Origin of the sequence: Spirosoma validum (assembly GCF_014699035.1) — a bacterium.
Lineage (GTDB): Bacteria > Bacteroidota > Bacteroidia > Cytophagales > Spirosomataceae > Spirosoma > Spirosoma validum.
The window spans coordinates 749,728-807,398 of the sequence record NZ_JACXAA010000002.1 but is presented as its reverse complement, the minus strand read 5'-3'; the positions used below and the strand labels follow the sequence as shown (position 1 = coordinate 807,398).

The following is a 57,671-nucleotide window of genomic DNA, read 5'->3' as shown; positions in this document are numbered from 1 at the left end:
CGATTTTGCGCGTTAGCCAGTGTGCGGTAATTTTTCTCGGCGTAGGGCATAACGTCTTTCAGGAGTTCGCTGGCAAATAGGTCCCGCATCCGGTTCATCATATTCATATCAGGCATTCCTGACGTAGCAGGCATCGGCATACTACCATTGGGCATCACGACAATCATCGGCTTAGTCTTACCGGCAGCAATCAGATTGTCCAGAATGAAACCCGCCCGCCCTACGGTGTTCCAGCCCGAATCATCGTCACCGGCTCCGTGTAGTAAGTAAAAGATCGGGTATTTCGTGTTGCCTTTTTCGTAGCCCGGTGGTGTGTAGATGTGCATCCGGCGCAACATGCTCAGCGTATTGGATTGATACCACACTTCCCGTACTTCACCATGTGGTACAGCCCGGTTGTCTTCAAAGGCTGTCTCAACGCCGGGCACCAGCATGACGTTTTCCAGACTATTGATCCCCTGTTTAATGACCGGGTTTTTGGGATCCATTGTTCGCACACCGTCCACTGTAAGCGTATACGTATAATAATCAGGCTGGAGTGGACCAACCGTTACGGACCAAACACCCTGATCGTTTTTGGCCAGCGAGAGCGGTTTGCCGCCGGAGGTAAAGTCCCCACTTACAACAACGTCGCTTGCTTTGGGCGCGTAAATCTGAATAATAACCCGCTTATTGTCCAGCGCTTTTGGTGATTTCAACGTATCGTTTGGCGTTGGTGTCCGCTGGGGTGTTTGAGCCATCACCCAGGGGGACGTAGCAGCCAGCAATAGAGCTGTACAAAAGCCGAAGTACGTCTTCAGTACGTGTTTAAAAACGTTCATAAGTCTGAAAGAGATTAGAAAGAGATAAGGTTGTTCGGCAGGAATTTACTTACTACGCCACAGGTTAGGCAACAACTTATAATAGAGCAGATGCCGCCAGGTGCCCCAATCGTGTGCGCCATCGCCCCCAACGTAGTAGTCGTGTTTGATGTTGTGCCGCTGCAGCGCTTCGTGTAACGCAACCGCCCGTTTACCGATGGTTGCTACTTCGCCGGTTCCCTGTCCAACCAGTAGATAATCTACTTTTTGATTAGCTGCCGGATCATTCAGCAAAGCAGCGCTAACCTTTTCCGTTTCCAGATCACCCGCACTCAGCACGCCGAATGAGCTAAACAAATCCAGGTTCTTTAGCCCGACCACTTGTGTATGCCGCCCACCCATCGATAAACCAGCTAAGGCTCGGCCTTTCCGGTCCGCACGAGTGCTGTACGTTTTGTCCACAAAGGGTATGATCTGTTTTTTCAACTCGTCTTCAAAGAGAGGAAACGTCTTTTCGGTATGCTTCGGATCGCTCCGATGAACCACCTGGTTGTTGGGCATGGCGATAAGCATGGGAATCATCTTCCCTTCAGCGATGAGATTATCGGCAATGAAATTCGCCCGACCATCGAGGCTCCAGCCGGAAGCCAGTTCACCACTGCCACCGACCAGATATAATACCGGATATTTCTTTTTCGTCGTATAATCGGGCGGTGTATAGACGTACATCTCCCGCTCGCCGTTCAATACGTCTGAATGGTAAATATGGCGCGTTACGGCCCCATGCGGAACAGGCCTGGCATCATAATAAGCTGGCCCATCGCCCGGAACAACCAGATTGCTATAGCCCGGTTGATCGTTGAAACCGGTTAACGTATTGTTCGGATCAACGACCTGTACCCCATCGATGGTGAATTTGTAAACGTACATATCGGGCTTGATCGGTCCTACCGTCAGCGACCAAAGGCTGTCGTTGTCTTTTTGAAAGGGAATGGGCGCTTGAGCCGCCAACGCCAGCAGTATTGGGCCACCCGTCAGCAGAACCTGTTTCACATCGGGCGCTTTGAGTCGGAACGTAACGGTGCGGTCGTCGCGAACCTCGGGTGAGATAACATTGGCCCCAAAAGGCACTAAATTCTGTGTATTTTTCTGCGGATTCCAGTCCAGATTGACATGAGCCTGCTGGGCCATCACACCCTGAATTTTAGCCAGTAGGAGTACTGTGACTAAACAGCTAATTCGACGTATCGTCATTGCCTTTCGCTTTACGTTAAAACTACGCAAAGTTGCCGACCGACGAACGTAATGAAAAAGCTTTTGGTAAAATTTAATGACTCATTAGCACAATTTAGAGCAGTAAACGTTATTTCTGTTACTTATGTGAGACAGTACGTTTACCTATCTTCAGAAAGTGTAATGCGTTTATAGACGGTACTACGCCACTAAAAAAGCGGCTGGTTAGAGACCAGCCGCTTTTTTAGTCGTTGATGTTACGTTACATCAGAGTGAAACCCGTCATAACGTAATATCTGTCATTAATTGTCGGTATCCAGAACCTTCTTTTTTTCTTTCTCGTATTCATCTTTCGTTAGAATACCGTCATCCAGTAATTTTTTGAGTTCCCGCAAACGGGTTGCCTTTGACGTCGATACGGCTGCATCGTTCGCTAAGGGCATTGGCGCGATAGACGGCGTCGGGGCTTGCCCATCGGCTATGGGCATAAGTTCGTAGTCATGCGTAGGCGAATATTTCATTGTCCACAAGAATGGAAACAGGAGAAAAACTCCGCCGACAATAGCACCTACGTCAGCCTGCTCATTTCGGGAAAACGATGTCTGAAGAGGGGCATAGCCTTCCTTTTCTAATCGTACCCACGTTGTACTGCCGACAATCTTCGTATCGACATGACGGTAAGGCGTTACCCCTACCGGCGAGTCATTTAAGTAAAGTTTGGCGCCACTGGGCTTCGACTGAATAACCGTATAGCTTGAGCAGCTTTCTAACACAATAAGCCCAGCCAGTGCAAGCGGTATTAAGCGAAAAGAAGATGATTTCATACGTCGGGTCGGTAGAGATGATAAGGCAATTTTATGACTAATTATGTCAAAAAACAATATACTAAAGTATATAAATTATCAACTAGTTATCCTTTCATAAACCGAACTAAACCGACCTCAATCAATAAAAACGCCAGCGCGCCCAGCAGAAAATACTTCCATAAACTCTTGCCCAGATTCTCCTGCTCCAGCACCTGCACAAAATCGCCGTCCTGAATGCTGTCAAAAACCTCTACGTTAGGCTGACTGGCAAATGCCCGACGCAGTTCGTCCGCCGAATAAAAGTCCATAGCCGATTCCTGATTGCCGTGATTAAACGCTAACAAACGCTCCGTTTTTCCCTGGCCGTTCTGTAGTTCATAGTAACCAGCTTCTACTTGCTGACCGGCCGCTAATTCACTGCTTTTGGGCATTTCGAGTAGCAGTTGATTACCAACGATGCGTTGTATGGGGATGATTTCCAGCTTATCACGCTTTAGTTTATAGACTGCCCGATCGCCAGGATTGCTGACAGGAATAGTTACCAGGTTGTCGTCAAACGAGTATGCAGTACGTTGGGCGCGAACACTCAGCGCAGCCATTTTATACATAATTGGCACAAACAGAGCGTGTTCGGCTAGGTTGCCGTAAGCAGATGTCAGCGGACTGGCCAGCAGATAAACACTTCCCTGCGATCCAACTTTAGACTGAGTTAGCAGCGGGCTCCCATCGCGCAGACTAAGCAATCGTTCGCCTGCGCTCCACCGCCAGACAGGAGCAGACGTTGGTAAATTCAGTGGCTCAGATTGATAACTTTGCTGAAATACATCCCGGAAGAACGGATTCCGTCGGTCAGGGTCAGCCACGGGTAATGGGTTGGGTTCCAGACCCGGCGAGGCTGTAACCTGTAGACTACCAATGCCTAACCCCTGTAGAAAAGGTACATACGAATTTCGGTCAGGAACAGCGGGTGGAATAATGGTTAAACTTCCTCCCTGTCGTACAAACCGTTCCAGTTCAGTGCGCAGGGTCCCATTCACCTGCGCAACGCCTTCCAACACAACAATATCTGTTTCTTTCAATTGGCCGACATCAAAGTTTTGCGCGTTGAAACTCCGCCGAACGAACAAGCTGTCATTTGAATAAACGGCGTCTACATAGTCCGTTGACCGATTTGACGAACTAGCTTTCTGTTCGAACAGGTGCAGTACCCGAACAGCCGGTGACGCTTCGATCACAAAATAATATTGGTTGTCGAACGTAATGGGAAAATCTTCAAAGACAATACGTCCCCGATGATAGCCCTTAGACGTCACGTTAAAGTTCAGCGAAACCGTTGCTGAACCTCCGGGTGGCAGCGTGGCCGATGCCGTCGACGTTTGTGTATCGTCCAGATATAACCGTATCGGCAGATTCTTTACATTTTCCCGACCTGCATTATTCAACTTGACATTCAGGCTGTTGTTCTGCATCTCGCGGATAAATGGCGTACTGAGCCATACCGAATCGACGTATACGTTTTTAGTCGATTGGGCATCCAGGGGCACAATAAACAACCGGTCAGTTGTGTCAATCTTCAAACGGGATAAATCGCCAACGGTACTTTTCTGAAAATCAGAAAACCAGAACAACTGATTACGTCCATTCGGATTGAGAGAACTAAGCAGATTTCGTTGTCTCCGGTAAACCGTTTCAAGCGTCCGTGGTGTGTGTGCGTACCGAATTGACGTAACCCGATCCCGAATTGCTTCAGCGGTACCTGCCTGCTGTTCGGCAGCGGAGAAGTCATTCGTGAGTAGTTGCAAAGACGTAGCATTACGGAACAATACCAGCAATTCATCCAATTTACTGATAGCAATATCCAGGTACCGCTTTGTGTTCCGCTCGTTCTGCATACTAAACGAATTATCGACGTAGAGACTCGTAACCCCTTGCCGTGATAAACCCAGTTTATTTTTGCTCGGAATAAAAGGTTGTGCAAATGCCAATGCTAAACAAGCCAGAAACAAGCAACGACACGCCAGAATGAGCCAATGCTTTAGCCGCCGAAACGATTTTGTTTCGGTCTGGACGGTACGTAGCAACGCTACGTTTGTGAAGAACACACGTCGGGTTCGCCGGAAGTTAAACAGGTGAATCGCAATCGGAACCGACACGGCCATTAGGCCAAATAAGAAAGAAGGATAGAGGAAATTCATTCAGGGTAGTTTCGGCAAACAGGCTTTCCTTACTAACGACCCGGCATAGGTCTTTCGTTTCCCGGATGCCTAAGTTAGTCAGGGATTATGATTTCCTAAAATGCTAACTAAAATTAAGAAAATGTGCAGTCTCGTCTGAGCGAATAAGATACAAAAAAAGCCCCGACTGAAAAATCAGTCAGGGCCAGTTATGAATTAGGATTCAGACTACAATGTTCGTTTCACTTCTTTCAGCTCGAAGCTTTCAATTACGTCGCCTACTTCAATATCATTGAAGTTCCTGATACTCAAGCCACATTCATAGCCGAATTTCACTTCACTAACATCTTCCTTGAAGCGTTTTAACGCACTGATCTCACCTGTGTGAACCACAATGAAGTCACGGATAATTCGGATTTTATTATTCCGTTTGATATTGCCTTCCGTTACGTAGCAACCTGCTACTGTACCGATTTTGCTAATTTTGAATACCTCACGTACTTCAATATTACCCACAATAACCTCTTCAACAGTCGGTGCCAGCAAGCCTTCCATGGCATCTTTCACCTCATTGATAGCGTCGTAAATAATTGAGTAGAGACGAATTTCAATCTGTTCATTCTCAGCTAATTTACGCGCGCTCGACGAAGGTCGTACCTGGAAACCGACAATAACTGCATCCGATGCTGACGCCAGCAGGACATCTGATTCAGAAATCTGACCGACAGCTTTGTGGATGATATTGACCTGTACTTCTTCCGTAGAAAGTTGCAGCAACGAATCCGAGAGCGCTTCGACAGAACCATCCACGTCACCTTTTACAATTACGTTCAATTCTTTAAACGTACCGATTGCTTTCCGGCGACCGATTTCCTCAAGCGTAATGTGCTTGCGGGTACGTAGTGTCTGCTCACGCAAGAGTTGTTCACGTTTGTTGGCAATTTCACGAGCCTCACGGTCCGTTTCCATTACGTTAAACTTGTCGCCCGCTTGAGGAGCACCCGGTAGACCCAAAATCTGAACCGGCGTTGCAGGACCAGCTTCTCTAATCCGTTCGCCCCGGTCGTTTGTCATAGCCCGTATGCGACCGTAGTGTGCACCTACGAGCATGATGTCACCTTGACGTAGCGTACCGTTTTCAACCAGTACTGTCGATACGTACCCTCGGCCTTTATCAAGCGAAGCTTCAATAACCGTACCCAGTGCCCGGCGATCAGGATTGGCCGTTAACTCCAGCAATTCGGCTTCGAGCAGAACTTTTTCAAGGAGTTCGTCAACACCTAAGCCAGATTTTGATGAGATTTCCTGCGTCTGATATTTACCACCCCATTCTTCAACGAGCATGTTCATAGCCGACAATTCAGTCCGGATTTTCTCAGCGTCTGCGCCCGGTTTATCTATTTTTGAAAAAGCGAAGACAATCGGCACACCCGCAACTTGGGCGTGGTTGATTGCTTCACGGGTCTGCGGCATGATGCTATCATCCGCTGCAATTACGATAATAACGACGTCCGTTACTTTAGCACCCCGTGCCCGCATAGCTGTAAAGGCTTCGTGACCCGGCGTATCCAAAAACGTAATCATACGATCGTCGCTGGTTTTTACGCTGTAAGCACCGATGTGCTGCGTAATTCCCCCTGCTTCACCAGCCGCTACTTTCGCCCGGCGGATGTAGTCAAGCAACGATGTTTTACCGTGGTCAACGTGTCCCATAATGGTCACGATTGGTGCCCGTGGTTGTAATTCATCGGGTTCATCGGCTTCAACGTCAATACCCGCTTCGGTTTCATCTTCCGCTGATATAAACTGTACGTCATAACCAAACTCATCAGCGATCACTGTAATCGCTTCAGCATCCAGTCGTTGGTTGATCGACACGAACATACCCAGGTTCAAACAAACCGAGATAACTTCATTGATCGATACGTCCATTAGCGATGCCAGATCATTGGCTGATACGAACTCAGTAACTTTCAGGATTTTCGCTTCCAGCTCCTCCTGCTCGTTCATTAAACGACGATCTTCTTCGCGTTGGCTCCGACGATCACGTCGGCGATCAGCACCCCGGTTAGGAGTGTTGCCCTGCATACGAGCGTTGGTTTGCTGAATGGCTTTCCGAACGTCAGCTTGCGTTGGCGCTTCCCGACGGTTACCGCCACCACCTCCACTGCCTGAACGATTGCCGCCACTACCCGAGCGATTACCGCCACCGCCTGAACGGTTACCTCCGCCAGTACGATTATTGTTATTATTGGTGTTGGCAGCATTACCTGTCTGACCACCCCGATTAGCGTTAGGCGTCTCTTGGTTTGGCGCGTTTCCACCAGCTCTGTTTGCCGGTGCCTGAGTACGATCACCTTGCGGCTGCGGACGATTTCCATCGCGAGGAGCACCCGCCTGATTTCGATCGCCCGGCGCCCGGTTTACGGGACCACGATCTCCATCGCGAGGAGCGCGATCATTTCGGTTGCCTCCTTGCGGTTGACCTCCACCCTGATTTGGCTGAGCAGTGGTACCAAGAGCTCCCTCACGCCCACCACGAATCCGCTTACGCTTTTTCTTGTCAGCGTTGCTGTTGCCACCACCCCCGCCTTGGCGAGGATTGTTGACGGGTAGCTCAATTTTACCAAGAATTTTCAGGCCACCGAGCTGATGACTACCAGCTGCCCGAATGGTTTCGGTCGGCAAGTCAGCAGTTTCCTCATTGGGCTCTGGCACAACAGGCTTTGCCTGGGGCGCACTTGGGCGATTATCAGGCCGGGCAGGCGTACGGTTTTCAGCCTGCGGCTGATTTTGTGGTTTCGGTTGCGCAACTGGCTTTGGTGTCTCCTGACGAACAGGAGGCTGATCGACTACTGTTTTTGCTACAGGTGTCTCAACTGGTTGTGCAGGCGCAGCAACTGGTTTAGGCGTCTCTACCGGCGTTGTATCTATCGGTTTAGAGACCGGCTCTACCGGCGCGGCTTTTACTTCAACAGGCTTTATCACTTCAGCTACCGGCGGAACAACTATGGGTTGCGGTGCAACAGGCTTAGGTGTTTCGACAATTGGTGTCGCTTGTGATTTATCAGCAATTTCAACAGGTTTTGTCTCTTGCGGTGGCACAACTTTCGTTTGTGGAGCAGGAGATGGTGTTGACCTTGCGTTTAAATCGATTTTACCTAATACTTTTAAGCCCGGCAAACCAGTCTGAACGATTTGTGGGGCTGATTTTGGCTCTACAGGAGCCACTTTAGGCAGTTCAGCCGGAGCTGATTCTGGTTTGTTTTCGACAATTGGACGTCTCGCGTCATCACGACGCCATGCAACGACATCCTCCTCCTGACGACGTGGTGGCTCAGCAACCGCAACCGATGGTTCGGTTCGGCGAGCTCCGCTCAAGAGTTCCGTAGATTTGTATTCCTTCGCTAACACCTCCAACTGTTCCATGTTGATTTTGGTGTTAGGATTAATTTCAACCTTAAACCCTTTGGCAGACAGACTACTCGCAACAGAGGACAGCCCTTTGTTGAGAATTTTTGCCACTTGGCTTAGGCGCATTGACTTTTCTTCTGCCATACTTCGGTCTATATTCCGCAAATTTAATGGTTGTTGGTATCTTATGAACACCACTTACCGCAATAAAAATCCCTTGTTTTAATAATGAAGAATGAAAAGTGAATAATGAAGAATATTTTATCCGATAAATATTCTTCATTATTCACTTTTAACCGCGCGGGCGGTCCCGTCTTCGTTACTAGCTATTCAAACTCTTGTTTAAGGATATTCACAATTTCTTCGACTGTATCTTCTTCCAGATCTGTCCGACGGACAAGCTCCTCCTTGCTGAGTGCCAGTACGCTCTTAGCGGTATCGAGACCAACTTTGCGGAGTTCATCGATCATCCATTCGTCGATTTCGTCGGAGAATTCCATTAAGTCAACGTCCTCATCATCTTCCTGTCCTTCATTATCGCGGAACACGTCGATTTCCATATCGACCAATCGACCAGCCAATTTAATATTCTGACCGCCTTTACCGATGGCCAGCGATACCTGATCAGGTTTCAGAAAAACCGACACACGTTTAGCTTCTCGGTCGATCTGCATCGTACTGATTTTAGCAGGGCTAAGCGCACGGCTTATCAGCAGTTCGAGGTTCTCGGTATAATTGATAACGTCAATATTCTCGTTTCCGAGTTCACGTACGATACCATGAATACGGGAGCCTTTCATACCGACGCAAGCGCCTACGGGATCGATCCGATCATCATACGATTCAACGGCTACTTTTGCCCGCTCGCCCGGCTCGCGAACAATTTTTCGAATTGAAATCAGCCCGTCGTAAATTTCAGGCACCTCGATTTCAAACAATCGTTCCAGAAAAACCGGCGATGTCCGTGAAAGCACAATTTTAGGCGTACCATTTATCATATCTACCCGGCTGATAACGGCTTTTACGGCTTCCCCTTTGCGATACCGGTCTTTGGATATCTGTTCGGTACGTGGTAGGCTCAGCTCATTGTTCTCGCTATCGACCAAAATGATTTCGTGCTTCAGTAACTGGTAAACTTCGGCACCAACTAAATCACCGACCTGGTCTTTATACTTTTGATAAAGGAGTTCTTTCTCCATATCCTTTATCTTCTGAATCAGTGTCTGGCGCGCTGTTTGGACCACCCGCCGACCGAAATCTTCGAGTTTCACTTCTTCAGCTACTTGTTCTCCCACCTCAAAGTCATCCTGAATTTTACGAGCTTCGGCAAGAGGTATTTTGTCGTAATCCCAAATATCTTCTGAATCATCGTCTACGATCTCTCGTGTACGCCACATCTCCAGATCACCACTTTCGGCGTTAATAATTACGTCGAAATTTTCGTCGGTACCGTATTTCTTACGAATCATTGTCCGGAAGACTTCTTCCAGAATGGCGATCATGGTTGGCCGATCAATATTTTTCGACCGGGCGAAATCAGCAAACGATTCGATTAATAGTCCACTGGTCATTTTAGTAATTAGTTGATAATCGACAGTCACGAATTTTCAGCACTACTGTTACCGAGAATCCCCGATTGCCGATTTAGGGCTTTATTTGAATGATATTTCTACGTTCGCCTTTTTAATCTGCTCGAAGGAAATCGGCGTAGGGCCGACTGGCTGCACTTCTGCTATTAAATCAGCTTCTTTTTTCTTTTTACTCTTCGCTTTTTTTTCAGGTTCGATGTCAAGGACGATGTGATCATCGGATACGGACTCGAGTGTACCTTTTCGGGTACTTCCATCCACGAGCGTGACCGCCACCGTTCTGCCGACATTGCGGACGTACTGACGCGGAAAAAGCAATGGATGGTCGATTCCTGGCGATGAAACTTCGAGGGTAAACGGAGCTTCACCGAAAAAATTTAACTCATCCATCTGCGCGCCCAGCTTACGGCTAATGCCAGCACACTCTTCAATGGTAATTCCTGCGTCGCTATCGAGTAAAATAGTAACTTTAATACGTCCTCCCCGGCGACCAGCTACCTGAATATCAACAACATAAAGTTGACCATCGTTCAGGTGTGGCTGGAGCAATTCGGTTATTTGTGCTTTGTCGTCCATAAGGTCAGGCTAACAAAAAAGGGAGTGCGACTCCCTTTTTTGATCAATGCCATATGGTTTTTGTGCCACAAAGGTAACACGTTTCTGGATGGTTCGCAAGCCCCATTCCGGTCCGCTTGCTGTCATTCCAGTCATTATGCCTTATTTTTGGCTCTCAGAATGTATTTGCTGTCATTAACAACGACGCTATGACATTAAGAATACGTGTCGGGCAACTTATTGCCTTTTTTTTTCGGTCGTTGCTTTGGTCGCTTAATTTGTTGTTGGTCTTATACACCTGCTTAGCCTACTGGTTACTGTATAGCTTACCCACGCAACATTGGTCGGCGGGCATGATTATGATTACATTACCAGTTGCCTGGATCTTAAACTTTGTAGTCGTGTGTTTATGGCTGACAGACCGTCCCTGGCGTGGCTGGCTATCAGGAATTGTTCTGCTGTTAGGTATTGGCCTGTTCGGGTCACGCACGTTTGGCTGGAATCAGATAAAAGAGTTTACAGGCGAGGGGATTCCGTTGAAAGTATTCAGCTATAACGTAAAGACATTTGATCTTGACCTGAATACAGTTTACGATTATCCGTCTTCGCCCCGCTTCCGACGATTAGCTAATTATGCACTACGCTATGATGCGCCGATTAAGTGCTTTCAGGAGTTCTGGACATCTACCACTGTACCTGAATACAATTTTGTTCAACGCTTTCGTAAGGCAGGCTATCCCTATTCGTATATTTTACATCCGGTGAATCGGGAAAGCCGGGGAGCTTCGTTTGGTATGGCGATCATTTCGATCTATCCTATTATTCAGACTGGTAAAAAAGCCTTTGATGCACCAAATGGAGTCATCTGGGCAGACATTAAAGTACGAAATGATACCATCCGCATCATAAATGTTCATTTGCACTCTATGGGTATCCGCATAGGTAGAGTGCTGGCTAAGGATGAAATTAGTGGCGTGAAACGCGAAACACGCGGTGTATTGAGCGCACTCCGAAACGGGTTCATCAAACGGAACGAGCAGATAAACGATGTCCAGAAATTTGTTCAGGAAAGCCCTTACCCCGTTATCGTTACCGGTGATTTTAACGACACTCCCTATGGTGCTGTATATGAACGAATGCGTCGGCTACTGCCCAATAGCTTTGAAGAGGCTGGGCACGGTTTTGGTTTTACGTACAACCACCTGCCTAATTTTATTCGTATCGACAATCAATTTCATGATCCTCGTTTATCCATCCTAAACTTCGAAACGATCAACTACGTAACTGATTCCGATCACTATCCTATTGTCGGTACGTATGTGGTGAAGTAAAGGGCAATTAAGGATGAGCATTTACCCATTCCTCACCATTCGTAAACACTTCTTTCTTCCAGATAGGTACGGTCTGTTTGATCGTATCGATTATATAACGACAAGCCTCAAAAGCATCGGCGCGGTGAGCGGTTGCTACGCCAATCAGCACCGCAATTTCTCCAATTTGTAATGTACCCTTGCGATGAATGATGGTATAGCGTAGAATAGGCCAGCGCGTATGAGCGCTATCAGCAATCTTCTGCATTTCGCTGATGGCCATACGGTCGTAGGCTTCGTATTCGAGCCTGTCAACCGGGCGTTCCTGCGTATTGTCCCGAACAACGCCCAGAAATATATCTATGGCTCCTGCTTGTTCAGACTGAATGTCTTTCATAGCCAGAGCTACATCAATCGGATCGGAAGTAAGCGTAATCATGGGGATAGGTGGTCGGTACGGTTTGGTGACTGATTCTGATCACATGTTGCTCATCACCAACTATCCTCCGCTAACGGGTGGAATAAGGGCAATTTCATCATTGCTGGTCAACGTCAGATCGGTTTCAGCGTATTCGCCGTTCACAGCTACCAACAGAGATCGGATACCTGTCAGAGCCGGGTAACTCTGGTGTAATTGAGCAAGCAAGTCACCAACGTTTGCCCCTTCGTTAAGCGATACAGGGATTGTTGATTGTCCCGTTAAGTCGCGGGTAATGCCAAATAAAAGTACCGAAACGGATGAATTCATGAGTAACTACCAATGATAAGCTAGTGTAATCTCTATAAGGAACGTAACAATCAGCAATCGAAGTTCGCAGGAAGTCGACAAAAAACTGTGCCACTGCTTTTTCGAGCAGTGGCACAGTTTGTATGAGGCAAAAATTTATTTGGAATTATCTAGTTTACGCTCAGCCTTCTTCATTTTACGATCAGCTTTGTCGAGCGTTTTGTTCGTACCATCCTTAACATCCTCTTTGGTATTTTTAGCGGCCCGGTCTATTTTACGACCAGCTTTGCGCGTTTCCCGACCTACTTTATCGCCTGCAGCATCAACGGTTTGGCCCGCTTGTTTGGCTGTTTCTTTAGCGTTTTCCTTTGTATCCTGGGCAAATGTAACAGCAGCGGAAAAAAGTAGCGCAGCGGCTACCATCATTAACTTTTTCATCGTTGTTGAGTTTCGGTTTGTTTCTCCCAACAACACCACACACAAACGAATTGTTTAGCCATTTATAGTATTCGCAGTAACATCAACGCCCCGATCTTAACCTTGAAGGATTAAAACCGGGGCGCCAAAAAGTAATCGTTACGTTATTCTTTGTGTTTAAACACTTTTACCTGATAAACGTAATCCTGCATCCGCTTAATCTGCTGCTTACGACTTAGCTCGGTCAACGTATTTTTCCGGTTAAGCCGAATCGGCAATCCCTTGAGCGAATCGGAAGGAATGCTGCTAAGCGCCTGAAGAAGATAGTTTGTTTTGATCGCAAAACTGACCCCTTCCGAAGTAGTCTGTTTCCCGCTGATCATGCCAACAACGTTGCCCTTCTCATCTAAAAGTGGACCACCGGAATTACCCGGATTTACACCGATTGCGACTTGGTAGGCCGTCGAATCGCCCCGATAGCCAGTACCGGAACTTAAGTACCCCTCACCGTACACAATTTCTTCACGCGGGTACCCAAGCGTATACACACGCTCTCCTAAATCAGATGGACGAGCATCGAAGCTATACGGAACGGGGGGTAACGTACGAAAAGCGCTGTCGTCGCAGAGTTGCAGAACCGCTACGTCATGTGCCTGATCAGCGTATACGATACGAGCTTTGTAAATTTCGCCTTTCGTGCTTTGTACATATACTGAATCCGCTTCCCGAACAATGTGATTGTTTGTTACAAAATAACCATCAGCAGTAAGCAGGAATCCCGACCCAGCCACTTGTGCTGGGTTTATGCGCAATCCACGACTACGTCCGTTTATATCATTTAGAAGTTGCCGTTGGGACGTTTTAACGGCCTGAAGCTCTTTACTGAGCAGACTGTATTGCTGCTCCTGCTGCTGATGCCCTTGTTGATAGGAGCGGTAAAGAAAAATAGAACCGAACGTAGTGATAAGAGCCACCGATGCAGCTACAGCCAACGTAGTCCGATACGTTTGCCATAGCATACGGATCTGACTCGACGATTCTACTTGAGAACTGTAGTTTTCAGCTTCCTGACGCATGGCGTTCATGTCGATACCTGCCTGAATTTTAGCTAGTCGACGTTTGAACCGAATCCGTTCGCCATAGGCCCGTAATGCGTTATCGATGTCTTTTTCCTCGTTCATTTCTTTCGTGTCGTTACGTAGTAAGGCTCTTCAGAGCCAGTTATTTTTACTCGTCAAACGCTTGACTCATCGCCATCTGGCTTAGGATTTGTATTCCGAAAAGAAGAGCCGTTTCAGCCGCATCAGGCACTTATACTTCTGCGTTTTGGCATTATCGGCATTCGTGTAACCAAACTTTTCAGTAATATCCTGCATACTTAAATGCTGAATATAAAAATCCTCCAGGAGGGTCCGACAGGGTTCGCCAAGGCGATCAAGAGAGTCGGCCATCAGCGTAAATTGCCGGTCGCGCTCCTCATGGTCTGCCAGATCATCATTGAGCTGCTCCATAGCTAACTCGTCAGAGGCCGGCGTTTCCACATCGCGCACCATAAATCGACTCCGTTGCGTCAGCTGCTTTAACCAGAGACGTCTACTGATCGAGTAGAGGTACGTTTTCAACTGACAATGTAATTCCAGCGAACCGCTCCTTACTTTCTCGTACAACACAATCAACGCTTCCTGGTAAATGTCCTTGGCATCGTCTTCGTTACCGCTGTTGGTGGTCACAAAATGGAGAACCATTGGAAAATACCGACGATATAACTGCGTCAATGCATCGTCAGAGCCATCAGCCAAACCCGTTAACAACTCCTCATCAGTCAATACGGGCTGCCTACTTTCCTTCATTGAGTTGAGTCATTACTTAATACGAAAAGACATACAACGTAACCCAAAAAAAAAGTTAAATATTATTGGGTTACCTTTTTCTCTATCGGGTATTAACGTTGACATTGATCTATTAATCACGTAAACGAAAACATCCCCAAAACTATGAAAGCTATTACGAAATCCGCCTTCTTTTTCATGGCTATGATCGCCCTTGCAACGTCTTGCAGCTCGAAAAAGACCGAAACCACTGAAACGACCACGACGACGGATTCTACCTCAATGATGTCTACCGACTCAACGATGGCTACGGATTCTGCTTCGACGATGTCGGCTGATAGCGCGAAGTAATTTTTGCTAAGGCACAACTGCCGGTAAACCTTGCCGACAACGCTATAAACGTTTGAGAGCCTCCTGATAATTCAGGAGGCTTTTGTTTTTATAGACCTTCTGGTTCTTACGGATCAAGTCAGCACTTCTTTTAATACGTTCATTGCCCCTGTTGGTGCCGCTTTTTCGTACAAAATTTTATAGACAGCCTCGGTAATGGGCATGTCAACGCCAAATTGCTGGTTGATCTCGTAGATACTTTTGACGGCATAATACCCTTCTGCAATCATGTTCATTTCGGCCTGCGCCGACTGAATAGTGTAGCCCCGACCGATGAGCGTACCAAACGTTCGATTCCGGCTGAAAGGCGAATAGGCTGTTACCAATAAGTCTCCGAGGTAAGCCGAGCCGCTTAAATCGCGATGTTTGGGGTAGATTGCATCGACAAATCGCTTGATTTCCTGCATCGCGTTCGATACCAATACGGCCTGGAAATTGTCGCCATACCCCAGCCCCCGAGTAATTCCACAGGCCAGGGCGATGATGTTTTTCATAACGGCACTGTACTCAATGCCGTAAATGTCATCGACGGGCGTCGCCTGTACGAAGCGGCATCGAAGTAGATTCGCTACGTCTTCTGCACGATCGGTGTCCTGCGAAGCAATGGTCAGGTAAGATTGTTTTTCGAGCGCCACTTCTTCTGCATGACATGGGCCAGCAATTACCGACATCCGCTCGTTTGGTACGTTATAATGTTCACTAACCCAATCGGTCACTAACTGATTGGCTTCCGGGACCATTCCTTTAATGGCTGATACGACCGATTTTCCCGTAAAATGGTCTGGTTTTAACCCTCTCAACGCATCGCTGATAAAAGCGGCCGGTACAGCCAGAATAACGTAATCACTGTCTTTAAATGACTCCCGGATTTTGGTACAGACCTTTACTTTTCGGGTGTTGATCTGCACATCACTCAGATAACTGGGATTGTGCCCAAATTTTCGGATATGCTCGGCATCTGAGGCTTTACGGAGCCACCATTTAACGCTGACGTTATTCTCGGAAAGGATTTTGACCAGTGCAGTTGCCCAGCTCCCCCCTCCCACCATAGTCAGCCGAATTGGTTGAGTAAGTTTCATGGGGTAAAGAAAAGAAGAAAGGAGTAAGCAAACCCACAAGATGTCAAAAACCTTATAGGTTTAGTCCCAGCCTTACTTATCGGTTTCTTCTTTCTTCTTGTTTTTATTAGGGTCGCGCTTTATTACGAGTTCGCCATTCTTCAGTTTTTTCGATACAGCAATGAATGGACCTGAAATGATTTGTTCGCCTGATTTCAGACCGGATACGATTTCGATGTTCTCGAAATCGCTGATTCCGGTTTTTACTTCCCGCTGCGTAGCCTTACCATCGACATTGACAAAGACGATTTCTCTCAGCTTTTCCTTCTTCTGAGGGAGATTGGCCGGGTTTTCATCAACTGTACCGCTCGATCTATCCTTTAATTTTTCCGTGTCGACAGCCGTAGAATCTTCTCCGCGCGTGGTTACAGCCGCAATAGGTACACCCAGAATACCAGCTTTATGATCGGTAATAATTTCAACCGAAGCCGTCATACCTGGCTTAAACGGGTACCCTTTTTTATCTTTTTGCGCTAGTAAATCACTGTAGGAACTGTTCAGAATTTTCACTTTCACCTCAAACTCGGTTACGGCATCGGCAGAAAGTGAAGCCGCGGCTGCCGCTCCCGACGAACTCGTCAGACCATTGGCCGTATTGGCAATTTCGTAAACAAGTCCTTTGAATTTACGCCCGGCCGTCGTGTAGGAATCGACTTCAATGTCAGCCGTATCACCGAGATTTACGCGTACAATGTCGTTTTCGTTCACGTTCACGCGAACCTCCATGTTTTGCAGATTGGCAATCCGCATAATCTCCGTTCCGGCCATCTGCGACGTACCAACCACACGTTCGCCAAGCTCGATGTTCAGTTTCGAGACGGTACCGTTCACTGGCGAATAGATCGTCGTTTTACGCAGATTTTCGCTGGCGTCACGCAAGCTGGCTTCGGCGCTCTGAATGTTGAATTGAGATGCCCGAACGTTAGCATTAGCCGCTTCGACTTCCTGTTTTGCTACGTTATAATTTGCCTCACTAGTTTCTAAGTCGGCAGAGGAAATGACTTTATCAGCAAATAATTTCCGATTCCGTTCATAGTCGGCTTTCGCGCGAATCAGTCGGGCGCTTGACTGTGCTACCGATGCTTTTGACTGTTCTAATTGGGCTCGACTCTGGTTAACCGTTGCCCGAGCCCGAGCCATCATGGACTCGTAGTTGTCGGGTCGGATACGGCACAAAAGCTGCCCTGCCTTAACAGGATCGCCCTCGTTTACGTATAGTCCAATGATTTCACCCGATACGTCTGGACTAATTTTAACTTCTACCTGCGGTTGAACGCGCCCGGAAGCACTTACCCGTTCAGTAATATCGGTACGTTTAACTAATGCGAAATCAACTTCAGTCGATTTTGGCTTACCAATGAGACCCGCTTGTTTGGCGGCAACCAGTCCGCCAACAATCAGTAAAATAAGTATACCTAGTATCCACCAAATACGGTTTGATTTATTTTTCATAGGGAGCGAACGAGCGAAAGACTAAAAGTACATAAGAGTGAATTACGCCCTACGAGGTCTTCACTCTTTCAGTCTTTCGCCCTTCCGCTAATTAAAACTTATTGGTTTATTCTGGTAATAATCTAAAATTTTGGTTCTGAATACGTAGTCATACTTCGCCTGTACCAAACTAGCCCGCGCCCGGTCAAGATTCGTTTTGGCAATGCTATAATCTGTGGCATTAATCGCACCCGCATTTAACCGGCTTTCAGCCATTTGAAACGCCCGTTCCAACGAGGCCACCTGCGCCTGTGTAGCTCTATAACGATTAGCACCAGCTCGCATGTTGGTGTAAGCCGTCTCTATTTGTTGACGTAACGTTAAGCGCGTATTGAGAGCTGTCAATTCCGCATTTTGTTGCTGAATTTTAGCCGTTGTGATACGGTTACGTGACAAATTTCCCTGAAAAATCGGAACTCGCAAAAATAGCGATAAGGATTGACTAAAGTTGTTACTTAATTGAGAACCATACGAAATACCACTCCGGTCATAGCCTGGCACCGGCGCGGTAACCGGTATTTGCGCACCCGTTACCGGATCGGTGATAAAGCCGACCGTTGTCTGACCAACTACCTGGCCATTGGGTGTGGATATGTTAGCAGCACTTGAATACAAGGTGCTTAAATTTCCGTTTAGCGACAAGGTAGGATAAAGTCCGCCTTTTGCTACCTGAACGCCCAGGTTCGCGCTTTTGACACGCAAATCCGCTCCCTTTACTTCGGGCAGATTCGTTGACGCTGCATCGTAAAGTTGCTGTACAGTGGCCGTATAAGGATCTAACCCCGGATCAGGAACATTGATTGGCTCTACATTAAACTCCTGGTTGATTGGCACATTCATCGCCTGAAGCAGCGCTACTTTAGCCAGATCAAGCGTATTCTGTGCATTCACAATGTCTACTTCGTTGCTGGCCAGCGTTGCCCGTAATTCATACAAATTTGCTTCAGGAGCCGATCCCGCATTGACCAGACGCTGGGTACGCTCCAACTGCGCCCGTGTTACGTCGGCCTGACGTTGGGCAATGGCAAACTGTTCTGTACCCGTTAATACGTTCAGGTAATTTTGTGCAACCGTTAACGATACGTTGTTCTGGGTGGCATTCAACTCCTGTTGACTAGCCTGCAATGACAACTCATTTTGCTTTACCGTGCTACGTAATACGCCACCGTTGAAGAGCGTTGCCGACGTATTAAGCTGAAAACTACTGGAATTAATTGTTTGCTGGACGAATTCGTTCGATTGCGGGTTAATGCTACGTCCCCCGTTAATAGACTGGTTACCCTGAAAAACGGCCGTTGGGAGCTGATTGAGTCGCGCCTGGCGCACCTGCAGATCGGTATTAACGACCGTCAGTTTCCCCTGACGTATCAGTATGTTGTTCTGCTGGGCAATCTCAATGCACTGCTGCAAATTTAGCCGCGATGCCGTGTTGACTACGTCGCTGGGTGATGTAACCGCAGACGGCTGAGTTGTGTTTTGTGCGTAAAGTTCCGACATTCCTGTCGTTAGGAAGAGCGTCGTTATGACTTGTATCTGCTTCCACACCACTTGCATGTTCATAGCGATTTGATGATTCGATATTACACACTTACCTTCGGCGCAACTATCGTTTTTGGATAAACGGCGCAAACTAAGCATGTTTCTGGTTTATAATTCGGATATACTTCCTGAGACTACTTTTCAACTTTCAGCGAACGACCGGGCTTTTCAATATGGCGACGGGTTGTTTGAAACCATTCGCTACGCAAACGGTCAGCTTTGGTTCTGGGCTGACCACTTCGCCCGATTGTCAGCCGGTATGGCGGCACTGCAGCTTATTCGGCCTACCGGATTTACGGCTGAAACGGTTTATCAATGCATTTTACAACTTCTTTCGGCAAACGAACTCACGCATCAGTCTGCTCGCGTTAAAATTCAGGTTTGGCGCCAACCAGGAGGCCTTTATACTCCTACCGTAAACACCACCAATATACTTATTACGGCTCAATCTGGTCCGGATTTTTCGATTACAGAAAAAGCCAGAGTAGCCGTTTATAATGCCTTTCGCTTATCGCTCTCCCCGGTTTCAGCCTTTAAGACCCTGAACGCTCTCCCCTACGTACTGGCAGGTCTATACAAAGAGCAACATAGCCTTAACGACATTATCTTACTCGATACGGAAGGAAACGTGGCGGAATGTCTGGCATCGAACCTATTCTGGTTTTTCGATCAAACGCTGCACACTCCTTCGCTCCAGACAGGTTGTATTAACGGCATCATTCGGCAACAACTCGTGCGACTAGCGCCTACAGTTGGTATTTCCGTAAGCGAAGGATTATACCAACCAGCGGTGTTTTCGAAGGCTGAAGCTATCTTTTGCGCCAATGTAATGGGAATTCAGTGGTTACGCTACGTGAATAATATACGTATCGACGAGAATACCTCTTCATCCATTGATGCAGAAAAACTACTTAACTCCCTCTTCGCTGAGCTTCATCGCTGAAGGTTCTTCCAGCCAGCCATCTTTTAGCCGGATTACCCGCGAGCCATATTCAGCGTTGACTTCAGAGTGAGTTACCTGCACGATCGTTACGCCGTCTTTCTGGTTCAGTTCGCGGAACAATTCCATGATGTCACGGGCCTGATCGGAGTGCAGATTACCCGTTGGTTCATCGGCGAAAATAACCGTAGGCTCAGCGGCCAACGCCCGTGCGATACCAACCAATTGCTGCTGCCCACCCGATAATTGCGCAGGAAACAAATCTTTCTTAGCGACCATGTTGAAGCGATCCAAGAGTTCGGCTACACGACTTTTCCGTTCGGAACCGCTAAGTCCTTTATAAAGCAAAGGTGTCTCGATGTTTTCGTATACCGTCAGCTCATCGATTAAATGATACGCCTGAAATACGAAGCCGATTCGGGTACGGTGGAGTTCAGTACGTCTTTTTTCAGATAGTTTCTGAACGGGCTGATCATCAAAAAAATACTCGCCTTCGGAAGGCTCTTCGAGCAAACCCAGAATGTGCAGCAGCGTAGACTTACCTGAGCCGGATGGCCCCATGATCGACACAAATTCGCCTTGAGCGATATCGAGGTTAATGTTACGCAGCACATAGACCCGGCCAAACCCGGCGGGGTAGAACTTGGAGACGTTGCGGAGTTGAATCATAATTGGTTACTTTTGAAATTCTATCGTTTTTACAACTTACTGCTTCATTAACATGTATATACCCGGCACCAGCGACGACTTGATTTTTCGGGAAGATATGGCCGTTTATGGCCCCCGTGACCACCAACGTATCATCTCCAAATTAACTACCCGGCTTGGTACGCTTTACTATGACGCGAAAGCCATTTCTCTTGAACCGTTACCCGAAACAATGCTTGACGAAGGCCAAGCCAGTCCAACTCCTGACGTAATTCTTTCTAATAATGCATCCGATCAGACACCTATTATTATTGAAGTATGCCATACCAAAGGGCTGAAGCGAGATATCAACAAAGTGATTCGGTTAGTTGATGAAGATGAATATGGCATTCTCGAAGGTTTCGTTTATGATTACAAAACTGAGCATTGGTTCCGTTACCGCAAAGGCGATGCGGGTTTAATGACCCAAACATCGTTTTCCGAAGTCCTCAATCTTGATCTCAATGCCATGCTGGCTTAATTTAGTCAAGCGCCGTGCCAGATTCACAAGTCTGCTGATTTGTAGCCAGTTACTGACAGTTAGAAACGTAAAGCGTCCGTTACCGGACAAAGCTACTGCTGAAATCGGACACCTTTTTTTGTTCACTATGCAACGTAGCAACACTGTTTATCATCTTCACTATAAACCTAAAATTATCTGTACGGATGAAAGCACTTCTTATCTCAGTCATAATGCTCACAGCAGGCGTTAACTCAGCCAGCAACGATTGGAAAAAAGATCGCGCCGTTTCGGGCTTCACGGGCTTAAGCGTAAGTAGCGGTATTGACGTGTATCTGACCCAGGGTAATTCTGAAAAGCTTACGTTAGACGTAAAAGGCATTGACGAAGAGGAAGTGAAATCGGAGATAAAAAACGGTGTTCTAAAACTGTATATCGACCGTAAAGGATTCATGAACTGGAATTTAGGCCGGAGTAATTACGTAAAAGCTTATCTGACGTTCAAGCAGTTATCGAATTTACAGGCGTCGGGCGGAGCGGATGTTTTCGGACAGGGGACGTTGTCATTCAACGATCTGAACGTAGACGCTTCGGGTGGCTCTGATATAAAACTGACCCTAAAAGCGAACAAGCTAAATGTGGAAGCGTCCGGTGGTGCCGATGCCATTCTGGAGGGATCGGCCCGGACGCTCAACGCGAACGGTTCGGGAGGTGCTGACCTCGATGCTCGCAAATTAACCGTCGAAGTTTGCCGGGCCAATTCATCGGGCGGATCTGATGTTTACGTCAATGCATCGCAGGAATTGAGTATGCAGGCATCGGGCGGTTCTGATATTTATTACTACGGTTCGGCCAAAGTGCTATCGAAAAGCAAATCCGGTGGCTCGGATATCAGCCGGAGAGATTAGAAAAAGAGTGAACGAGCGAAGGACTGAACGAGCGAATAATTAATTTCGTGCGCTTTTTCACTCTTTCGTTCGCTCATTTTGACACCTACAATTGGTATACTCGGCGGGGGCCAGCTTGGCCTGATGCTTCTTCAAGCCGCCATCGACTGGAACATCCGCGTTCATATTCTTGATCCTGATGCTGAAGCTCCCTGCCGCCACCTTTGCACGCAGTTTACGCAGGGTTCTCTAACCGATTACGATACAGTTTACCAGTTCGGTCAGACTGTCGATGTATTGACCATTGAAATTGAGCGTGTCAACGTCGAAGCCCTCGAAGCCCTCGAACGCGAAGGGAAGCGGGTATTTCCCCAACCTTCCGTTATCCGTATCATTCAGGACAAACGGCTCCAGAAACAATTTTACCGTGATCATAACCTACCCACGGCCGACTTTATCCTGACTGAAACCCGCGCCGACGTAGCGTTAGTGGAAATCCAGCAACCCGACTTTCTGCCTGCTTTTCACAAGCTGGGCCGGGATGGCTACGATGGTCGTGGGGTGCAACGGATCACATCCGTCGCCGACGTGGGTAAAGCGTTCGACGCGCCGGGCGTTCTGGAAAAAGCGGTTGATTTTGAGAAAGAGTTGGCGGTCATCGTCGCTCGAAACGAACGAGGTGAGACCCAGACATTTCCGACGGTTGAAATGGTGTTTCATCCCGAATTAAACTTAGTCGAATACCTTTTCGCTCCCGCGGTAATCTCAGCCGAAATCAATCAGCAGGCGCAGGACATTGCCCGCCGAACGGCCGATGCCTTTGGCATAGTGGGCCTGTTGGCGGTCGAATTGTTTCTGGACAAACACGGCAACGTATTAATCAATGAAGTAGCTCCGCGTCCGCACAACAGCGGTCATCACACGATCCGGGCCAACATAACGTCACAGTTTGAACAACACTGGCGCGCCATCCTCAATTATCCACTTGGCGATACGTCGGCTTATCAGCCAGCGGCTATGGTGAATTTGCTTGGCGAAGACGGTCATACGGGTCCGGCGGTATACGAAGGCCTGGAAAATCTATTGGGTATGCCGGGCGTTTTCCCATTTTTTTACGGCAAAGCCATCACCAAGCCCTTTCGCAAAATGGGCCACGTAACGGTTATGGACGATTCACTCGAATCGCTACGCGAAAAAGTAGTTCAGGTTCAATCAGGTATCAAAGTAATTTCGGCCTAATTGCCTGATCAGCAGATCGAACGTATAGCCATCAGAAACTAGGCAGGATCAGAACAAACTTCCTAATCAAAGCCTACGTTTTAGACGTATGAAGATGCAAAAAAAACAGAACCTGCCCACCAAGATCTGCCCCGTTTGCAACCGCCCGTTTAGCTGGCGAAAGAAATGGGAGCGCGACTGGGAGCAGGTCGTTTATTGCAGCGACGCCTGCCGACGGGCGGGCAAATCGCACAAAGATTCGCTGGGACTCACCTGATTGATAGACTGCTAGCCGACGGTATTGGTTAGTGTTCCAATACCATCAATGGTGATACTGATTTCATCGCCGGAACGTAGCGTGAAATCGTCAGACGGAACAATGCCGGTGCCGGTCATCAGGTAGCAGCCGTTGGCAAACGAGCACTCGCGGAACAGGAATTCCACCAGCTCCGTATGCTGCCGCTTCATCTGACTGATGGCGATGCTGTTTGTAAACGCAGCCTGCTGATCACGAATGATTTCCAGTTTAATCATCGTATCGGGCGAAACAGGCGTTTCTGGGACGTAGAGACAAGGGCCAAGTGCTGCGCTTCCGTCATACGACTTAGCCTGGGGCAAATACAGTGGATTCTCGCCTTCGATACTCCGCGAACTCATGTCATTGCCGCAGGTGTACCCCACAATTTTGCCCGACGACGTAATGAATAACGTTAATTCCGGCTCGGGTACATTCCAGGTTGAGTCAGCCCGGATGCGAACATTCGCTCCCGGTCCTACTACGCGCTCTGGCGTGGCTTTGAAAAATAGTTCAGGCCGTTCGGCATCGTAAACCCGATCATAAAAATTATCTCCTCCTGATTTTTTGGATTCTTCCATCCGCGCATTCCGGCTACGCAGGTACGTAACACCCGACGCCCATACTTCCTGTCGACCAATGGGTGCCAGTAAGCCCGTTTGAATCCAGGTCTGGCCCTCTGTGAATGGATCGGTTGATGTAGTTAGCTGGTGCAGAAAATCATATAGATCGTCCCGGTTGACTAACGCATCCCAATCGATATCTGGAACGGAATAAAATTGGTTTTGGAATTCAACAACGAAGCCGGAATTGGTTTTGTACAGTTTCATAAAATCTAGGAGGATACATTTTGTAAAGAAAACTTGCGTCTATTTTTACTTTATCGTAATATTACGATGAGAATCAAAAAATAGCGATGGGCTTAACGAAAACTGAAATATTTACGGATCAGGAGAACCGAATCGCCGAGTTGGCCAAAGCGTTTGCGCATCCGGCCCGTGTTGCTATTCTGCAACTTCTGGTTGAACGCAATACCTGCGTCTGTGGTGATCTGGTCGACGAACTTCCACTGGCTCAGGCTACTGTATCACAGCACCTGAAAGAACTCAAACGCATCGGTATTATCAAAGGGGATATTGATCCACCCCGCGTGTGCTACTGTATTAACGAAACGGTTTGGGAAGAGTCCAGGCAGTTGTTTGCTGGATTTATGAGTCAGCCTATTGAACGGAGTTGCTGTTAAATTTTTTTGTACCTATTCATCGCAATATTACGATGGATCTTGATTTGGCTTCGAAGCACGTATATATTTGTTCACGTTAAACACAAAGAATCATGGAAACATCGGATTGCTGTGAAATCGACGATTGCTGCACTGACAATGGTGAATGCTGTTGTGAGGACGATTGCTGCTAGACTGACAGCTTCTCCAGACGGGTATTCCTGTTTGGAGAAGCTGATTAACGGATAGTAACCTTTAAAAATAATTTCGCCTAAGAACCGAAGCTGCTGGTCAACTGCATTGAAGCATTTACGCGTATTCAGCAAACGTAGCAGCGTAGCGAACGTTGCTTATCGTCGGCTATTGGTATGAAACAAACACGTTGATACATGAAACGAATTCTGGTTCTCTGCACAGGGAATTCAACACGTAGCCAGATGGCTCACGGCTATTTACAGAAATTTGCTGGTGATCGGGCCGACGTGTTGAGCGCAGGCGTCGAAACACACGGACTTAACCCGAAAGCCGTTCAGATTATGGCCGAAGACGGCATTGACATTAGTCATCACACCTCGAACCTGGCAGACGAATACGCTCACCTACCTATTGACTACGTCATCACCGTTTGTGATCATGCAAGCGAGCGTTGCCCGGTCTGGACAGGCAAAACAAATCGAATTCACCAAAATTTTTCAGATCCTTCGAAAGCGGGTGGAGATCCAGATCTGATACTGGCTCTCTATCGGGAGGTACGTAACGAGATTCGGGAATTTAGCCGGGAATTTGTGGAAAAAGAATTAACTTAGTAGGCTTACGTATTACCGCTTCGGCGGTTGAATAAACATGCTGCAAAAAACGCAGGGAATAGCCCTCAGTTATATCCGTTACCGCGAAACGTCTATCATTGCCCGCATCTATACCGAAGAGTTTGGGTTACAAAGCTATCTGGTCAATAGTGTTCGCACGGCCCGGAGTAAGAACAACAAAATCGCTCTATTTCAGCCGTTAACGTTGCTTGACATGGTCGTTTATAACAAGCCCGACCGCGATCTGCACCGATTGTCGGAAATGAAAACCAGCCATCCGTTTCAGAGCTTGCCGTTCGAGGTTACTAAATCGACCATTGCCATGTTCGTGACGGAATTTTTAAATAAAGTACTGAAAGAGGAAGCCAATAATCCGACCCTTTTTCGCTTCCTGGTAAACTCGGTTTTATTTCTGGAAAATGCTCATTCGAACTATGAGAATTTTCACCTTGCCTTTTTGTTAAAACTATCGTTTTTCCTGGGTTTCGGCCCCGAATCAGCCCGCGAGTTTGAGAATCAGCTTCGCGAAAACTCCTATCCATTTCTACCCGACAATGAAATGGAAACGGCACTCAACATTATGCTACGTCAACCGCTCGGAACCCCTATCAAACTGAGCCGGTCAGCACGTAACGAACTGCTTGACGCCTTGGTGGCCTATTATCAAATTCACATTGATTCAATCGGCGAAGTAAAATCGCTGCCGGTATTGCGGGAGGTTTTAGGATAAAACAGAAAAAGTTCCCATTTCGAGAACTAAAAATCCCCTTCGTGCCTTATTATTGCTGCAATGAAACGAATCATTGCAAAGCGAACGCTCAAAGAATTTTGGGAAAAGCATTCCAACGCTGAGCAGTACTTAAAGACTTGGTATGAAACAGCTAAACAGGCTAATTGGAAAAGTCCAAACGATATCAAGAACACATATGCTAATGCCAGCATCGTTGCTGGGAATAGAGTCGTGTTTAATATCAAAGGCAATGATTATCGGCTGATTGTGAAATTTAATTATCAGCGACAATGGGCATTCATCCGTTTTGTGGGTACTCATGCCGAATACGACAAAGTAGATGCTGAAACGGTGTAAACTTCAAATTCTTTGTATGGACATTAAACCAATAAAAACAGAGGCTGATTACGAGCAAGCGCTAAAACGACTTGACGAAATTTTCGATGCATCTGCTGATACACCCGAAGGCGATGAAGCCGAATTGTTGAGTCTGTTAATCGACAGCTACGAAAACGAACATTATACCATCGAAGCCCCTGACCCAATTGAAGCTATCAAGATTCGGTTAGAAGAAATGGATTTGAAACAACAGGACCTGGTGGGTATCATTGGTGGTAAAAGTCGGGTTTCGGAAGTGCTTAATCGCAAACGAAAATTGACGGTAGAAATGATTCGGAATCTTACTGATGCACTCCATTTGTCGGCTTCAAGCTTAATAAAGGAATATCAACTTGCAAAATAACACACCGCAGCAGAGTTGAAGCTGTCAAAAATTCCATAGTCAAAAGTAGACACCTTTTGATCTGTATAGAATGGTTTCTTTCACGGCCAACCGTCACGGTACTACGTTAAATCTTCCGCTTCAACTCAAAATGCTGGCCCAGATACAGCCGTCGAACCTGTTCGTCACTGGCTAGTTCTTCGGCGGTACCTTGCTTCAGAATCTTCCCTTCAAATAACAAATAAGCCCGGTCGGTAATCGAGAGGGTTTCGTTTACGTTGTGGTCCGTAATGAGAATGCCGATGTTACGGTGTTTGAGCTTAGCTACGATGCTCTGAATATCCTCTACGGCAATTGGGTCAACGCCAGCAAACGGCTCATCCAGAAGAATGAATTTTGGGTCAACGGCCAGCGCGCGGGCAATTTCGGTACGTCGGCGCTCACCCCCGGAAAGCACTTTACCCTTGCTTTTCCGAACGTGCGTTAAACTAAACTCTTCCAGTAATTCTTCCACTTTGGCTTTACGCTCCTGCTTCGGTGTATCGCTCAGTTCCAATACGGCCAGTACGTTCTCCTCGACCGTTAAATCGCGAAAAACCGAGGCTTCCTGCGCCAGATAACCCAGGCCGAGTCGGGCCCGTTTGTACATTGGTAGATCCGTTACGTCCTTATCGTCGATAAACACCTTACCACTGTTGGGTTTCACCAAACCAACAGCCATGTAAAACGAAGTAGTTTTTCCGGCACCGTTTGGTCCCAGCAGTCCAACAATTTCGCCCGTTTCAACCTGGTACGATACGTTGTTGTTGACCAGCCGTGATCCGTATTTTTTAATCAAATTTTCAGTTCTGAGAATCATTTTGTTTTGTTATTTCAGCAAAGTTCGGCCTTATCCGGGCGTCTGCCAACTATTTCTGGCCGTAACGCCACCCGAATGCCCCTAATTAACAATTATTAATGCCATGACGACTTCGTCCGTTCCCGAGCGTATTCTATCATTCAATTCCGATCGTAACCCAGCGCTGCTTACAGGTAAGTATTCGGCCATGCGTGAAAGTGCTTTTCGCTTTTTTCGAGGGACAAGCCATCTGTTCAACAACGATATTCCGGCGACATCGTTTATCTGGGAATCGCCACAAACCTGGAATGTCGGAGATCTGCATATCGAGAATTTCGGTTCATTCAAAGCCGACAACCGCGTTCCTTATTTTGATCTGAACGATTTCGATGAATGTATTCTGGCCCCGAATCTGGCCGATCTGGCTCGCCTGACCTGTAGCGTATACGTTGCGGCCGATTCACTGAACCTAAATGCTGCTGAGGTAGACCATCTGGCTAAAAAACTGATAATCAGCTATGCATCAACCCTTTCTCTCGGTTATATCCGCCCGTTGGAGCAGGAGACAGCAACAGGCATCATCCGGCACTTCCTACGCTCGGTCCAGTTTCGCAAAAGACGCCCGTTTCTGAAGCGATTTGTTACGTACAGGAAACACCACATCCGCTTCAAAAAAAGCAATTTGCACGTTCGCCCGATCGACGAAGACACCAAAACACAGATTGCTTCGTTGCTGACCAACTGGGCAGAGGGGCAGCCAGATCCAGACTTTTTCAACGTACTGGACGTAGCGCATCGGGTAGTTGGTACGGGTAGCCTGGGCATCGATCGGTTTATTGTGCTGGTTGGTCATTCCCTTAAACCAGGAAAGCAGTTTCTGCTGGATGTGAAGCGAGCCCTCCCATCAACACTCCAAATGCGTTTAGCCAGTCGGCAACCATACTGGTCCAACGAGGCCGAACGTGTTGTAGAGGTTCAGAAACGAATGCAGGCAGCCTCTCCGGCGCTTCTCTACCCGCTGACTTTACCAAACGGGTCGTACGTTTTGCGGGAACTTCAGCCTATCGAAGACAAAATAACCCTGGCCGGATTGATTGGCAAACATAAGAAGGTAGAGTCACTGATCGCCACCATGGGTCAGTTGTGCGCGTGGAGTCATCTGCGTAGTAGTGGCCGACAGGGATCAGCCATTGCAGACGAGCTGATTGCTTTCGGCCTGGACCTCGATGCCTGGCAACAGCTGTTAATAGACTATGCATACGCATACGCTCGGCAGGTCAAAGCAGATTATACGACGTATTGTCAGGCTTACGATGATGAGTTCTTCAAAGTGGGTTGATTGAACGATAGCCCCGGTTCCAGTTTCCTACGGCTGTTACCAACAACTAAACTTTCACATCCTTCAGCATCAACTGCAGGGAGACATTTCCGTTGAAAAAATTCTGCTCGACCTGATAGCAAATCGAGAAGGGTTTACCCGGCCGAAGCTGATCAGCAATGTGGGCAAGGCCAAAACCAACCGCTGTCAGCGTATGGCCTGATCTGCTCTGCCGTACATTGATTTTCAGATGCTTTTCCTTCATGATAATCGGTTCACTGACCAGATACACATCCTCCGTCATAAACGTCGGTTGCATATTGTGCGGTCCAAAAGGTCCCATCTGTTTAACGATCCGGACGAGCTTATCGCTGATCTCGCTAAAATCAAGCGGGAGGTCGATGTCGATCAGCGGGGTAAGGTGTTCTTCCTTGATCTTACGCGAGACAACTTCCTCGAACTTCTGTCGGAACGCATCGATATTGTTAACAGGCATGGTCATGCCAGCCGCAAACGTGTGCCCGCCGAATTGTTCCAATAGATCAGCACACTCTTCAATAGCTTCGTACACATCAAAACCCGGCACCGACCGTGCTGACCCAGCCGCTTTGTCGTTGGATTGCGTCAGGATAATGGTTGGTCGGTGAAAATGCTCAATACACCGCGACGCTACAATTCCAATCACCCCTTTGTGCCAACTGGCATCGAACAGCACAGTACTTTTGGCACGAGTCAGCGTATCGCTTTCCCGAATCATAGTCAGTGCCTGTTCCGTAATGCTGGAATCGAACTCACGTCGGCTATTGTTGTGCTTGTTAATCGCCATAGCGAACGTATCCGCTTCTTCTTCCGATTCGGCCAATAGCAACTGAACTGCCGCTTTGGCGTGCTGAATCCGTCCGGCAGCGTTGATACGTGGTCCCAGACCAAATACCAGATTCGTGATGTCCAGCTCCCGCGAAAAACCTGCTACTTTGATTAACGCTTTTAGCCCAGTACGTGGCGTCGAATTAAGGTATTTTAAGCCATAAAAGGCCAGTACCCGATTCTCACCCGTCAGCGGCACAATGTCCGATGCAATGCTAACAGCCACCAGATCAAGGTGCGGGTATAATTGCTGCAGCTCAATGTTTTTCTCGATGCAGAATGCCTGTAACAACTTGAAGCCAACCCCGCACCCACTCAATTCTTTATAAGGATACTGGCAATCTTCGCGTTTCGGGTCCAGCACGGCTGCAGCATCGGGCAGTTCCGTTCCGGGGCGGTGGTGGTCGCAGATAATGAAATCGACACCGAGGGCTTTCGCTTCAGCCACCCGGTCAATGGATTTAATGCCGCAGTCAAGGGCGATAATCAGGGAAAAACCATTTTCAGCTGCCCATTCAATTCCCTGCCGCGAGATACCATAGCCTTCCTTGTACCGGTCTGGAATGTAATAGTCGATCGCTGAATGATAGTTTTTCAGAAAGCTATAGACCAACGCTACCGACGTAGTGCCGTCTACATCATAATCGCCATAGATCAGAATCTTTTCCTGCCGTTCGGGACGCATCGCCCGTAGCAATCGCTCGATAGCCCGATCCATATCCTTCATGGCGAAAGGATCGTGCAGGTGTCCCGTTTCGGGTCGGAAGAACGAACGCGCTTCCTCGTAGGTTGTTACGTCACGCTGAACGAGCAGAGCCGCCAAAAATGAACTAATGCCCAGCGACTGAGTTAATGACTCAATCGCTATCCGTTGTTCGGCCGAATCGGGGAAGGGTTTTGTTGTCCAGCGTTTCACGGTTGACGGGGGCGGTTGAGCGATCATAGTTGCAAGATAAATCCGTTTTTAGAAAAACTCAGTGTATATGTTCTATTTGCTTTTAATTCTCAATCTGTTTCTGACTGATGGCAACGTTCCCTCGTCACCCAAAAAAGCTAACCTGAAGGTTGACATTCAAAATATTAAGACCTTGAAAGGCTCCGTCTTTATTGCGCTGTTCAAGTCAGGAACTGAGTTTCCCAGTGGGAAAGCAACCGAAGGAAAAAAGGTGGATGCTAACAGTCATAGTGTTCAGACAACTTTTTCTGTCGAGCCAGGCGAATATGCTGTGGCGGTTTTTCACGATGAAAATGCGAATGGCAAAATGGACAAAGGCATGTTTGGTATTCCGAAAGAACCGTATGGCTTCAGCAACAACTTTCGACCTAAAATGTCGGCTCCTAAATTCAGCGATTGTCAGTTTACCGTTGGGAATGACGGCAAGTCGATCAGTATTGAGGTGAAGTAATCTGATCCGTATAGACCTTCGCGCAGGTTTTATGATGATCAAAAAGATTAGCAAGCGACTCAATGTTCGTCATGTAAATCTTTTCAATCTTCCATAAAATCCTGTGGGAACGTCCGTACAATTCAGTTTTTTTCGTAATTTTACCCGGCAAATAACACAACCTGCTATTTGCTCATGAGCTTAGATACCAGTAAGTTTCTTTACGAGGCTCTCACCTACGACGACGTACTGCTCTTACCTGCCTACTCGGAGGTACTTCCCCGCGATACGCAAACAACTACCCAGCTTACCCGAACGATCCGATTGAACATTCCGCTGATTTCGGCGGCCATGGATACGGTTACAGAATCCGATCTGGCCATTGCGATGGCACAGGAAGGCGGCATCGGCATTATTCACAAGAATATGAGCGTTGAGGCTCAGGCCGATCAGGTCCGCAAGGTTAAACGTTCGGAAAGTGGGATGATCATCGATCCCATTACGCTCCTCGAATCCGCTACGTTAGGCGACGCTCATAAGATTATGCGGGAATCTAAAATTGGCGGGATTCCAGTCGTTGATCATTCCGGCAAGCTAGTCGGCATCCTGACCAACCGCGACCTGCGCTTCCAGAATGACCTGTCAAAACCTGTTACGGACGTAATGACCCGCGAAAAGCTCATTACCGCACGTGAAGGTCTAACGCTGGAAGAAGCGGAGAGCATTCTGCAACAATACCGCATCGAGAAATTACCGATCGTGAATGACGATTACCACCTGGTTGGGCTTATCACTTACAAAGACATTCTGAAGAAAAAGAGCCATCCTAATGCCTGCAAAGATGAATTGGGGCGGCTTCGTGTTGGGGCAGCTGTGGGCGTAACGCCTGACCTTACCCGACGTATTACAGCACTCGTAAAAGCGGGGGTCGACGTAATCAGTGTCGATACGGCACATGGTCATTCCAAAGGTGTATTGGATGCCGTACGGAGTATTAAGCAACAGTTTCCTAAACTTCAGGTCATTGCCGGCAACGTAGCGACAGGCGAAGGCGCCAAAGCGTTGGCCGATGCCGGGGCTGATGCCGTCAAAGTTGGCGTAGGACCAGGCAGTATCTGTACGACACGTATCATTGCCGGTATCGGAATGCCGCAGTTAACCGCTGTGTATGAATCAGCCAAAGCCCTACAAGGTACAGATGTCCCGATCATTGCTGACGGCGGTATTCGCTTTTCGGGCGATATCACCAAAGCAATCGCCGGTGGCGCCAGTACGGTCATGATCGGGTCACTGCTGGCCGGAACCGAAGAGGCTCCCGGCGAAGTGGTTCTGTATGAAGGGCGTCGGTTCAAGACGTACCGGGGCATGGGATCAGTCGAAGCGATGGAAGATGGGTCGAAAGACCGCTATTTCCAGGATGCCGAAGACGACATTAAAAAACTCGTTCCCGAAGGAATCGTTGGACGCGTACCGTTTAAAGGGAAGGTTTCGGAGATTACGTATCAGTTGGTCGGTGGCCTGAAAGCCGGTATGGGTTATTGTGGTGCTGCCGACATTCCGGCACTCCAGCAAGCCAAGTTTGTGAAGATCACTACAGCGGGTTCGCGCGAAAGCCACCCGCACGATATTTCGATTCAAAAAGAAGCACCGAACTATTCGGCTCGGTAAGTCTGAACCGATACGCTACATCGGTCTGACTGGAGTTGATTTTCTGTTATTGTAGAGAGCCTGTATTCTGTTGATTTTGACAGATACAGGCTCTGATTTTTGTCGGCTGAGCGATTTGCTTTCTACCTCAGGCTAAAAATCAAATGATGGTTGGGGTTGATTTCACCCAGAATTGTTCTGCCTTCGGTTTCCCATTCTTCCAACAGATCATGAGACCACTTGGCTTTGTCATTCAGGTACAATTGAACCTCGACAACCAATATTCCAGAAAGGTCGATAGCCGTGAAGTTTGGCGTAAAGGCTTTAATATGAGGAATTTGTTGATGAAATCGGGCAATAATGTCTTTCTGAATGGGTTCATCGATCGACCGAAGCGACAGTTTTCGGATATTTTCAGCAAACATCTGAATCAGGCTAATGCTCATACCAATTGAAAGCAAAATGCAGAAAACCGGGTCAACATAATTGGCAGCCGCTGTGTATCCAAAACGCGTCAGAAGATAGGCAACCGAAAAGGAGAGCATAATACAGACGTTATAAAAAATGTCGATTTTCCATTCGATCGCATCGACCCGTAAGATTTGCGAGCCGGTTTCTACAGCCGATTTATGGATGTAGTAGTAAGCAATCCCATTCAAAATCAACGTAACGCCTGCGTACAGAAACACGATTCCGTGTTCAGGTTCCGACGGTCCTGATGCAATTGATCCAATCGATTCGCCAATCGCTTTCAGGCAAATCAGAATAATCATAAAACTACGCATCAGGTTTAGAATCGGCACAAATCCTGAGTAGCCTAAAGGATGGGACGTAGTGGATGGCCGGCTCTGTAGCCTGGAAACGTAGATTGTAACAATACCGATCAGGCCGCTAATGATGTATGAGCCCGCGTCTAATTCAACGATATTCGACGTAGTGAGTTCATTGAAAACGAGGCCCCAAACCATCAGCGCCAGTACCATTACCAGCGAAATTTTCAATTTCTTCTGTTCCTCAGCGTGTTTTTGTAGGCTATTTATCATCTATCCGTCTTTCAGGGGGTTCTATTTTTTAATCCAGCCTGAACAAACAGTCCCATGAGCAGGGCTGTTGTTCCAGTATCATGGTTCAGTTGATGGATGAGAACAAAATTAACAACCTAATGGAAAAACGTACTATTGGCCACACCGATCTGGCTGTGGCTCCGCTGGCTTTTGGCGGCAATGTATTCGGCTGGACTGCCGACGAGCAAACTTCGTTTCAACTCCTCGACGCCTTCGCCGATGCAGGCTTTAATCTAATCGATACGGCCGATTCTTATTCGCACTGGGTACCGGGAAACAAGGGTGGCGAATCGGAAACTATCATTGGCAACTGGCTGAAAAAGAGTGGCAAGCGTGATCAGATCATTATTTCAACAAAAGTTGGTTCGGGCTTACCAGATGGTAAAAAAGATCTCTCGGCCAAATACATATTGAACGCCGTAGACAAATCGCTCCAGCGTCTGCAAACGGACTATATTGATCTGTACCAATCGCACTATGACGACTTAGATACACTAATCGAAGAGACGCTGGAAGCTTTTGGGCAGATGATCAAGGCGGGTAAAGTCCGCTTTATTGGCGCTTCGAACTTCTCTCCCGAACGATTGACACAATCCCTGGAAATAAGCCAGAAAGAAGGTTTTCCCGTTTACCAGTCTTTACAGCCCGAATATAATTTGTATGATCGGGAGACGTATGAGACGCAATATGAGCCAATCGTAAACAAGTACGGTCTAGGTGTGATCAATTACTATTCACTGGCAAGCGGTTTCCTTACCGGTAAATACCGTTCAGAAGCCGATTTATCGAAAAGCCCGCGAGGAGAAGGCGTAAAGCATTACTTGGATGAGCGGGGAATGCGTATCCTGAAAGCACTCGATGAAGTTGCTGAAGCGTACAAAGCAACACTAGCACAGATTTCTTTAGCGTGGCTGATTAGTCAGTCCAGCATTACGGCTCCTATTGCCAGCGCTACCAGCGTAACGCAGTTTCAGGACATTGCCAAAGCCGCTGACTTGAAGTTAGACAGTTCGGCATTGTATAAGCTAAACGCAGCCAGCGCTTTCTGAGCCAGATGCATTTTATTCATGTAAGCTCCAGCTTTCGTAAAAAAGTGGAGCTTACATCAAACTGATTTAGGTTCAACGTAGTGAACTGTGCTGATGGTACCGTGGGTCGTCAGATCAATTTCCCGAATGCCGATGCGATAGTTATCAATGGCGAATTCCGGCGTATCATGTTTCATCTGGTAGAATGTCGAAGGCGACAATAGAACCAGCAGATTACCTCGTTGAACTTCTTTCTCGACATGATAATGACCACAAACTACTGTAACATGACAGGGCAGGTCTTTTACCAGTTCTAAAAACTCGGTGGGTTCACGGAACGGATAACGGGTGTCCATAAAAAGCACATCGGCTGGTATTGGCGAATGGTGCATGAATATCAGTACGTTAGTATCACGTAACGCAATCAGGTAATCACGAAACCAGGTCCACTGTTCGGGCGAAAAATCACCTTTAGACGAATCCAGGAATAACGTCGGACGCCCTTCCAGCGGCAAAGCATAATACAACTCGTTGTCATGCAGATCATGGGTCATTCGAAACACCTCTGCAATTAGCGCTGAGTCGTCGTGATTGCCGGGAATGACGTAATATTGAAATGGCAGATCATCAATTTGTTTCCTGACCCATTCATAAATGCTTCGGTCGCCGACGGTATTCGAAATATCCCCACCAATCACTAAGCAATTCGGCTTTACTTCGGTCAAATAAGCCAGTGCATCCAAAAAATTCTGTCGCACATCAACACCCTGGATTTTTTCGCCTTCAGCGCCAAGATGCATATCGGTTATAAACGCTATTCTCATAAATCTGAACCTCGATTTGAACAAGATTAAAAAGGTTAGCAAGATTTTTATCTCACCAGCAATCAGAGCAATCCTGTCAAAAATCAAGTATAGTTTTCGCTTCGTTCCAATATACGTCCATTTCGGAGAGCGTCATCTCATTTAACTTTTTACCATTGGCCCGAGCTTGTTGTTCAATATACTGAAAGCGTTTAATGAATTTTTTATTGGTACGTTCAAGGGCCGTTTCAGGGTTGATATCAATGAAACGGGCGTAGTTAACGAGCGAAAATAGTAAATCACCAAATTCCCCTTCGGCACGCTCGATATCTATTGTTACGTTCGATTCCGCTGGTTCTCCGTCGAGGTTGAATTCAGCTTTAAATTCCTGCATCTCTTCTTCAACTTTCTCCCAAACCTGCTGCTTCTCGTCCCAGTCGAAACCGGCTCCGCGCGCTTTCTCCTGAATGCGCATGGCCTTCACCAGCGCAGGTAATGATCCCGGCACCCCACCTAACACGGATTTATTCCCTTCTTTCAGCTTGAGTTGTTCCCAGTTGGCCTTTACCTGCTCTTCAGTCTCCGCGATTGTATCGCCGTATATATGCGGATGCCGACTAATGAGTTTATCACACACACTGTTCAATACGTCAGCCATATCAAAGCGGTCCGGCGATTCGGTGCCGGTCTCGGAAGCAATTTTGGCATAAAAAACCAAGTGCAATTGGATATCGCCCAGCTCTTTACGTATCTCCTGCACATCTTTTTCCAGGATAGCATCAGAGAGTTCGTAGGTTTCTTCAATGGTCAGGTGGCGCAGGCTGTCCATCGTTTGTTTGCGATCCCAGGGGCACTGTTCGCGCAGTTCGTCCATGATGGTTAACAGCCGGTCGAAAGCCATCAGTTGTTCCTGACGGCGGGGGGACAATTGGTCAAAATTCATTCAGGAAGCTTGTATGCGTTTAAGTAAAGATAATACATTCGATCAAACAACGAGTGCAGGTTGGTCTCAGCTATTTCCGCCCGCCCATGAACCTCAGCTGACCTGCTTACAAGTCTGCCAAAAATTTTTATTCGTTTGTTTGCTACGTATTGATTTTGTTCGTTTACTTTGCATCACAAAGTACTTTACAAATGCATCAATCTCTCTATTCTCCACTTGATCGTGATTTGTCGCTACCGCGCGACGCACGTCCGGGCAAAAGCTTACAGGCTCTGACCCTTCTAACCCTCACCGCACTAAGTTTAGTTATTATGCGGGGCCTGATTACGGGCAACTGGTGGTTTTTCATCATGCTGACGTGGAATCTGTTTCTGGCCTGGTTTCCGCTAGGTGTCGTGCTGGTATTGCGGGATTTACGCCAAAGTGGTTTTCGTAGTAAATGGCTGCTATCTGCGGGATTAGCCATCTGGCTAGCCTTTTTGCCAAACGCGCCTTATATCATCACCGACCTGTTTCACATAAAAAACATCGACAATACTCTGCTCTGGTTCGATACCATGTCGCTGTTTCTCTTCGCCTTAACGGGCTTGCTTGTAGGGCTTTACTCCATTTTAATTGTTCACCGGATGATACGTCCGCTGTTCGGCGAGTTATTAACCTGGCTGTTGATCGTGGGCAGTCAGTTCTTATCAGGATTTGGGATATACCTGGGCCGAGTCGGGCGGTGGAATAGCTGGGACGTATTGACACGGCCAACTTCGCTGACCAAAGCCATCGCCTATGTTTATCAGGACCATTTAAGTCTGAAACTGACGCTTGGCTACGGATTCGTGCTAATCGTCTTATACGTAGCATTTTACTGGTACGTCGAGCATGATAAACGTTCGTAAAGTACTACGTAGTTTTCGGTTTGCCAGTCAGGGGATTATCGACTTGTTTCGGTACGAGAACAATGCCAAAGTCCACCTGCTCATCGCGAGTCTGGTTGTTCTCGTCGGGTTCTATTTTCAGTTGGACCGTATCGAATGGGCAATTATTCTGACGCAAATTGGGCTGGTATGGGCCGCTGAGGCTTTTAATACAGCCATCGAAAAGTTATGCGACTTTGTGTCACCGGGCATTCATCCGCAGATTAAAGCCATTAAGGATTTATCGTCAGGAGCCGTATTGATCTTAACCATTGCCGCTGTCCTTGTTGGCCTTGTTATCCTGGGCAGTCATCTAATCGCTACTTTTTATTCACTTATTCGCTAAATCTTTATCGCACCGGCGCACCGGTCACTCTTTACCCATGTACGAGTCACGCGAACATTTACAAACCCTGACGGAAATTCGCGGCCTGATGGAGCGTTCTTCCAAGTTTTTATCCTTGAGCGGCTTATCAGGCGTATCGGCCGGTATTATTGCCTTGATAGGAGCCGCCACGGTCTACATGCGCCGGCAAACGGGTTGGTCCAGCGCGATTAGTAACTATCAACTTAGTGATGCTCAATTATACACTGCTGACGCGCCAGATCACCAGGATGTCAAGCTATTTCTGGTAACTGTAGCGATTGTTGTATTAGTTTTAGCGCTACTATCGGGTACATATTTTACGGTCCGTAAAACTCGTCGTCTGGGGCAAAACGTCTGGAATGCTTCATCGAAACGACTGCTATGGGCCATAGCCATACCATTGGGTGCGGGTGGTGTTTTTTGCCTGTCCCTATTGCATTACAATCTGATCTGGCTGGCGTTTCCATCGACGCTAATTTTTTACGGACTAGCGCTGCTCAATGGCAGTAAATACACCCTGCGCGACGTAGAATCGCTGGCGTATTCTGAAATTGGGTTAGGGTTGGTGTCGCTATTCTGGCCAGGCTACAATTTGCTTGCGTGGTCCATTGGTTTTGGCGTCCTGCACATCGTGTACGGTCTGGCCATGTTTTACAAATATGAACGTACTACGTCATGAAATACGACTTGCTGGCTCAATTCAATAAAGCCTTTGAAAGCAAAGCGCGGCTCAGCATCATGTCGGTTCTGGTGGTCAATGAGTTTTTGAGTTTTAACGCGCTGAAAGAATTGCTCAGTCTGACCGATGGCAACCTGGCTACGCACCTGCGTGCGCTGGAGGAGTCGGGTTACGTAGCTGTGCAAAAACAGTTCATCGGCCGTAAACCCAATACTACGTTCTCAGCTACCCAAGCTGGTCAACAGGCTTTCACTGACCACCTGAACGCGCTGGAAGAATTCATCCGGAATATATAGTCGCCTATAAGGACATCGAGTTGTAAAATCTGATGATTTATTTTTTAGCTTCTTTTACTTTTAAAAACAAAGTACTTTTAACATGAAAATAGAAGATAATTTACCGTCTTTTCGATCTGCAGACGACACGTCGGTTGATCAACACGATCAGATTGATAGCAATCTGCCAGTCAATTATCGTCCATCTTTCCTGGCGCCATTCAATGACGCTACGTTCCAATTAGGATTTATTCTGCTTTCTTTATCCGCTACTCTGTTTTTGCTGTATGACATCCTGAGCGATCCACGGCGTGAGGCTGGTGGCAATGTGGGCATGATCATGATTCATTACGGATTGGCGGTTGGTTTTTCAATACTGCTACTCACGACAGGTTTTTACAAAACGGGTCGGGAAGATTACTGCGGCAGACGACCGACGCGATGGTTAGGGTTACTTCTTTGGCTTATTAGTGCTTACGCATTAAACCGGGAGATGGCCGTTTTTCAGCAATCCACAACCTGGCTGTGCTGGGCATTAGTCGCTATAGGGTTGGCAATGGTCGTTTATACGTGGAAAGAATCGTTATCCATACGAGGGCAGCAATTGCTTTACGCCGTATTCGCTTTCGGCTTTTTGCTCTTCGTTTATATGGCCTTCTATCTGGTTAAGCTATACCCAATTAGCGTTCCAATGCTTATCGGACTAGGGTTATCCATTCATACATTTGTTCCATTCGCTCTTGCGCTTGCGTTGGGTAAACGGCTCTGGATAGATACCCGGCAGGAAGAACATCTGCGGCCAGGCGTTACGGTTGGTTTGTGCGCAACCATCGCAGTCGTTTCCGTATTTCTGACGGGCTGGTTTCGAACACTAAACCGTATTGAACAAACCAAACAGGAAGCTACCATTCGTAAAACCAGCGATCTACCTGACTGGGTATTGGTTGCCCAACACCTAAAACCCGGCTGGATTACCGATCGATTACTTCTTAGTGGCCGTGTTTATGATCAAGGGCGCTTTTTCAGCGGCAGCAAATGGGGGCTAGGCAATCTGACCTCCTTAGACGATGTGAAGCGGCATGATCCGCTGGTTGTCATTGCATCGGTATTGCATCCGGCAAATGTTGTGTCGGACAAAGAGAAGCTAGCCTTATTGAAAATACGCTCCTCGGAACGACACGGAACCGAAGAGAAATTCTGGATGGGTCGACATTTGACGACGGAAGAAGTCGTATCACAGGTACGTATCTGGCCTCAATTCCGGCTAAGTTATACGGAGCAAACTGTTCGGATTCGGAATCAGGCACGTAATACAACCGAAGAAGCGCTATTTACTTTTCATTTGCCCGCCGGTTCAGCTGTATCCTCTATGTCGCTCTGGGTCAACGGTAAAGAAGAATCCGCTTATCTAACAACCGTCGCTAAAGCCGATTCGGCCTATCGTACTGTGGTTGATGTCCAGTCACGCGTTATGGCACGAGACCCCGCGGTCGTGTATTGGCAGGAAGGCAACCGCGTAACGGTACGTGTGTTTCCGTGTCGGGCGGGCGAAGATCGACGGGTGAAGCTGGGGATTACGTCACCGTTACGTCTCGAAAACAACACATTGGTGTATCAGAATCCTTATTTTGAAGGACCAGACGCAGAATCGGCTACTGAGTTAGTAAACATTGATTTTACCACCCCCCCTACCGATCTTAACGTTCCCTGGCTCTTCAGTAACCTCACCAATAACACCTTACGCCATCAGGGTGACTATAATCCCGACTGGGCATTACGTTTTCAGGCCCCGCCCTTATCGACAGAAGCGTTTGTTCTCGACGGTCGAACGTACCAGATGGAATTGTATCGGCCAACACTAGAGTCATTTACACCTACTGACGTATTTCTGGACGTAAATGTACAGTGGTCCGAGGCTGAATTTAGAACGGCTTATCAAGCTGCCGTCCAGGAGAAGAGTCGGGTGTGGGTTTTTATGGATGGGATGCACCAGCTTAGCGACCAAAATCTTGACGCTACGTATGAGCAGTTGAAAAGTCAGTCGTTCAGCCTGTTTCCGGTTTATCGGATTGCTAATCCGGAAACGTCTCTGCTAATCACGAAAGGAACACCAACATCACCTTTGCTAAGTGATTTACGCAATAGTCCATTCGCCGATCATTTTGGCCTGCTGGCGAAGCATGAAACGCCCATTCGCACTTTCTGCCTGAATCCTATGCCTTCACCTTATATCCAATCCCTAAATGAGCTTCGGGTGTTAAACGTAACACAAGGCACATCCGCTGATCTGGTACAGTTTCTAGGCCAAACGCATCAGTTTCCACACCATCCCGATCAAGCGGATCGAATCGTATTGTCTGGAGCGGGAGTTGCCATTCGAGAGCAGTTAAACACGGGAGTAGTCTCCTCTAAGGCACCGAATCATCTGGCCCGATTATTCAGCTATACCCATCTATTACAGCAGATTGGGCGACATTATTTTGTCAAAAACTATCAGACGGACACATTGATTACGGAAGCACAACGAGCAAATGTTGTGTCGCCCCTATCGAGCTTGATCGTCCTCGAAACCACCGCTGATTATGACCGATTCGGCATCAAAAAAGACCATTTGGGTCTCGATAACGCTACGTTTAAAGAAGAAGGTGCCGTACCCGAACCGCACGAATGGGCCATGCTTATTATGGTTTTAGGCTTGCTAAGCTATCTGAGCTGGAAAAAACACTATGCTCTACGCTGACCTGACTACGCTGCTTACGATTGCGCTCCTTTTATACGTTGCTTTTCTCAGAAACGCAGGGCGCAATCGCTGGATAAGTCGCCTGCTCGCTTTGCTGCTCTTATCTCCTGGCTTGCGCTACGTATCGGCGCTCTTTATGTTTCCAATCCGATTGCAACTAAGCGAATGGGCTGGCTATCTGATGCAATTAGCCGGATTGAACGTACGGACGGAAGGGAATATTCTGATCAAAGACAACGTCGAGATGGCTGTAGATCCTGCCTGTATGGGCCTACAGCTAACGGGTGTATCGTTGATCGTCGCGTTTTTTGCGCTGATCTGGCAGGAACAGGAAACCCGAAAAGCCGTATCACTCCAATGGGTAGTCGTGTACGGAATTACGGCTTTTGGCTTAACCATTTTCTGCAATCTGCTTCGGATTATAGTGCTTGTTCTATTCGAAGCCATGCCCGGTACCTGGCTGCATGAAGGCATCGGTTTACTCTGCGTTGCTCTCTATGCGTGGCTTCCCTGCTGGGGGCTAGCACGATGGCTGGTGTATGAAACTGGTCAACCAGAAAAGTCAATACATTTAACGCCAGCTGGAGTGATTAAATCAGTAAGCTGGGGAGTTGGTTTACTGGTAGCAGGTTTCGGGCTTATGACCTTTACGGCATTGCCGGCTGAGCCCGTCACGGATCTATGCCAATCCAAAAAATATACAGCATTGATTGGGAATAAATATGGCGACCTTACATGTCAGACACTTACGAATGGCTTTGTCAAACTATCGAAACCGGGCCTGTTGCTTTATGTAAAACCGCAGCTTGATTGGTTCAGCGCTGATCATAGTCCTATGGTTTGCTGGCAAGGTAGCGGTTACGATCTACGGCGCGTTCGCGAAGCTATGGTTGATGGCCACCCTGCCTACGCTGGCGAATTACACAAAAAAGGGCAGGTGCTGTATACAGCCTGGTGGTTCAGCAACGGGATTACGACAACGATCAGTCAATTGACTATGCGGAGCCGAATGCTACGTAGTGAAACTGGTTTTGTACTGATTAACGTAACAACAGACATGCTAAACTAAAAAAACCGCTGGTGCGTCACCAGCGGTTTTCCCATCACTCATGCATGTATTTTTTACTGAGTGAACTCTGAATCTTTCAGACCCTTGTTGATCTTTACGTTATCGACCGACATTGTCATGGGGCCGCGTGGCGACTGCTGGCCGAGTGTCATCGGAAACTTGATGCCGTTCGTTTCTTTATAATCTGAATAGGTTGTCGTGTTCGTCATTTCGCCCTGTGGCGATTTGCTGGTCACGATCGACTGGACTTTCAGACCGGTTGCTACGTCAAAATTATCTGTCCAGGTAGCCGATCCATCAGCGGTCGTATGGCTGAGTTTGTAGGTGTCTTTTCCGTCTATTTTTTCGGGGCCAACCAGGGTAGTTTTTACGCCATTTTCGGCGTAATGGAGTTCAGGAAAAAGCGTACTCATTGCCGTCATCTGCTGAGCCGCAGCGCCGTCGAGTGTGCGGCTTCCCTGCATACCGCCCATGACTACTTTCGATCCATCGCCCGTTTGTTTCATCACTTCCATGCCGTTGGCGTTGATGACCATCGAGAATTTGTTGGGCATTTTCTGTTTGCGGGTAATGATGATGGCCGTACCGTTCATATCGGACGACATATTCGTCGTTAGGTCAGTGACCTTCATCAGCGCATCTTTGCCACCGATGGCCGCAACATATTTGTCCATCACCTCTTCAGCCGTAGGTGTCGACTGAGCCATTGTCAGTTGCCAGCTAGTGGCTAACAGACCTACACAGAGTAGTATTTTTCTCATGGTTTTGGTTGACTGTTTTTTGCCAAAGGTAACGTATCAGATATAAAACAGCAAAAAGTTTTAAACTATTGATTTACAAATAATTAACTCAACAATAAATTTATATCCCTACTTATGTACTCATCGTAACCACCCAGATAAAACGTTATTGAAGCAGAGCAAACATACCCAGGTATACTGTCGCACCCGCTACGTAGCCAAGTAAGGCCAACCAGCTTATTTTTCGAAGATACCAGCCAAATTCCAGTTTTTCCATACCCATAACGGCTACTCCCGCTGCTGAACCAATCAGTAATAAACTACCGCCCGTTCCCGCGCAATAGGCCAGAAGTTGCCATAACTTAGCATCCGTCGGATAGGTTTGCAGGTCATACATCCCCATAGATGCAGCAACAATCGGTACGTTATCCACTACCGCCGATACAACCCCAATAAGCAGCACGATGATATCCAGATTGCCTACCAGTTGGTTTAGCGATCCAGCCAGGTTCTGTAAAATACCGCTGACTTCCAGCGAACCAACGGATAGCAGAATACCCAGAAAAAACAATATACTCGATGTATCAATCCGACTGAGCGCATAAGCTGCCGTGAATTTCTGGCGTTCAGATTCGTCCTTGTCACTATGAATCAGTTCAGACACTACCCAGATCGCTCCCAGGACCAGCATCATGCCCATATACGGAGGCAAATGAGTCAGCGTCTTGAAAATGGGCACGAACAGCATTCCTCCCAAGCCAACGGCCAGCATGATCCGACGATCGCGTCGGGCTACAGGCGTTACGTATGGGCGGCTAATCCCCTGCCTGGCTGTTGCTTTCTCGGTCTGTTCTTCCGGTTCATAGATACGGGTGAGCAGGAAAAGCGGTATAACCATCGACACCAGGCTGGGCAGAAATAAGGATCGTATACTACTAACCGTTGTAATCTGCCCACCTATCCACAGCATCGTTGTTGTTACGTCGCCAATGGGAGACCAGACTCCTCCTGCATTGGAGGCAATAATAATCATGCCCGCAACGATACGTCGCTGTTCAGCATTCCGAATCAGTTTCCGAGCTACGGATACCATCACAATGGACGTAGTGAGGTTATCTAACAGAGCCGATAAAAAGAACGCCAGCAAACTGATGATCCAGAGCAAAGTTCGGAGATTACGACTGGCAATGCGATCGGTAATGAGTGTGAAGCCATCGTGAACATCAATCAGTTCCACAACGGTCATAGCTCCCAAGAGAAAGAATAGAATTTCGGCCGTACTGGCTAACTGTTCGCTCAGGTGATGCACAACGGATTCTGAGTCGGTAACCAATACTGAGTAGGCAGTCCAGCAGAGTACGCCCGTGATCAGAGCCGTAGCCGTTTTATTAATTCGGATTGGATGTTCAAGCGTGATTACTATATATCCGGCAATAAATAGGCTAATTAGGATTATGTTCATAGAGGAAACAGACAACTCAACCGTTAATGAATACTTTTGGTCTGTTGATTGTTCGTAGTATATAAACCAATAGGCATGTTTGTCGTTCGCATTTCTTCGTTACGTCCCGATGGTATGGCGCTGTTTCCATTCATTTTGGTACGGAAACCCAACCCTGGTCCGGTGCTGTTAAACCACGAGCGAATTCACCTACGGCAACAGGCCGAATTAGGTATCGTACCATTTTATTTGTGGTACGTTCTGGAGTATCTGATTCGTCGGTTTCAGTACCGCGATCATTACCTGGCTTACCGAAACATCTGCTTTGAGCGCGAAGCCTTTACGAATGACGAAGATTTAACGTACCTCAAAAACCGATCTTTCTGGGGATTCTGGCGGTATTTATGAATGATGAATGATGCTACAAAAAATAATCGCTCCGGCGACCCGGTCATCATTCATCATTCATGATTTTCTTACCTCCCAGTACACCGGCCATAACGACCAGAGAGGATAAAACAACGACCAGGATAGGGATGCCTTCGCGAAAACCAAGCAGTCGGAGATCTTCGGGAATATTCAGATAAAGCAAAACAGTGATCAGGCCCCGCGGAGCAATCCAGAGCAACGGGCCGGACGGGCCACGATACGTTAGCTGCAGAACAACCCAGCGCCAGGCAACAACCACACCGACAAACAAGGCACCAACGATCAGCGCATCCATGTCAATCAAGGTGCTGGGAATGGCTGCATAACCTAAGATCAGAAAGAAGAACGTACGGACTACAAAAGCCCCCTCCGCCGTAAGATTTTTCAGTTGTTCAAGTTCTTTTTCAAACAGATCATTTTTCAAGATTCGGCTCAATCGTCCCCGAATAAACAGTTCCGTATTGTTCAGAAACAGGCCGAAAATCAGAATCAGCAGCAGCGACGACAGGTGGTTAATTTCAGCCAGCGCGTAGACCAGGAACAGCACGGAAATAATCGGCAGAAACTTGATACGGTGATTGATACGTCCGATCAGGTAGAGCAGCAAAAAGCAGCATCCCAGTGAAATCAATGCCATTACCAGCGTATCCCGCGTGAACGACCAAACTGCTCCTAAAACCGAATTACGGCTCAGTAGCAGAAAGTTATAAGCCATAATACCCAAAATACTGGCAAAGGCTGACTCATACACGGCAAACGTCTGCTGCCCAGATGACAGGTTTGCTACGGTCTGAACAGTTACGGTACTGCTGATAATAGAAAATGGCAACGCAGCGATCAGGCAATGGTAAAAGGAATCATTCAGTAGCAGATACAGCATACTGGCCATCAGCAGGGTTCCACCCAGAATCGATAGCAGCGAAGCTAGTAATGTTCGACGTAGCACGCTCAGATTATCACCATGCAGCTCCAGATTGAGGCCCCCTTCCAACACGATCAGGATCAGCCCTAACGTACCAAGCGTCGGCAGGATTGCATTGATATACGGTACCTGTACGTTAAAATACGCGGTTGCCTGCCGGGTCAGGATACCCAGCAACAGCAGCAGCAAAACAGAGGGTGTTTTGAATCGGCTGCTGAATAAATCAAAAGCATAGGAAATCAATACCGACAAACTCAGCACTATAATCAGAATCGATGAATCCATGCGGTAAAATAAACGAATAAGTCGTAAGGTAGTAAGTCATCGACACGAAAGTCTACTCCGTGTACAGCCACTTACTACCCTACGACTCTTACTGTAAAGACTTATTTCTTGGCGTAATAATACAGATTCACCGAGGCCACACTTGCTCGTTCGCTAATGGTAAAAAAGCCTCTGCCGTCTTTATCGAAACAAACTGCTTCGCCCTGCGGCTCCAGGCGGACAACCAGTTGGCGACTGGTTCCGCGTTGTAGCGCATCCGGTATTGATTGACCGCTGGTACGTTTCCAGTAATAAAGCTGCGAATACGTCCGCACCAGAATTTCGCTCCCATCAGGCGAAATGGCAGCCGCCGTTACGTAGTTAGCCAGTCCTCCGCCCAGCGGTAGTTCGCCCAACGCTTCTGCAACGGTGACTTCGTTGATATTCTGTGGGTAGTTTAACCGGTATAAACGTACTTTATCTTCCCGCTTTGAGATAATGTAGATGTCCTTTGTCTGCGGATCAACAAACATAGCTTCGGCATCGCGAGAACCATCGGGATAACGGAAATTGATCCGTTCAACACCCGATACCGTTGCCTGTAGGGAAGCCGGCTCGGGCAATCGATAAATCTGGTAGAGTGGATACTGCGCGTTATTATCGCCAATATCACCGATGTAGAGGTAGTTGACACCGTCCTTCGGGCCGGGTCCAATGGTCATTTCTTCCCAGTCCCGGTTCGTTGCGCCCGGAATGTTGATTTTCCCCTTCACGCTGCCATCATAGCCCAATAGCGCTAGTTCAGATGGGCTGCCACTATCCTGCTCGATCCAGAGATTGCCGGGCTGACTGCGGCTGTCGGCGATACCCGAGGCTTCATCGATCTGGCCCGGCGTAACAGCAGCGACGGTTGGATCGGAAGCAAATTGAGCCTCGTTTGGCTTGACATCCAGCTTACAGGAGACCGTCGTCAGTAAACTAAGCAGCAAAATGGAAAGACGCATACGTTTATTTAAGGTTGATTCTGCTGCCAAAGTAACGAAACAACCGACAGAATAGTGAGTATAGAATCAATTAACCTATTTACCGTCAACGAATCCGACAACGGCTTTCTAATCACTTTTATGCAGAGTTTGACGGTGTAACCTATTCCTACGGTCTACAACTTATTTTTCGGCAGGTCTGGTAAAACCCATACGTTCTTCTTCAACAAACGCTTAAATCCGAGGACGATGGACTTAATCCGGTGGTATTTGTGACCTCCTCTATAGTTTGTAAACCATCTGTTATTTATATTGCCCCCTGAAAATCAGTCCTGATTATCTGCCTGAAATCCTGCTGTATTTTTCTTGTGGATAATTATTGTTGCTTCGCGCTCAGCCGCTTTATCCGTTAACTATAGATGCCAGTAGCAGGCTTTTATACCTGTTATGGTTTGCGTTGCCTTTTTGTGTAGTAGTTCATTTCTCTCTTTTTTAACCAATTTCTTATCGTTCAAACCTTACATTGTCATGATTTTCCAGAAAACCATTCGCTTGTGGCATCAGGTAGCTGCTACGTTACTGATTGTCTTTTTTGTATCGGGCTGTATCAATGTTATTCGGGAAGACCATCCCCAGTATACGTACCTGGTCAGCAGCAGCAAAGTAGTTGATATTCCCATTCAATCGCTGAGCGCCATTGTTGGCCAAACAAACCCGACTTACCTTCCTTTGTTAAAGTACGGTATTGGTGCCTACAGAATAGTGTACAAAACCAAGAATTGGGACGGCAGCACCGTACAGGCATCCGGCTTATTACTAATCCCGGATTCGCCCACGCCAGTGCCTATGATCAGCCAGCAGCACGGCACTATTTTCGATGATGCCGACGCACCGTCCTACTTTGGTCCAAACAGCGAGGCCCGTCAGTTTTCTACCATTTTTGCGTCCAACGGGTACATCATTGCCTGCCCGGATTATATCGGTTTCGGGGCCTCAAAAAACCTGATTCATACCTACGAGCATAAGAACAGTCTGGCACAAGCCAGCCTCGACATGCTACGGGCCTCCCGGGAGCTTCTTCAGGTAAACGCGCCAACCAAATGGGATTCGCGCCTGTATCTGGCGGGTTATTCTGAGGGTGGTTACGCTACCATGTCGCTGTACAAAAAGATGCAGGAAGAAGTACCAACGGAGTTTAATTTAAAAGCTGTATCTGCCGGGGCAGGTGCTTACGACAAAACGAATTTCACGAAAGCCGTTGTAGCTGCCCCTGTACTCCCGACAACCGTAGAATGGAACCGGGCATTTCTTTGGGTACTGCTCACGTACAATGACATTTACCCGACACTACGTCGTCCGCTGAGTTACTATTTCAAACCTCAGTACTTGAACGATATTCAGACCAACCGGCAACTGGCTTCCATAAGCGGTCCTTTTGGTGATGCGTTAACCGATCAATTCAAGCTGGGGGTTCTGACGGGCGCAGATCCTGCTTTTACAGCCGCATTAGCCGACAACGACAACTATGACTGGAAGCCCCGTATTCCTTTGTTACTTACCCACGGCGACCAGGACCCGCAGGTTTATGTTCTGAATACGCTTAGTGCTGCGCAGGCCATGATTGTAAAGAATGGAGCGAATCAGAATGCGCCGATCGTCATTCCGAATATAAAAAATGGCCAGACTCACGCTACGACAATTCCTCTCTGGCTGAACGATACCTTTACCCTTTTTAAAACAGTTTTGTAAGCGCCCCTTCTGAGCTTTTTATACGTAAATCCTTCTTGGAAGACTTGATTTTGTTTAGATCAAGTCTTCCAAGAAGGATTTACGATTTTAACGATCAGGCCTCTCCGACTTCAAAACGTTTACGTAGTTGGTCTACGCAGGCAAAGCAACATGAAACGTAGCACCTTCACCCGGACGTCCGTCAGCCTGAATATAGCCGTGATGGTTTTCGATAACTTTCTGCACGATAGCCAGGCCAATACCGGTTCCCTGATATTCGCTCCGATTGTGTAACCGCTGAAACACCTGGAAAATACGCTCTGCCTGACGCGGATCGAAGCCAATACCGTTATCAGTCACCTCAATCAGGTAAAACGGTTGGTCAGCATCCGTAGGCGCTACTGCCAATTCGGGTATGTTTCGTCCATATACGTGCTGGGCGGTAATGGATATAGCGGGGGCGGGAGCCATTGGATCCGTCCTGGTAAATTTCAATGCATTGCTGATCAGGTTTTGAAAAAGCTGACGTAGCTGAGCCGCGTCAGCCTTCGAAATAGTGGGGAGCTGCCCAACCGTTATAACGGCCTGTTTGTCTGAAATAGCCGTTTCGATATCCATAAGCACATCACGCACAATCTGATTCAGGTCAACCGGCCCGATGGTTTCCCGTCTTGTCGCAATCCGCGAATAAGCCAGTACGTCTTTAATCAGGATCTGCATCCGGGAGGCTGCTGACTGCATCCGCTGAATGATGTCGGCTCCGCTCTCATCGATAACCGATGCATATTGCGACTGGAGAATATCGCCAAACGCCTGAATCTTACGGAGTGGTTCCTGCAAATCGTGGCTGGCTACGTAGGCAAACTGCTCCAGATTTTTATTGGAGCGCTGCAAACTGACAACCGACTTTTCTAATTGCTGCTGGAGTTTCTTGAGAGGTGTGTAATCGCCGAACGTAACGAGAACCTCATCGCCTAATTTGGTAGCCATAATGTCGAGCCACACATCAATTCCACTGCCATCATAATGAAAGTCGAAGCGCTGCGACTCGCCCGTAATGTAGGTCTTGTAATAAACGTCGAACAGACCGTTCGTTTTGTAATCAGGAAACCACTGGCTACCCAGCGCTCCTACAACCGCTTCGGGCTCCTGACCTACATAGGAGGCTAGCTGCCGATTGGCTACCCGAAACCGAAAATCAATTACTTCGCCCGCTTCGTTACGTACCGGACTAAACAGAAAAATACCGGTCTGGCTAGTATCGATGATCGTTTGTAGTTCCGTTGCAAAGGCTTCTAAACGTTGCTGAAGTTTTTTGAGATCCGTGTAATCCGAAAACGTTATCAGCACATCGTCGCCCAGCTTCGTTGCTGTAATACTTATCCAGAAATCAACGTCATCTGTTTTATAATGAAAATTAAAATGCTGCGTTCGGCCCGTTTCGTAAATAACCACGTAGCGGTTGAACAAGCCATTTTGTAAGTAGTTCGGGAACCAGTCACTGACCCGTTTCCCGATAAGTACATCGGGCTCCTGACCTACGTAACTCGCCAGCATCTGGTTAGCCATGCGGAACTGAAAATCAACAATTTGCCCTGTTTCATTCCATACCGGATGAATTAGGTAGATGCCCACCTGCGCCGAATCGATGACCGTTCGTAACTGATCAGCGGATTGTTCCAAAGCTTGTTGTGCTTTTCGGTTTTCGCTACTATCTGTATACGTAACGGTGAGGCCATCGCCAAAGGGAACAAGCGACATATCGTACCAGGATTCGGCCGCTCCACCCGGATATTTGGTATGAATACGCCGGGATTCGCGCGTTTCGGCAACCTGCACATACTGATCAAATAAACCTGACTCCCGAACACCCGGAAATAGCTGAAGTATTTGGTTACCGACAATTTCACGGACAGACCGTTGACGGATTGTTGCCCCCATCTGATTGATCACGATCACGACAAAGTCAATGATCGCTCCGTTCTCATCGCGCACAGCCTGCAACGCTTTGATCCCACTCGATGAACTATCTAATACGCTGTTAAGCAGATTAGCCTGTTGGCTATTGATTTGCTCAGCTGCTTTTAGCGCCGATATATTACGCGTTACGCTTAGAACGCCGTCGCCTAGCTTAGTTCGATTAATTAATAGCCAGCTATTTAGCTTTTCATTGAAATAACTGAACTCCTGCGGCTGGTTGGCTTCCAGTACGGTACAGAGATCCCGGAACGTTTTTTCAGATTCTGCCTGTTCATGCCCGTTATCCCCCAGTACCAACGTACCTGTGTTTACCTGATAAACACCTTTCGCCATTGCCTGCGCCTTCTGATTGGCATACTCTATTTTTAAGTTGATCACTCGATTTGCCTGATCACGAATCGCCCGCATCCAGATGACCGCATCGGGTAAGGCATCAAGCAGTTCGGTCAATACAACATCAGTAGGCTGGGCGGTCAGCATCAGAAGCTATTGTTAGTTGAAAGAATGGGGCGCGAAGTTACATTAATCAGTATATATTCATCTCTATTGATACTTTACTTCTTACTAACCGGAAGTCAGTATCGGTTTGCGGGAGAAATTAACCAAAAGTTTACCTGTTTTCATGGCTTATACCCGTTCTCTGCTCATTTAACCGTATTTTTAATTCTTCATTCAACAAATCAACTTTCAGCTCATGCTTATAAACGTACAAGCAGCGTTTCGAAGAAGATTACTCCTTTCTCTTGTTTTTTCAGTCACCTTTCTTCAGGCGGCCCATACGCAGGACACACCTACGTATCAAACACCCCCTAAGCAATTAGCCGACTTGGTGACGGTGCCACTGACGCCAACCGTTAGCGTTAATGGCAAAGGCGATATGATGCTGATCCTAGAACAGGCAGCATCCCCCACTATCGCCGAGTTATCGCAGCCCGAACTAAAACTAGCCGGTTTACGGCTGAATCCAGCAACGAACGGCCCCAGTCGCGTACGGTATGCAACGGGTTTGAAACTAAAAAAGTTGATGGATAAAAACGAGGTGGCGGTAACGGGCATTCAGCCCGGCGGCAGCTCAATCCTCGTTAGCTATGCGCAGTGGTCGCCCGATGACACTAAAATCGCGTTCGCTAACACGACCGATACGCAGATCGACTTGTATGTGCTTGACGTTGCTACGGCCGTTGCCAAAAAAGTGGGAACAACGGCCATCAACGCTACGTTGGGTGTGCCTTTTCGCTGGGTATCTGATAGCAAAAGCCTGATTGTGAAGACTGTTCCTGCCGGACGTGCCAAAGCTCCCGAAGTTAGCCGGGTTCCGGGCGGTCCAACCACGCAGGAGAACGTTAGTGGCAAGCGGGGTCAGGCACCAACGTATCAGGATCTGCTCAAGAACGCATCCGACGAGCAGCAATTTGCGTATTATACTACCTCACAGGTTGTGCGGCTAAGTCTCGATGGTCAGGCTACGCCGATTGGTCAGCCAGGAATCGTTGCCACAGCCGATCCATCACCGAATGGCCAGTACGTTCTAGTCGAAACGGTTCATACACCCTTTTCGTATCTGGTACCCGTGAATCGCTTTCCGCGCAAAACCGATGTGTATGCGATTGGTGGCGCTCTCGCCAAAACGCTGAATGATAGCCCGTTGCAGGAAAGCGTACCGTACAGTCGTGATGGTGCTCCAACGGGACCTCGGGAATTTGCCTGGCGCGCAGATGCACCGGCTTCCGTTTATTACACGGTGGCGCAGGATAATGGAGACCCAAAGGTGAAGGCCGATATTCGCGACAAGGTATATCTGACCGAGGCTCCTTTCTCAGCTCAACCGAAAGAAATTTATGCGGCCCAGTATCGATTCGAGAATTTTGACTGGGGAACCGAATCGGTGGCGCTGGCTACGGAACAGTGGTGGCAGACGCGTAAAAGCCTTGTTAAAACAGTCAACCCTGGCAACTGGCAAACAGCCGTTCTATTTGATCGGTCGTACGAAGATCGGTACAGCAATCCAGGACAACCTGATACCCGACGCAACCAGTACGGACGCGAGGTGCTGAACGTATTGCCCAATAACGAAATCATGATGATCAACGGACAGGGGGCTTCGCCGGAAGGTGACCGTCCGTTCGTGAGCCTGCTGAATCTGACGACGAAAAAAAGCCGTGAACTCTGGCGTTCGGCTGCTCCCTATTTCGAGCGACCCATAACGGTGCTCGACGCTACCAAGCAGGCGATTCTGACCACGCGTGAAACGCCTGATGAACAGCCAAATTACTACGTTCGTAACCTGAAAGCCCGCATTGCCCCTATTCAGGTAACCCAGTTTGCTCACCCTTACCCGCAGTTGAAAGGGGTACAAAAACAGCAGCTTCGGTACAAACGTAACGACGGTGTCGAACTTACCGCTACGCTTTATTTGCCAGCTGATTATAAAAAAGAAAAAGGGCCGCTACCAACATTCCTGTGGGCTTATCCAGCGGAGTTTAAAAGCAAGGATGCCGCCAGTCAGATTTCGGGATCGCCGTATCAATTCAACCGAATCAGTTACTGGGGCGCTGCGGCTTTCGTGACGATGGGTTACGCTATTTTAGACAACGCCAGCATTCCGATTGTGGGTGAGGGCGACCGGGAGCCGAACGATACGTATGTTGAACAGTTGGTCGCCAGTGCTAAAGCGGCTATTGATGAGGGGGTTCGACTAGGCGTGGTTGATTCGAGTCGGGTTGGCGTAGGTGGTCACTCATACGGTGCGTTCATGACGGCGAACCTGCTGTCGCACAGTAATCTGTTTAAAGCCGGAATTGCCCGTAGCGGTGCCTATAACCGGACCCTAACGCCGTTTGGTTTCCAGAATGAACAACGGTCGTACTGGCAGGCTGCGGATGTTTACAATAAAATGTCTCCCTTCATGAATGCGAATAAAGTGAAAACGCCTTTACTGCTCATTCATGGCGAAGCGGACAACAACACGGGTACGTTCCCGATTCAGTCGGAGCGCTATTACAATGCTCTCAAAGGATTCGGTGCTACTACCCGTCTTGTAATGCTGCCCTACGAAAGCCATCACTATGATTCCAAAGAGTCGCTGCTGCACATGTTGTGGGAAATGAATGGCTGGCTGGATAAATACGTCAAAAATCCGGTTGCTACCTCCGCTAACCGGGCTGGTCAAGCCGGTAGCAGCAAATAGCGCTGGTTAGTTTTATCAACCGTTTTGCTTTACTGAATGAGTTATATCCAAACACAACTCATTATCTGCATGAAAACTCGCCTGACACTGGTAGCTGCAACGTTGCTGCTTGGTTTTTGTATTAGTTTTATCAGTCATCCGAAAGCCGATGGCTGGGTCAGTATTTTTGATGGAAAGACGTTTAACGGCTGGAAAATCACGGAAGAGAGCCCCAGTACGTTTAGCATTCAGGATGGCGCGATTGTCGTTGCCGGACCACGCGCTCATTTGTTTTACGAGGGGCCGGTAGGTAATCACAATTTCAAGAATTTTGAATGGAAAGCGCAGGTGAAAACCATGCCGGGTTCAAACTCCGGTATGTTTATTCATACGGCGTACCAGCCATCGGGCTGGCCATCCAAAGGCTACGAAATTCAAGTGAACCAAACGCATACCGACTGGCGCAAGACGGGCAGCGTTTACGGCCTTCAGGACGTAAAAGAAGTCTTTGTTAAGGATGATGAGTGGTATACCGAGCACATTATCGTGCAGGGTAAAAAAGTGACCATCAAGCTGAACGATAAGACAATCAACGAGTACATGGAGCCCGACAGCATCAGTAACGGGAAATCCGCGAAAAAGCTCAGCACGGGCACTGTTGCGCTGCAAGGTCATGACCCCAAGAGCAAAGTCTTTTACAAAGACATTATGATTAAGGTATTGCCAAATTAAAATAGCCAAGGGCATTGAAGTAAGGGCAGAGGAACAAGGGCCGGGTTTTTACCCAATGCCCCTACCCCTCTGCCCTTTGCTTTACCTAAACCGCTGAATGCTGAAGTCCCGCGCATTAGCGTTCTCGCCGATGCGGGCATTAAGGGTGAAAATCTGGTTATTAACCGCTACACTGGTGGTTGCCCCCAAATAGCCATCAGCATCATACTTCAGAATTGAAGCCGTTTGCCAGTTGTCCGTACTTCGTACCTGAGCTACCCGATTGCCGCCTGTCACTACGTATAAATCTCCGTTGAGAAAGGTTATGCCATCGCCGGGTAACGCACTGCCAATGAGTACTTCTGTAATGGCGTTTCCGTTCATTAAATCAACTTTATACAGCTTTCCCTGGCCCGTATTCGCTACAATCAGGTAGCCATTGGGATGGTAAGCAATACCGTTCAGGCCAAAGGTAGGGCTAGCGAATTTAACGTTATCTCTCGCTAATACGCTGGCCGTTCCGTCGGGTGCAACTTTATAAATGACGGGCGAGAACGAGTCCGTTACGTAGGCCGTGCCATCAGGGGCAAGAGTTACATCGTTGGCAAAGTTTGGTTCATCGGCTGGTATCAGCGCATCTAAATCCGACCGGCGTTCCAATGCACGGGTCGTCAAATTAAACACCAGTAATTCGGCTGTCTGACGAGTGCTCGCCGATGTGCTCTTAATCGAACGACCCTGGTCGCCAACGCAAACAAATACCCGGTTACCAGCCACTTTCATACCGATTCCGCTAATCAGTTCAGGAGCCGACAGCAAATCTTCGTACTGTCCACTGGTACTTACTGTACCGATTTTTCCGAACGGAATAGAGGTAACCAGAAATCGGTCCAGTTGAGCCGAATAGGCAATTCCCTCCGGGTACTGACGTTCAGCCACAAAATTGATTCGCTCCGGAAACGAAGCATTCGGGCTCAGAGCATGATCTTCACAGCCGAGTAGACCCATGCCGACTACGGCACAGACAACGTAATGTAGTTTCATAATGATTGAGATTATTTTGTCGTTATAACATAAAATGTATTAACACATTATGATAATTGTCTGACCAGCAGATTTGTTTATTTTTTTTAATGAGATTTTAATAAGCTGATAAATAGCAGCGTTTAACCTCGCTCAAACGATTGAAAGTAGATGGCGTATTGTGGATTTTTCTACGGCTGTCTTGCCTGAACCGTTTCACTTGAACTGCTTGATACTGTACGTACTGGCTTGTAGCAAACTTGGATTTTTGGCCGCCACTGCCGCGCTGACTTCTTCAATTCGCGCGTTCAGCGTATAAATTTTATTCTCGGCTACAACATTCGTCGTGGCCTGATCGTAACCAGTCTGATCCGTTTTTACAATAGTGGCCGTTTTCCAGCCGTCTGAGCTGCGCACCTGCGATACTTTATTCCGCCCATTTACTACGTACAAATCATTTTCATACAGTATCATACCATCGCCGTTGAGTAACGTAACTCCCGTTATTTCGAAAACTTTGCTTGGGTCACTCAGATCAACTTTAAACAGTTTTCCGTCATTCGATTTCACGACAATCAGGTAGTTATCAGGGTGGTAAACAATTCCGTTTAAGTTGATCCCCTGCGTTCCGGCGAATTTTGAATCGTTAACAAAAATGCTGGCCTGGGTTGTATCGTTAGGGATTTTGTAGATGACTGGGGCAAACGAATCCGTTACGTACGCATTCCCCTGTGCATCGAACGCGATGTCATTGGCATAATGATTCGCAGTTGGCAATAACGCAGCCAGGTTAATCCGACGCTGGTTCTGACCCGTGTTGAGATCATAGATAAATAATCCGGCTGTTTTGAGCGTGGTTTGAGCGGTGCTTTTTTCAGAAATACCCTGATCACCATTGCACACGTACAATTTTCCATCACGTATTTTCATACCAACGCCACTAATCAGTTGACTATCAGTAATAAACTCGAGATAATGGCCCTTTTCGTCCACTT

At 47.6% G+C, this 57,671-nt stretch carries 55 protein-coding genes (2 of these 55 only partly in view); 26 read left to right on the top strand and 29 right to left on the bottom strand.

Translation table 11 applies throughout. The features are described from left to right. The 7 genes from IC230_RS08220 to IC230_RS08190 form a co-directional block, all read right to left on the bottom strand. Window positions 1–740, bottom strand: partial view of an esterase gene (locus IC230_RS08220; protein ID WP_394355478.1) — the 5' portion only. Its footprint begins 352 nt before the window's first position; the window shows 740 of its 1,092 coding nt (coding positions 1–740); the start codon lies at window positions 738–740; its stop codon lies beyond the left edge, outside the window. A gap of 126 nt (window positions 741–866) precedes the next feature. Continuing rightward, window positions 867–2,054 (bottom strand): esterase, encoded by a 1,188-nt coding sequence (locus IC230_RS08215; RefSeq protein WP_191038484.1) that lies wholly within the window; start codon window positions 2,052–2,054, stop codon window positions 867–869. Between the two features lie 281 nt (window positions 2,055–2,335). After that, the gene (locus IC230_RS08210; RefSeq protein WP_191038483.1) at window positions 2,336–2,857 is read right to left on the bottom strand and encodes a PEGA domain-containing protein; all 522 of its coding nucleotides are present in this window, start codon (window positions 2,855–2,857) and stop codon (window positions 2,336–2,338) included. Between the two features lie 86 nt (window positions 2,858–2,943). Next, the gene (locus IC230_RS08205) at window positions 2,944–5,034 is read right to left on the bottom strand and encodes a BatA domain-containing protein (protein ID WP_191038482.1); all 2,091 of its coding nucleotides are present in this window, start codon (window positions 5,032–5,034) and stop codon (window positions 2,944–2,946) included. 207 nt (window positions 5,035–5,241) lie between these two features. Then, complete coding sequence (infB, locus tag IC230_RS08200; protein ID WP_191038481.1) at window positions 5,242–8,571, bottom strand: translation initiation factor IF-2; 3,330 nt, start codon at window positions 8,569–8,571, stop codon at window positions 5,242–5,244. 182 nt (window positions 8,572–8,753) lie between these two features. After that, window positions 8,754–9,998: a transcription termination factor NusA gene (gene nusA, locus IC230_RS08195; protein WP_191038480.1), complete on the bottom strand. Its 1,245-nt coding sequence runs from the start codon at window positions 9,996–9,998 to the stop codon at window positions 8,754–8,756. Window positions 9,999–10,079: 81 nt separating this feature from the next. Further along, the gene (locus tag IC230_RS08190) at window positions 10,080–10,592 is read right to left on the bottom strand and encodes a ribosome maturation factor RimP (protein WP_191038479.1); all 513 of its coding nucleotides are present in this window, start codon (window positions 10,590–10,592) and stop codon (window positions 10,080–10,082) included. 188 nt (window positions 10,593–10,780) lie between these two features. On the opposite strand from IC230_RS08190, the gene IC230_RS08185 reads away from it, so the two are divergent. Continuing rightward, window positions 10,781–11,902 (top strand): endonuclease/exonuclease/phosphatase family protein, encoded by a 1,122-nt coding sequence (locus tag IC230_RS08185; RefSeq protein WP_191038478.1) that lies wholly within the window; start codon window positions 10,781–10,783, stop codon window positions 11,900–11,902. A 7-nt stretch (window positions 11,903–11,909) separates the two neighbouring features. On the opposite strand, the gene IC230_RS08180 is transcribed toward IC230_RS08185, so the two are convergent. The 5 genes from IC230_RS08180 to IC230_RS08160 all read right to left on the bottom strand — a co-directional run bounded on the left by IC230_RS08180 (window position 11,910) and on the right by IC230_RS08160 (window position 14,875). Then, the gene (locus tag IC230_RS08180; protein ID WP_191038477.1) at window positions 11,910–12,320 is read right to left on the bottom strand and encodes a molybdenum cofactor biosynthesis protein MoaE; all 411 of its coding nucleotides are present in this window, start codon (window positions 12,318–12,320) and stop codon (window positions 11,910–11,912) included. A 60-nt stretch (window positions 12,321–12,380) separates the two neighbouring features. Beyond that, window positions 12,381–12,629, bottom strand: coding sequence for a MoaD/ThiS family protein (locus IC230_RS08175; protein WP_191038476.1), 249 nt, complete (start codon window positions 12,627–12,629; stop codon window positions 12,381–12,383). Window positions 12,630–12,764: 135 nt separating this feature from the next. Then, window positions 12,765–13,046, bottom strand: coding sequence for a hypothetical protein (locus IC230_RS08170; protein WP_191038475.1), 282 nt, complete (start codon window positions 13,044–13,046; stop codon window positions 12,765–12,767). A gap of 143 nt (window positions 13,047–13,189) precedes the next feature. After that, a complete protein-coding gene (locus tag IC230_RS08165; RefSeq protein WP_191038474.1) occupies window positions 13,190–14,206 on the bottom strand; it encodes a S1C family serine protease in 1,017 nt (338 codons plus the stop codon). Window positions 14,207–14,287: 81 nt separating this feature from the next. Continuing rightward, a complete protein-coding gene (locus tag IC230_RS08160) occupies window positions 14,288–14,875 on the bottom strand; it encodes an RNA polymerase sigma factor (RefSeq protein ID WP_191038473.1) in 588 nt (195 codons plus the stop codon). A gap of 144 nt (window positions 14,876–15,019) precedes the next feature. On the opposite strand from IC230_RS08160, the gene IC230_RS08155 reads away from it, so the two are divergent. Further along, window positions 15,020–15,205 carry a hypothetical protein gene (locus IC230_RS08155; protein ID WP_191038472.1) on the top strand — a complete coding sequence of 62 codons (186 nt, stop codon included), beginning with the start codon at window positions 15,020–15,022 and terminating at the stop codon, window positions 15,203–15,205. Window positions 15,206–15,318: 113 nt separating this feature from the next. On the opposite strand, the gene IC230_RS08150 is transcribed toward IC230_RS08155, so the two are convergent. The 3 genes from IC230_RS08150 to IC230_RS08140 form a co-directional block, all read right to left on the bottom strand. After that, window positions 15,319–16,323, bottom strand: a complete 1,005-nt coding sequence (locus IC230_RS08150) for an NAD(P)H-dependent glycerol-3-phosphate dehydrogenase (protein WP_191038471.1) — start codon at window positions 16,321–16,323, stop codon at window positions 15,319–15,321. A 72-nt stretch (window positions 16,324–16,395) separates the two neighbouring features. Beyond that, window positions 16,396–17,814: an efflux RND transporter periplasmic adaptor subunit gene (locus IC230_RS08145; RefSeq protein WP_191038470.1), complete on the bottom strand. Its 1,419-nt coding sequence runs from the start codon at window positions 17,812–17,814 to the stop codon at window positions 16,396–16,398. Between the two features lie 87 nt (window positions 17,815–17,901). Continuing rightward, window positions 17,902–19,413 carry a TolC family protein gene (locus tag IC230_RS08140; protein WP_317171777.1) on the bottom strand — a complete coding sequence of 504 codons (1,512 nt, stop codon included), beginning with the start codon at window positions 19,411–19,413 and terminating at the stop codon, window positions 17,902–17,904. 52 nt (window positions 19,414–19,465) lie between these two features. On the opposite strand from IC230_RS08140, the gene IC230_RS08135 reads away from it, so the two are divergent. After that, window positions 19,466–20,335 (top strand): aminotransferase class IV, encoded by an 870-nt coding sequence (locus IC230_RS08135; RefSeq protein WP_223860426.1) that lies wholly within the window; start codon window positions 19,466–19,468, stop codon window positions 20,333–20,335. Here IC230_RS08135 and IC230_RS08130 read toward each other — a convergent pair. After that, window positions 20,300–21,001, bottom strand: a complete 702-nt coding sequence (locus IC230_RS08130; protein ID WP_191038469.1) for an ABC transporter ATP-binding protein — start codon at window positions 20,999–21,001, stop codon at window positions 20,300–20,302. The genes IC230_RS08135 and IC230_RS08130 overlap by 36 nt on opposite strands. 52 nt (window positions 21,002–21,053) lie before the next feature. Between IC230_RS08130 and IC230_RS08125 the strand changes: the two genes are divergently transcribed. The 4 genes from IC230_RS08125 to IC230_RS08110 all read left to right on the top strand — a co-directional run bounded on the left by IC230_RS08125 (window position 21,054) and on the right by IC230_RS08110 (window position 23,861). Continuing rightward, on the top strand, window positions 21,054–21,500 hold the full coding sequence (locus IC230_RS08125) for a hypothetical protein (protein ID WP_191038468.1): 447 nt from the start codon (window positions 21,054–21,056) through the stop codon (window positions 21,498–21,500). 185 nt (window positions 21,501–21,685) lie between these two features. Continuing rightward, window positions 21,686–22,387, top strand: a complete 702-nt coding sequence (locus tag IC230_RS08120) for a head GIN domain-containing protein (RefSeq protein ID WP_191038467.1) — start codon at window positions 21,686–21,688, stop codon at window positions 22,385–22,387. A 78-nt stretch (window positions 22,388–22,465) separates the two neighbouring features. Further along, window positions 22,466–23,605, top strand: a complete 1,140-nt coding sequence (locus tag IC230_RS08115) for a 5-(carboxyamino)imidazole ribonucleotide synthase (protein WP_191038466.1) — start codon at window positions 22,466–22,468, stop codon at window positions 23,603–23,605. 88 nt (window positions 23,606–23,693) lie between these two features. Then, window positions 23,694–23,861 carry a DUF2256 domain-containing protein gene (locus tag IC230_RS08110; RefSeq protein WP_223860424.1) on the top strand — a complete coding sequence of 56 codons (168 nt, stop codon included), beginning with the start codon at window positions 23,694–23,696 and terminating at the stop codon, window positions 23,859–23,861. Between the two features lie 11 nt (window positions 23,862–23,872). On the opposite strand, the gene IC230_RS08105 is transcribed toward IC230_RS08110, so the two are convergent. After that, the gene (locus IC230_RS08105; RefSeq protein WP_191038465.1) at window positions 23,873–24,709 is read right to left on the bottom strand and encodes a fumarylacetoacetate hydrolase family protein; all 837 of its coding nucleotides are present in this window, start codon (window positions 24,707–24,709) and stop codon (window positions 23,873–23,875) included. An 86-nt stretch (window positions 24,710–24,795) separates the two neighbouring features. On the opposite strand from IC230_RS08105, the gene IC230_RS08100 reads away from it, so the two are divergent. From IC230_RS08100 to IC230_RS08080, 5 genes are all read left to right on the top strand, one after another. Next, on the top strand, window positions 24,796–25,122 hold the full coding sequence (locus IC230_RS08100; RefSeq protein WP_191038464.1) for an ArsR/SmtB family transcription factor: 327 nt from the start codon (window positions 24,796–24,798) through the stop codon (window positions 25,120–25,122). Between the two features lie 368 nt (window positions 25,123–25,490). After that, window positions 25,491–25,907, top strand: a complete 417-nt coding sequence (locus IC230_RS08095; protein ID WP_191038463.1) for an arsenate reductase ArsC — start codon at window positions 25,491–25,493, stop codon at window positions 25,905–25,907. A gap of 37 nt (window positions 25,908–25,944) precedes the next feature. Next, entirely contained in the window at window positions 25,945–26,637 is a 693-nt protein-coding gene (recO, locus tag IC230_RS08090) for a DNA repair protein RecO (protein WP_191038462.1), read from the top strand. A gap of 60 nt (window positions 26,638–26,697) precedes the next feature. Beyond that, a complete protein-coding gene (locus IC230_RS08085; protein ID WP_191038461.1) occupies window positions 26,698–26,994 on the top strand; it encodes a type II toxin-antitoxin system HigB family toxin in 297 nt (98 codons plus the stop codon). A gap of 16 nt (window positions 26,995–27,010) precedes the next feature. Continuing rightward, window positions 27,011–27,379: a helix-turn-helix domain-containing protein gene (locus tag IC230_RS08080; RefSeq protein WP_191038460.1), complete on the top strand. Its 369-nt coding sequence runs from the start codon at window positions 27,011–27,013 to the stop codon at window positions 27,377–27,379. A gap of 106 nt (window positions 27,380–27,485) precedes the next feature. On the opposite strand, the gene lptB is transcribed toward IC230_RS08080, so the two are convergent. Continuing rightward, window positions 27,486–28,217 carry an LPS export ABC transporter ATP-binding protein gene (lptB, locus tag IC230_RS08075; protein WP_191038459.1) on the bottom strand — a complete coding sequence of 244 codons (732 nt, stop codon included), beginning with the start codon at window positions 28,215–28,217 and terminating at the stop codon, window positions 27,486–27,488. 103 nt (window positions 28,218–28,320) lie between these two features. Here lptB and IC230_RS08070 point away from each other — a divergent pair, with 103 nt between their 5' ends. Continuing rightward, window positions 28,321–29,535, top strand: coding sequence for a DUF2252 domain-containing protein (locus IC230_RS08070; protein WP_191038458.1), 1,215 nt, complete (start codon window positions 28,321–28,323; stop codon window positions 29,533–29,535). Between the two features lie 46 nt (window positions 29,536–29,581). Here the strand turns inward: IC230_RS08070 and recJ are convergent, their stop codons facing one another. Next, entirely contained in the window at window positions 29,582–31,324 is a 1,743-nt protein-coding gene (gene recJ, locus IC230_RS08065) for a single-stranded-DNA-specific exonuclease RecJ (protein ID WP_191038457.1), read from the bottom strand. Window positions 31,325–31,364: 40 nt separating this feature from the next. Between recJ and IC230_RS08060 the strand changes: the two genes are divergently transcribed. Beyond that, window positions 31,365–31,787, top strand: a complete 423-nt coding sequence (locus tag IC230_RS08060) for a DUF2141 domain-containing protein (RefSeq protein WP_191038456.1) — start codon at window positions 31,365–31,367, stop codon at window positions 31,785–31,787. 174 nt (window positions 31,788–31,961) lie between these two features. Then, the gene (gene guaB, locus IC230_RS08055; RefSeq protein ID WP_191038455.1) at window positions 31,962–33,434 is read left to right on the top strand and encodes an IMP dehydrogenase; all 1,473 of its coding nucleotides are present in this window, start codon (window positions 31,962–31,964) and stop codon (window positions 33,432–33,434) included. A gap of 122 nt (window positions 33,435–33,556) precedes the next feature. Here guaB and IC230_RS08050 read toward each other — a convergent pair whose 3' ends face one another. After that, window positions 33,557–34,456 (bottom strand): cation transporter, encoded by a 900-nt coding sequence (locus tag IC230_RS08050; protein WP_191038454.1) that lies wholly within the window; start codon window positions 34,454–34,456, stop codon window positions 33,557–33,559. A 119-nt stretch (window positions 34,457–34,575) separates the two neighbouring features. Between IC230_RS08050 and IC230_RS08045 the strand changes: the two genes are divergently transcribed. Further along, window positions 34,576–35,526 carry an aldo/keto reductase gene (locus tag IC230_RS08045; RefSeq protein ID WP_191038453.1) on the top strand — a complete coding sequence of 317 codons (951 nt, stop codon included), beginning with the start codon at window positions 34,576–34,578 and terminating at the stop codon, window positions 35,524–35,526. A gap of 56 nt (window positions 35,527–35,582) precedes the next feature. On the opposite strand, the gene IC230_RS08040 is transcribed toward IC230_RS08045, so the two are convergent. Both IC230_RS08040 and mazG read right to left on the bottom strand, forming a co-directional pair. Next, window positions 35,583–36,329 carry a metallophosphoesterase family protein gene (locus IC230_RS08040; RefSeq protein WP_191038452.1) on the bottom strand — a complete coding sequence of 249 codons (747 nt, stop codon included), beginning with the start codon at window positions 36,327–36,329 and terminating at the stop codon, window positions 35,583–35,585. A 76-nt stretch (window positions 36,330–36,405) separates the two neighbouring features. Next, entirely contained in the window at window positions 36,406–37,251 is an 846-nt protein-coding gene (gene mazG, locus IC230_RS08035) for a nucleoside triphosphate pyrophosphohydrolase (protein WP_191038451.1), read from the bottom strand. Window positions 37,252–37,442: 191 nt separating this feature from the next. On the opposite strand from mazG, the gene IC230_RS08030 reads away from it, so the two are divergent. The 6 genes from IC230_RS08030 (at window position 37,443) to xrtN (ending at window position 43,289) form a co-directional block, all read left to right on the top strand. Next, window positions 37,443–38,141 (top strand): DUF1361 domain-containing protein, encoded by a 699-nt coding sequence (locus IC230_RS08030; RefSeq protein WP_191038450.1) that lies wholly within the window; start codon window positions 37,443–37,445, stop codon window positions 38,139–38,141. Then, the gene (locus tag IC230_RS08025) at window positions 38,125–38,505 is read left to right on the top strand and encodes a diacylglycerol kinase family protein (RefSeq protein WP_191038449.1); all 381 of its coding nucleotides are present in this window, start codon (window positions 38,125–38,127) and stop codon (window positions 38,503–38,505) included. The genes IC230_RS08030 and IC230_RS08025 overlap by 17 nt, the downstream gene beginning before the upstream one ends. Before the next feature lie 37 nt (window positions 38,506–38,542). Then, window positions 38,543–39,205 carry a hypothetical protein gene (locus IC230_RS08020; RefSeq protein ID WP_191038448.1) on the top strand — a complete coding sequence of 221 codons (663 nt, stop codon included), beginning with the start codon at window positions 38,543–38,545 and terminating at the stop codon, window positions 39,203–39,205. Continuing rightward, the gene (locus tag IC230_RS08015) at window positions 39,202–39,501 is read left to right on the top strand and encodes a winged helix-turn-helix domain-containing protein (protein ID WP_191038447.1); all 300 of its coding nucleotides are present in this window, start codon (window positions 39,202–39,204) and stop codon (window positions 39,499–39,501) included. Before IC230_RS08020 ends, IC230_RS08015 begins: the two co-directional genes overlap by 4 nt. Before the next feature lie 82 nt (window positions 39,502–39,583). Then, entirely contained in the window at window positions 39,584–42,220 is a 2,637-nt protein-coding gene (locus IC230_RS08010; RefSeq protein WP_191038446.1) for an XrtN system VIT domain-containing protein, read from the top strand. After that, a complete protein-coding gene (xrtN, locus tag IC230_RS08005; protein ID WP_191038445.1) occupies window positions 42,207–43,289 on the top strand; it encodes an exosortase N in 1,083 nt (360 codons plus the stop codon). Before IC230_RS08010 ends, xrtN begins: the two co-directional genes overlap by 14 nt. Window positions 43,290–43,342: 53 nt before the next feature. Here xrtN and IC230_RS08000 read toward each other — a convergent pair whose 3' ends face one another. Further along, window positions 43,343–44,050, bottom strand: coding sequence for a LolA-like protein (locus IC230_RS08000; protein WP_191038444.1), 708 nt, complete (start codon window positions 44,048–44,050; stop codon window positions 43,343–43,345). Window positions 44,051–44,195: 145 nt separating this feature from the next. Beyond that, window positions 44,196–45,491 carry a sodium:proton antiporter NhaD gene (nhaD, locus tag IC230_RS07995; RefSeq protein ID WP_191038443.1) on the bottom strand — a complete coding sequence of 432 codons (1,296 nt, stop codon included), beginning with the start codon at window positions 45,489–45,491 and terminating at the stop codon, window positions 44,196–44,198. Between the two features lie 75 nt (window positions 45,492–45,566). On the opposite strand from nhaD, the gene IC230_RS07990 reads away from it, so the two are divergent. Further along, window positions 45,567–45,878 (top strand): hypothetical protein, encoded by a 312-nt coding sequence (locus IC230_RS07990; protein ID WP_191038442.1) that lies wholly within the window; start codon window positions 45,567–45,569, stop codon window positions 45,876–45,878. A 46-nt stretch (window positions 45,879–45,924) separates the two neighbouring features. Here the strand turns inward: IC230_RS07990 and IC230_RS07985 are convergent, their stop codons facing one another. Further along, a complete protein-coding gene (locus IC230_RS07985; RefSeq protein WP_191038441.1) occupies window positions 45,925–47,106 on the bottom strand; it encodes a cation:proton antiporter in 1,182 nt (393 codons plus the stop codon). Between the two features lie 101 nt (window positions 47,107–47,207). After that, a complete protein-coding gene (locus tag IC230_RS07980; RefSeq protein ID WP_191038440.1) occupies window positions 47,208–48,089 on the bottom strand; it encodes a PE-PGRS family protein in 882 nt (293 codons plus the stop codon). Between the two features lie 507 nt (window positions 48,090–48,596). Between IC230_RS07980 and IC230_RS07975 the strand changes: the two genes are divergently transcribed. Continuing rightward, window positions 48,597–49,817: an alpha/beta hydrolase family protein gene (locus tag IC230_RS07975; protein ID WP_191038439.1), complete on the top strand. Its 1,221-nt coding sequence runs from the start codon at window positions 48,597–48,599 to the stop codon at window positions 49,815–49,817. Between the two features lie 132 nt (window positions 49,818–49,949). Here the strand turns inward: IC230_RS07975 and IC230_RS07970 are convergent, their stop codons facing one another. Further along, window positions 49,950–52,256 (bottom strand): PAS domain-containing sensor histidine kinase, encoded by a 2,307-nt coding sequence (locus IC230_RS07970; RefSeq protein WP_191038438.1) that lies wholly within the window; start codon window positions 52,254–52,256, stop codon window positions 49,950–49,952. A gap of 214 nt (window positions 52,257–52,470) precedes the next feature. Here IC230_RS07970 and IC230_RS07965 point away from each other — a divergent pair, with 214 nt between their 5' ends. Continuing rightward, window positions 52,471–54,963, top strand: coding sequence for a S9 family peptidase (locus tag IC230_RS07965; RefSeq protein ID WP_191038437.1), 2,493 nt, complete (start codon window positions 52,471–52,473; stop codon window positions 54,961–54,963). Window positions 54,964–55,032: 69 nt separating this feature from the next. Next, window positions 55,033–55,674, top strand: a complete 642-nt coding sequence (locus IC230_RS07960) for a 3-keto-disaccharide hydrolase (protein ID WP_191038436.1) — start codon at window positions 55,033–55,035, stop codon at window positions 55,672–55,674. Window positions 55,675–55,755: 81 nt separating this feature from the next. On the opposite strand, the gene IC230_RS07955 is transcribed toward IC230_RS07960, so the two are convergent. Together IC230_RS07955 and IC230_RS07950 are read right to left on the bottom strand one after the other, a co-directional pair. Further along, window positions 55,756–56,697 carry a glutaminyl-peptide cyclotransferase gene (locus IC230_RS07955; protein ID WP_191038435.1) on the bottom strand — a complete coding sequence of 314 codons (942 nt, stop codon included), beginning with the start codon at window positions 56,695–56,697 and terminating at the stop codon, window positions 55,756–55,758. Between the two features lie 195 nt (window positions 56,698–56,892). Beyond that, window positions 56,893–57,671: the 3' portion of a gluconolaconase gene (locus IC230_RS07950; protein WP_191038434.1), read on the bottom strand. The gene runs 208 nt beyond the window's last position; only the last 779 of its 987 coding nucleotides appear in the window; its start codon lies beyond the right edge, outside the window — the gene reads right to left on this strand; it ends in the stop codon at window positions 56,893–56,895.

What these genes read in the sequence shown, in the direction of transcription:
- recJ (WP_191038457.1), bottom strand. Translation starts at nt 31,324, where the DNA reads ATGATCGCTCAACCGCCCCCGTCAACCGTGAAACGCTGGACAACAAAA.
- IC230_RS08070 (WP_191038458.1), top strand. Translation starts at nt 28,321, where the DNA reads ATGACGACTTCGTCCGTTCCCGAGCGTATTCTATCATTCAATTCCGAT.
- IC230_RS07955 (WP_191038435.1), bottom strand. Translation starts at nt 56,697, where the DNA reads ATGAAACTACATTACGTTGTCTGTGCCGTAGTCGGCATGGGTCTACTC.
- IC230_RS08020 (WP_191038448.1), top strand. Translation starts at nt 38,543, where the DNA reads ATGTACGAGTCACGCGAACATTTACAAACCCTGACGGAAATTCGCGGC.
- IC230_RS08100 (WP_191038464.1), top strand. Translation starts at nt 24,796, where the DNA reads ATGGGCTTAACGAAAACTGAAATATTTACGGATCAGGAGAACCGAATC.
- IC230_RS08145 (WP_191038470.1), bottom strand. Translation starts at nt 17,814, where the DNA reads ATGAAAAATAAATCAAACCGTATTTGGTGGATACTAGGTATACTTATT.
- IC230_RS08170 (WP_191038475.1), bottom strand. Translation starts at nt 13,046, where the DNA reads ATGAAAAAGTTAATGATGGTAGCCGCTGCGCTACTTTTTTCCGCTGCT.
- IC230_RS08185 (WP_191038478.1), top strand. Translation starts at nt 10,781, where the DNA reads ATGACATTAAGAATACGTGTCGGGCAACTTATTGCCTTTTTTTTTCGG.
- nhaD (WP_191038443.1), bottom strand. Translation starts at nt 45,491, where the DNA reads ATGAACATAATCCTAATTAGCCTATTTATTGCCGGATATATAGTAATC.
- IC230_RS08175 (WP_191038476.1), bottom strand. Translation starts at nt 12,629, where the DNA reads ATGAATTCATCCGTTTCGGTACTTTTATTTGGCATTACCCGCGACTTA.
- guaB (WP_191038455.1), top strand. Translation starts at nt 31,962, where the DNA reads ATGAGCTTAGATACCAGTAAGTTTCTTTACGAGGCTCTCACCTACGAC.
- IC230_RS08030 (WP_191038450.1), top strand. Translation starts at nt 37,443, where the DNA reads ATGCATCAATCTCTCTATTCTCCACTTGATCGTGATTTGTCGCTACCG.
- IC230_RS08180 (WP_191038477.1), bottom strand. Translation starts at nt 12,320, where the DNA reads ATGATTACGCTTACTTCCGATCCGATTGATGTAGCTCTGGCTATGAAA.
- mazG (WP_191038451.1), bottom strand. Translation starts at nt 37,251, where the DNA reads ATGAATTTTGACCAATTGTCCCCCCGCCGTCAGGAACAACTGATGGCT.
- recO (WP_191038462.1), top strand. Translation starts at nt 25,945, where the DNA reads ATGCTGCAAAAAACGCAGGGAATAGCCCTCAGTTATATCCGTTACCGC.
- IC230_RS08205 (WP_191038482.1), bottom strand. Translation starts at nt 5,034, where the DNA reads ATGAATTTCCTCTATCCTTCTTTCTTATTTGGCCTAATGGCCGTGTCG.
- IC230_RS08000 (WP_191038444.1), bottom strand. Translation starts at nt 44,050, where the DNA reads ATGAGAAAAATACTACTCTGTGTAGGTCTGTTAGCCACTAGCTGGCAA.
- IC230_RS08060 (WP_191038456.1), top strand. Translation starts at nt 31,365, where the DNA reads ATGTTCTATTTGCTTTTAATTCTCAATCTGTTTCTGACTGATGGCAAC.
- IC230_RS08080 (WP_191038460.1), top strand. Translation starts at nt 27,011, where the DNA reads ATGGACATTAAACCAATAAAAACAGAGGCTGATTACGAGCAAGCGCTA.
- IC230_RS08160 (WP_191038473.1), bottom strand. Translation starts at nt 14,875, where the DNA reads ATGAAGGAAAGTAGGCAGCCCGTATTGACTGATGAGGAGTTGTTAACG.
- IC230_RS08150 (WP_191038471.1), bottom strand. Translation starts at nt 16,323, where the DNA reads ATGAAACTTACTCAACCAATTCGGCTGACTATGGTGGGAGGGGGGAGC.
- IC230_RS08120 (WP_191038467.1), top strand. Translation starts at nt 21,686, where the DNA reads ATGAAAGCACTTCTTATCTCAGTCATAATGCTCACAGCAGGCGTTAAC.
- IC230_RS08155 (WP_191038472.1), top strand. Translation starts at nt 15,020, where the DNA reads ATGAAAGCTATTACGAAATCCGCCTTCTTTTTCATGGCTATGATCGCC.
- infB (WP_191038481.1), bottom strand. Translation starts at nt 8,571, where the DNA reads ATGGCAGAAGAAAAGTCAATGCGCCTAAGCCAAGTGGCAAAAATTCTC.
- IC230_RS08125 (WP_191038468.1), top strand. Translation starts at nt 21,054, where the DNA reads ATGTATATACCCGGCACCAGCGACGACTTGATTTTTCGGGAAGATATG.
- IC230_RS08210 (WP_191038483.1), bottom strand. Translation starts at nt 2,857, where the DNA reads ATGAAATCATCTTCTTTTCGCTTAATACCGCTTGCACTGGCTGGGCTT.
- IC230_RS07990 (WP_191038442.1), top strand. Translation starts at nt 45,567, where the DNA reads ATGTTTGTCGTTCGCATTTCTTCGTTACGTCCCGATGGTATGGCGCTG.
- IC230_RS08140 (WP_317171777.1), bottom strand. Translation starts at nt 19,413, where the DNA reads ATGAACATGCAAGTGGTGTGGAAGCAGATACAAGTCATAACGACGCTC.
- IC230_RS08095 (WP_191038463.1), top strand. Translation starts at nt 25,491, where the DNA reads ATGAAACGAATTCTGGTTCTCTGCACAGGGAATTCAACACGTAGCCAG.
- IC230_RS07960 (WP_191038436.1), top strand. Translation starts at nt 55,033, where the DNA reads ATGAAAACTCGCCTGACACTGGTAGCTGCAACGTTGCTGCTTGGTTTT.
- IC230_RS08110 (WP_223860424.1), top strand. Translation starts at nt 23,694, where the DNA reads ATGAAGATGCAAAAAAAACAGAACCTGCCCACCAAGATCTGCCCCGTT.
- IC230_RS07970 (WP_191038438.1), bottom strand. Translation starts at nt 52,256, where the DNA reads ATGCTGACCGCCCAGCCTACTGATGTTGTATTGACCGAACTGCTTGAT.
- IC230_RS08010 (WP_191038446.1), top strand. Translation starts at nt 39,584, where the DNA reads ATGAAAATAGAAGATAATTTACCGTCTTTTCGATCTGCAGACGACACG.
- lptB (WP_191038459.1), bottom strand. Translation starts at nt 28,217, where the DNA reads ATGATTCTCAGAACTGAAAATTTGATTAAAAAATACGGATCACGGCTG.
- xrtN (WP_191038445.1), top strand. Translation starts at nt 42,207, where the DNA reads ATGCTCTACGCTGACCTGACTACGCTGCTTACGATTGCGCTCCTTTTA.
- IC230_RS08085 (WP_191038461.1), top strand. Translation starts at nt 26,698, where the DNA reads ATGAAACGAATCATTGCAAAGCGAACGCTCAAAGAATTTTGGGAAAAG.
- IC230_RS08025 (WP_191038449.1), top strand. Translation starts at nt 38,125, where the DNA reads ATGATAAACGTTCGTAAAGTACTACGTAGTTTTCGGTTTGCCAGTCAG.
- IC230_RS08045 (WP_191038453.1), top strand. Translation starts at nt 34,576, where the DNA reads ATGGAAAAACGTACTATTGGCCACACCGATCTGGCTGTGGCTCCGCTG.
- nusA (WP_191038480.1), bottom strand. Translation starts at nt 9,998, where the DNA reads ATGACCAGTGGACTATTAATCGAATCGTTTGCTGATTTCGCCCGGTCG.
- IC230_RS08105 (WP_191038465.1), bottom strand. Translation starts at nt 24,709, where the DNA reads ATGAAACTGTACAAAACCAATTCCGGCTTCGTTGTTGAATTCCAAAAC.
- IC230_RS08130 (WP_191038469.1), bottom strand. Translation starts at nt 21,001, where the DNA reads ATGATTCAACTCCGCAACGTCTCCAAGTTCTACCCCGCCGGGTTTGGC.
- IC230_RS08165 (WP_191038474.1), bottom strand. Translation starts at nt 14,206, where the DNA reads ATGAACGAGGAAAAAGACATCGATAACGCATTACGGGCCTATGGCGAA.
- IC230_RS08190 (WP_191038479.1), bottom strand. Translation starts at nt 10,592, where the DNA reads ATGGACGACAAAGCACAAATAACCGAATTGCTCCAGCCACACCTGAAC.
- IC230_RS07985 (WP_191038441.1), bottom strand. Translation starts at nt 47,106, where the DNA reads ATGGATTCATCGATTCTGATTATAGTGCTGAGTTTGTCGGTATTGATT.
- IC230_RS08040 (WP_191038452.1), bottom strand. Translation starts at nt 36,329, where the DNA reads ATGAGAATAGCGTTTATAACCGATATGCATCTTGGCGCTGAAGGCGAA.
- IC230_RS08015 (WP_191038447.1), top strand. Translation starts at nt 39,202, where the DNA reads ATGAAATACGACTTGCTGGCTCAATTCAATAAAGCCTTTGAAAGCAAA.
- IC230_RS07980 (WP_191038440.1), bottom strand. Translation starts at nt 48,089, where the DNA reads ATGCGTCTTTCCATTTTGCTGCTTAGTTTACTGACGACGGTCTCCTGT.
- IC230_RS08215 (WP_191038484.1), bottom strand. Translation starts at nt 2,054, where the DNA reads ATGACGATACGTCGAATTAGCTGTTTAGTCACAGTACTCCTACTGGCT.
- IC230_RS08050 (WP_191038454.1), bottom strand. Translation starts at nt 34,456, where the DNA reads ATGATAAATAGCCTACAAAAACACGCTGAGGAACAGAAGAAATTGAAA.
- IC230_RS07975 (WP_191038439.1), top strand. Translation starts at nt 48,597, where the DNA reads ATGATTTTCCAGAAAACCATTCGCTTGTGGCATCAGGTAGCTGCTACG.
- IC230_RS07965 (WP_191038437.1), top strand. Translation starts at nt 52,471, where the DNA reads ATGCTTATAAACGTACAAGCAGCGTTTCGAAGAAGATTACTCCTTTCT.